Annotated in this window: 46 protein-coding genes and 1 pseudogene (1 of these 47 running past the window's edge); 23 read left to right on the top strand and 24 right to left on the bottom strand. The window is 59.0% G+C overall.

Features of this window, described 5'->3' with window-relative positions; genetic code table 11:
* The 3 genes in view from KGL31_04770 to KGL31_04760 are tightly spaced (at most 16 nt apart) and all read left to right on the top strand, a layout consistent with a single transcriptional unit that may run on beyond the window.
* Positions 1 to 2,004 carry the 3' portion of a DUF1156 domain-containing protein gene (locus tag KGL31_04770; protein MDE2321215.1) on the top strand. The gene continues 1,041 nt to the left of window position 1, outside the view, so only the last 2,004 of its 3,045 coding nucleotides appear in the window; the start codon falls outside the window, past its left edge; the stop codon is at positions 2,002 to 2,004.
* 16 nt (positions 2,005 to 2,020) lie between these two features.
* Positions 2,021 to 3,607 carry a DUF4062 domain-containing protein gene (locus KGL31_04765; protein MDE2321214.1) on the top strand — a complete coding sequence of 529 codons (1,587 nt, stop codon included), beginning with the start codon at positions 2,021 to 2,023 and terminating at the stop codon, positions 3,605 to 3,607.
* Positions 3,607 to 6,312: a DEAD/DEAH box helicase family protein gene (locus tag KGL31_04760; protein ID MDE2321213.1), complete on the top strand. Its 2,706-nt coding sequence runs from the start codon at positions 3,607 to 3,609 to the stop codon at positions 6,310 to 6,312. Before KGL31_04765 ends, KGL31_04760 begins: the two co-directional genes overlap by 1 nt.
* A gap of 213 nt (positions 6,313 to 6,525) precedes the next feature.
* Here the strand turns inward: KGL31_04760 and KGL31_04755 are convergent, their stop codons facing one another.
* Together KGL31_04755 and KGL31_04750 are read right to left on the bottom strand one after the other, a co-directional pair.
* Complete coding sequence (locus KGL31_04755) at positions 6,526 to 7,170, bottom strand: ImmA/IrrE family metallo-endopeptidase (protein ID MDE2321212.1); 645 nt, start codon at positions 7,168 to 7,170, stop codon at positions 6,526 to 6,528.
* Positions 7,167 to 7,562 (bottom strand): helix-turn-helix domain-containing protein, encoded by a 396-nt coding sequence (locus KGL31_04750; GenBank protein ID MDE2321211.1) that lies wholly within the window; start codon positions 7,560 to 7,562, stop codon positions 7,167 to 7,169. The genes KGL31_04755 and KGL31_04750 overlap by 4 nt, the downstream gene beginning before the upstream one ends.
* Positions 7,563 to 8,708: 1,146 nt before the next feature.
* Between KGL31_04750 and KGL31_04745 the strand changes: the two genes are divergently transcribed.
* Positions 8,709 to 9,803 carry a hypothetical protein gene (locus tag KGL31_04745; protein MDE2321210.1) on the top strand — a complete coding sequence of 365 codons (1,095 nt, stop codon included), beginning with the start codon at positions 8,709 to 8,711 and terminating at the stop codon, positions 9,801 to 9,803.
* Positions 9,804 to 10,474: 671 nt separating this feature from the next.
* Here KGL31_04745 and KGL31_04740 read toward each other — a convergent pair.
* Positions 10,475 to 10,726: a type II toxin-antitoxin system HicA family toxin gene (locus KGL31_04740; protein ID MDE2321209.1), complete on the bottom strand. Its 252-nt coding sequence runs from the start codon at positions 10,724 to 10,726 to the stop codon at positions 10,475 to 10,477.
* Positions 10,726 to 10,950 (bottom strand): type II toxin-antitoxin system HicB family antitoxin, encoded by a 225-nt coding sequence (locus KGL31_04735; protein ID MDE2321208.1) that lies wholly within the window; start codon positions 10,948 to 10,950, stop codon positions 10,726 to 10,728. Before KGL31_04735 ends, KGL31_04740 begins: the two co-directional genes overlap by 1 nt.
* A gap of 443 nt (positions 10,951 to 11,393) precedes the next feature.
* On the opposite strand from KGL31_04735, the gene KGL31_04730 reads away from it, so the two are divergent.
* The 11 genes and pseudogenes from KGL31_04730 to KGL31_04680 all read left to right on the top strand — a co-directional run bounded on the left by KGL31_04730 (position 11,394) and on the right by KGL31_04680 (position 26,735).
* The gene (locus KGL31_04730) at positions 11,394 to 11,999 is read left to right on the top strand and encodes a hypothetical protein (protein ID MDE2321207.1); all 606 of its coding nucleotides are present in this window, start codon (positions 11,394 to 11,396) and stop codon (positions 11,997 to 11,999) included.
* A 147-nt stretch (positions 12,000 to 12,146) separates the two neighbouring features.
* Complete coding sequence (gene purM / locus KGL31_04725; GenBank protein MDE2321206.1) at positions 12,147 to 13,256, top strand: phosphoribosylformylglycinamidine cyclo-ligase; 1,110 nt, start codon at positions 12,147 to 12,149, stop codon at positions 13,254 to 13,256.
* Positions 13,257 to 14,136: 880 nt separating this feature from the next.
* Positions 14,137 to 15,405, top strand: coding sequence for an efflux RND transporter periplasmic adaptor subunit (locus KGL31_04720; protein ID MDE2321205.1), 1,269 nt, complete (start codon positions 14,137 to 14,139; stop codon positions 15,403 to 15,405).
* Positions 15,406 to 15,420: 15 nt separating this feature from the next.
* Positions 15,421 to 18,492, top strand: a pseudogene (locus KGL31_04715) (efflux RND transporter permease subunit).
* Positions 18,493 to 18,661: 169 nt separating this feature from the next.
* On the top strand, positions 18,662 to 20,107 hold the full coding sequence (locus KGL31_04710; GenBank protein MDE2321204.1) for a CopD family protein: 1,446 nt from the start codon (positions 18,662 to 18,664) through the stop codon (positions 20,105 to 20,107).
* 145 nt (positions 20,108 to 20,252) lie between these two features.
* Positions 20,253 to 20,609 (top strand): hypothetical protein, encoded by a 357-nt coding sequence (locus KGL31_04705; GenBank protein ID MDE2321203.1) that lies wholly within the window; start codon positions 20,253 to 20,255, stop codon positions 20,607 to 20,609.
* A 47-nt stretch (positions 20,610 to 20,656) separates the two neighbouring features.
* Entirely contained in the window at positions 20,657 to 21,427 is a 771-nt protein-coding gene (pal, locus tag KGL31_04700) for a peptidoglycan-associated lipoprotein Pal (GenBank protein ID MDE2321202.1), read from the top strand.
* A 105-nt stretch (positions 21,428 to 21,532) separates the two neighbouring features.
* Entirely contained in the window at positions 21,533 to 21,793 is a 261-nt protein-coding gene (locus tag KGL31_04695) for a hypothetical protein (GenBank protein MDE2321201.1), read from the top strand.
* Entirely contained in the window at positions 21,790 to 22,296 is a 507-nt protein-coding gene (gene rfaE2 / locus KGL31_04690) for a D-glycero-beta-D-manno-heptose 1-phosphate adenylyltransferase (GenBank protein ID MDE2321200.1), read from the top strand. The genes KGL31_04695 and rfaE2 overlap by 4 nt, the downstream gene beginning before the upstream one ends.
* 18 nt (positions 22,297 to 22,314) lie before the next feature.
* On the top strand, positions 22,315 to 25,701 hold the full coding sequence (mfd, locus tag KGL31_04685) for a transcription-repair coupling factor (protein ID MDE2321199.1): 3,387 nt from the start codon (positions 22,315 to 22,317) through the stop codon (positions 25,699 to 25,701).
* The gene (locus tag KGL31_04680; protein MDE2321198.1) at positions 25,698 to 26,735 is read left to right on the top strand and encodes a peptidylprolyl isomerase; all 1,038 of its coding nucleotides are present in this window, start codon (positions 25,698 to 25,700) and stop codon (positions 26,733 to 26,735) included. The genes mfd and KGL31_04680 overlap by 4 nt, the downstream gene beginning before the upstream one ends.
* Before the next feature lie 52 nt (positions 26,736 to 26,787).
* On the opposite strand, the gene def is transcribed toward KGL31_04680, so the two are convergent.
* The 12 genes from def to KGL31_04620 form a co-directional block, all read right to left on the bottom strand.
* Entirely contained in the window at positions 26,788 to 27,291 is a 504-nt protein-coding gene (gene def, locus KGL31_04675) for a peptide deformylase (protein ID MDE2321197.1), read from the bottom strand.
* 10 nt (positions 27,292 to 27,301) lie between these two features.
* Complete coding sequence (gene tsaD / locus KGL31_04670; GenBank protein ID MDE2321196.1) at positions 27,302 to 28,396, bottom strand: tRNA (adenosine(37)-N6)-threonylcarbamoyltransferase complex transferase subunit TsaD; 1,095 nt, start codon at positions 28,394 to 28,396, stop codon at positions 27,302 to 27,304.
* A 133-nt stretch (positions 28,397 to 28,529) separates the two neighbouring features.
* Complete coding sequence (locus tag KGL31_04665) at positions 28,530 to 29,870, bottom strand: S41 family peptidase (GenBank protein MDE2321195.1); 1,341 nt, start codon at positions 29,868 to 29,870, stop codon at positions 28,530 to 28,532.
* 89 nt (positions 29,871 to 29,959) lie between these two features.
* Complete coding sequence (locus KGL31_04660) at positions 29,960 to 31,195, bottom strand: peptidoglycan DD-metalloendopeptidase family protein (GenBank protein ID MDE2321194.1); 1,236 nt, start codon at positions 31,193 to 31,195, stop codon at positions 29,960 to 29,962.
* A gap of 24 nt (positions 31,196 to 31,219) precedes the next feature.
* Positions 31,220 to 32,116, bottom strand: coding sequence for a permease-like cell division protein FtsX (gene ftsX / locus KGL31_04655; protein ID MDE2321193.1), 897 nt, complete (start codon positions 32,114 to 32,116; stop codon positions 31,220 to 31,222).
* 54 nt (positions 32,117 to 32,170) lie between these two features.
* A complete protein-coding gene (gene ftsE, locus KGL31_04650) occupies positions 32,171 to 32,878 on the bottom strand; it encodes a cell division ATP-binding protein FtsE (protein ID MDE2321192.1) in 708 nt (235 codons plus the stop codon).
* A 244-nt stretch (positions 32,879 to 33,122) separates the two neighbouring features.
* Positions 33,123 to 34,022 (bottom strand): deoxyribonuclease IV, encoded by a 900-nt coding sequence (locus KGL31_04645; GenBank protein ID MDE2321191.1) that lies wholly within the window; start codon positions 34,020 to 34,022, stop codon positions 33,123 to 33,125.
* A 31-nt stretch (positions 34,023 to 34,053) separates the two neighbouring features.
* A complete protein-coding gene (locus KGL31_04640; GenBank protein MDE2321190.1) occupies positions 34,054 to 34,293 on the bottom strand; it encodes a hypothetical protein in 240 nt (79 codons plus the stop codon).
* 560 nt (positions 34,294 to 34,853) lie between these two features.
* Complete coding sequence (locus tag KGL31_04635) at positions 34,854 to 35,876, bottom strand: hypothetical protein (protein ID MDE2321189.1); 1,023 nt, start codon at positions 35,874 to 35,876, stop codon at positions 34,854 to 34,856.
* Positions 35,864 to 36,613, bottom strand: coding sequence for an HAD family hydrolase (locus KGL31_04630; protein ID MDE2321188.1), 750 nt, complete (start codon positions 36,611 to 36,613; stop codon positions 35,864 to 35,866). Before KGL31_04630 ends, KGL31_04635 begins: the two co-directional genes overlap by 13 nt.
* Entirely contained in the window at positions 36,594 to 37,292 is a 699-nt protein-coding gene (locus KGL31_04625; protein MDE2321187.1) for a uracil-DNA glycosylase, read from the bottom strand. The genes KGL31_04630 and KGL31_04625 overlap by 20 nt, the downstream gene beginning before the upstream one ends.
* Positions 37,293 to 37,571: 279 nt before the next feature.
* A complete protein-coding gene (locus tag KGL31_04620; GenBank protein ID MDE2321186.1) occupies positions 37,572 to 38,012 on the bottom strand; it encodes a hypothetical protein in 441 nt (146 codons plus the stop codon).
* Between the two features lie 491 nt (positions 38,013 to 38,503).
* On the opposite strand from KGL31_04620, the gene KGL31_04615 reads away from it, so the two are divergent.
* The 4 genes from KGL31_04615 to KGL31_04600 all read left to right on the top strand — a co-directional run bounded on the left by KGL31_04615 (position 38,504) and on the right by KGL31_04600 (position 41,839).
* Positions 38,504 to 39,016, top strand: a complete 513-nt coding sequence (locus KGL31_04615) for a 3'-phosphoesterase (GenBank protein ID MDE2321185.1) — start codon at positions 38,504 to 38,506, stop codon at positions 39,014 to 39,016.
* Positions 39,017 to 39,033: 17 nt separating this feature from the next.
* On the top strand, positions 39,034 to 40,446 hold the full coding sequence (locus tag KGL31_04610) for an aspartate ammonia-lyase (GenBank protein ID MDE2321184.1): 1,413 nt from the start codon (positions 39,034 to 39,036) through the stop codon (positions 40,444 to 40,446).
* Positions 40,447 to 40,535: 89 nt separating this feature from the next.
* Positions 40,536 to 41,321 carry a hypothetical protein gene (locus KGL31_04605; protein MDE2321183.1) on the top strand — a complete coding sequence of 262 codons (786 nt, stop codon included), beginning with the start codon at positions 40,536 to 40,538 and terminating at the stop codon, positions 41,319 to 41,321.
* 314 nt (positions 41,322 to 41,635) lie between these two features.
* Positions 41,636 to 41,839, top strand: coding sequence for a cold shock domain-containing protein (locus tag KGL31_04600; protein ID MDE2321182.1), 204 nt, complete (start codon positions 41,636 to 41,638; stop codon positions 41,837 to 41,839).
* Between the two features lie 63 nt (positions 41,840 to 41,902).
* Here the strand turns inward: KGL31_04600 and KGL31_04595 are convergent, their stop codons facing one another.
* The 7 genes from KGL31_04595 to KGL31_04565 all read right to left on the bottom strand — a co-directional run bounded on the left by KGL31_04595 (position 41,903) and on the right by KGL31_04565 (position 52,054).
* Complete coding sequence (locus KGL31_04595) at positions 41,903 to 43,609, bottom strand: proline--tRNA ligase (GenBank protein ID MDE2321181.1); 1,707 nt, start codon at positions 43,607 to 43,609, stop codon at positions 41,903 to 41,905.
* A 129-nt stretch (positions 43,610 to 43,738) separates the two neighbouring features.
* Positions 43,739 to 44,815 (bottom strand): flavodoxin-dependent (E)-4-hydroxy-3-methylbut-2-enyl-diphosphate synthase, encoded by a 1,077-nt coding sequence (gene ispG, locus KGL31_04590; GenBank protein ID MDE2321180.1) that lies wholly within the window; start codon positions 44,813 to 44,815, stop codon positions 43,739 to 43,741.
* A gap of 1 nt (position 44,816) precedes the next feature.
* Positions 44,817 to 45,947 (bottom strand): RIP metalloprotease RseP, encoded by a 1,131-nt coding sequence (rseP, locus tag KGL31_04585; GenBank protein MDE2321179.1) that lies wholly within the window; start codon positions 45,945 to 45,947, stop codon positions 44,817 to 44,819.
* 27 nt (positions 45,948 to 45,974) lie between these two features.
* The gene (locus KGL31_04580; GenBank protein MDE2321178.1) at positions 45,975 to 47,129 is read right to left on the bottom strand and encodes a 1-deoxy-D-xylulose-5-phosphate reductoisomerase; all 1,155 of its coding nucleotides are present in this window, start codon (positions 47,127 to 47,129) and stop codon (positions 45,975 to 45,977) included.
* 595 nt (positions 47,130 to 47,724) lie between these two features.
* Positions 47,725 to 48,090: a septum formation initiator family protein gene (locus KGL31_04575; protein ID MDE2321177.1), complete on the bottom strand. Its 366-nt coding sequence runs from the start codon at positions 48,088 to 48,090 to the stop codon at positions 47,725 to 47,727.
* Between the two features lie 20 nt (positions 48,091 to 48,110).
* Entirely contained in the window at positions 48,111 to 49,535 is a 1,425-nt protein-coding gene (locus tag KGL31_04570; protein MDE2321176.1) for a phosphoglucomutase/phosphomannomutase family protein, read from the bottom strand.
* Complete coding sequence (locus KGL31_04565; GenBank protein MDE2321175.1) at positions 49,532 to 52,054, bottom strand: mannose-1-phosphate guanyltransferase; 2,523 nt, start codon at positions 52,052 to 52,054, stop codon at positions 49,532 to 49,534. The genes KGL31_04570 and KGL31_04565 overlap by 4 nt, the downstream gene beginning before the upstream one ends.
* A 572-nt stretch (positions 52,055 to 52,626) precedes the next feature.
* Here KGL31_04565 and groES point away from each other — a divergent pair.
* Together groES and groL are read left to right on the top strand one after the other, a co-directional pair.
* The gene (groES, locus tag KGL31_04560) at positions 52,627 to 52,914 is read left to right on the top strand and encodes a co-chaperone GroES (GenBank protein ID MDE2321174.1); all 288 of its coding nucleotides are present in this window, start codon (positions 52,627 to 52,629) and stop codon (positions 52,912 to 52,914) included.
* Between the two features lie 76 nt (positions 52,915 to 52,990).
* Positions 52,991 to 54,625, top strand: a complete 1,635-nt coding sequence (gene groL, locus KGL31_04555; GenBank protein MDE2321173.1) for a chaperonin GroEL — start codon at positions 52,991 to 52,993, stop codon at positions 54,623 to 54,625.
* 187 nt (positions 54,626 to 54,812) lie between these two features.
* Here groL and KGL31_04550 read toward each other — a convergent pair whose 3' ends face one another.
* On the bottom strand, positions 54,813 to 55,250 hold the full coding sequence (locus KGL31_04550) for a hypothetical protein (protein MDE2321172.1): 438 nt from the start codon (positions 55,248 to 55,250) through the stop codon (positions 54,813 to 54,815).
* Between the two features lie 309 nt (positions 55,251 to 55,559).
* On the opposite strand from KGL31_04550, the gene KGL31_04545 reads away from it, so the two are divergent.
* Together KGL31_04545 and KGL31_04540 are read left to right on the top strand one after the other, a co-directional pair.
* Positions 55,560 to 56,780: a DEAD/DEAH box helicase gene (locus KGL31_04545; protein ID MDE2321171.1), complete on the top strand. Its 1,221-nt coding sequence runs from the start codon at positions 55,560 to 55,562 to the stop codon at positions 56,778 to 56,780.
* A 107-nt stretch (positions 56,781 to 56,887) separates the two neighbouring features.
* A partial coding sequence (locus tag KGL31_04540; protein ID MDE2321170.1) for a 2Fe-2S iron-sulfur cluster binding domain-containing protein occupies positions 56,888 to 57,671 on the top strand: 784 nt, incomplete at its 3' end.

Below are 57,671 nucleotides of genomic sequence, written 5' to 3'. Positions count from 1 at the left end.
ATTCGCGTCCGGTCGGGCGTTTCAGACGATGATTTGAAGGCCGCATCGAAGGGCACGGTGCGTTCCGACGGCCGCGGTCAGGACCCGTATCTCATTCACAGCGTGAACGGTGTCGAGTATCGGACTAAAATTTCCACGCTACGCGGCGACTATCGCAATGCCGATGGCGTCACAGGCAATAAGCTGCGTCTTTGGGAAAAGACCGATTTCAAACCGCGCCCCGAAGATATCTTCCAGGAGCGCCTTTACGCTGTCCATTGGATGAAACCCAGAGCGAATGGAAAGAAATTTGACTATGAGTTCCGCACCGTTTCGGACAATGACATCAGGCGCGAGCTTCTTGTCGAGGAGTTCGTTGCCAAGCAGCTTTTCGATTGGCAAGAAAAGGGCTGGATACCGGACATGCGGATCGAGACGGGCGATAAGACGAATGAACCGATTCGGACGCGCGGGTGGACGCATTGGCATCACCTATTTCCCGCTCGCCATTTATTGCTGCTCGGCTTGCTGAGGCGAGAGTCAAAGCGTGGAGAAGAACTGGTCCTGCTCTCCAGAATCCTCGACTACACGAGTAAGCTTTGTCAGTGGACAACCTCCAGGGCTGGGTCCGGAACCCGTGGCGAAGGGGGTCGTACAGGCGGTGCCAGCGACAATCCAGCTCATGTCTTTTACAACCAAGCTCTGAACACGTTCTACAATTATGGATGTCGAGGAAGTTTTCCGCTCCTCCAACTGTTCGGAGCCCCGCTGCCTGAAGCGGTATCGCTCGGACCTGCAAGTGTCGTCTGCCAACCCGCGGCCGATATTTTAGCCTCGCCGGACATTTGTCTTACCGACCCGCCTTACGGTAGCGCGGTGAACTATGAAGAAATCCTCGAGTTCTTCATTGCCTGGCTCCGCAAGAACCCGCCGCCTGAGTTTGCCGATTGGGTCTGGGATAGCCGCCGCTCCCTCGCGATCAAGGGTGACGATGAGAACTTCCGGCGCGGTATGGTGGCGGCCTACAAGCGGATGACCGAATGCATGCCGGACAACGGCATCCAGGTCATTATGTTCACCCACCAGTCCGGCTCCATCTGGGCCGATATGGCGAATATCGTCTGGGCCTCAGGCCTGCAGGTCACCGCCGCCTGGTACGTGGCCACCGAGACCGACAGCGCGCTGCGCGAGGGCAGCTACGTCAAAGGTACCGTCCTGCTCGTCTGCCGCAAGCGCCACGGCGCGTACAAGACCACTCGCGACGACCTTGCATGGGAAATCCAAGAAGAGGTCCAGAAGCAGGTGGATGCGCTGACCGGCCTTAACCAGCAGGCGAAGGGTCTCTACCGCGACGAGAATGTCTTCGAGGACGCCGATATCCAGATGGCCGGCTACGCTGCGGCGCTGCGCGTACTCACCCGCTACGCCGTGATCGATGGCCGGGACATGACCGCCGAGGCGATCCGCCCGCGCGTGAAGGGCGAAACCACTTTTGTTGACGGACTGATCGAATTTGCAGTTGCCACAGCCAACCAGTGTCTGGTGCCGCAGGGCATCCCTCAAGGCCACTGGGACAAGCTCAGCGGCGTAGAGCGCTTCTACCTCAAGATGCTCGACATGGAAGCTCGCGGCGCGAAGACGCTCGACAACTACCAGAACTTCGCCAAGGCCTTCAAGGTGCGCGATTTCAGGCCGCTCATGGCGAGCCAGCGGGCCAATGAGGCGCGGCTCAAGAGCGCGGTTGAGTTCGGCCGCGCCGAGATGAGCGAAGGCTCGGAGCTGCACCAGTCGGTGCTACGCGCCGTGCTCTATGCCGTGATGGAGCTGGTGAACAACGTGGACGGCAGCGAGGTGCTGGCCCACCTCATCCTCAACATCTCCGACTACTACAGCGACATGACCCGGCGCGAGCTGGCGGTAGATCTGGCCGACTACCTCGCCCGGCGGCTCGAAGCGATGCGCCCGGAAGAGGCCGGCGCCGCCCGCGTGCTGCGCGAGCTGGTGAAGAACCAGCGGCTGGGCTGAGGAAGCGAATCGACCCGTGGCCACCACATCCATCTTTATCAGCAGCGTGCAAAAGGAACTGGCTGAGGAGCGCCGTGCAGTCAAGGCGTTCGTAGAGGGCGACGCGCTCCTGCGACGATACTTCACGGCATTCCTGTTCGAGGACCTGCCCGCCGCCGACCGCCGGGCTGACGAGGTATATCTGGACGAAGTCGATCGCTGCGCGATCTATGTCGGCTTGTTCGGCAACGACTACGGCCACGAAGACAAGGACGGTGTCTCGCCCACAGAACGCGAGTTCGACCGCGCCACGCTCCGCGCGAAACCTCGGCTCATATTCGTCAGAGGCACGGACGACAAGGTACGCCACAAGAAAATGCGGACCCTGGTCCGCAAGGCCGGCGACCAACTGATTCGACGCCGGTTCGGCAGCATTCCAGACCTGACCGCGGCCCTGTATGCGAGCCTCGTCGACTACCTCGAACGCGAAGGTTCGCTGCGCACCCGGCCGTTCGATGCCTCGATCTGCCCCGGATCGACTCTCGCCGATCTGTCCGAGGAGAAGCTGCGGTGGTTTCTCTCCCGCGCACGCCGCGAACGGCAATTTGCGCTCGCGGAGAATACCCCGCCGCAGGAGGCTCTCGCGCATCTCAATCTGCTCGATGGTGGAATGCCGACACACGCCGCCGTGCTGCTGTTCGGCAGACAACCGCAAAGGTTCCTACTCACCTCCGAGGTGAAGTGCATGCACTTTCACGGAACTGAGATTCGCAAGCCGATCCCGTCATACCAGATCTACAAGGGCACGGTGTTCGATCTCGTGGACCAGGCGACAGATTTCGTCATGTCGAAGATCACACGAACAGTTGGCACCCGCGCCCAGGGACCGGAGGCGCCGGTCGAATACGAACTTCCAGAAAGGGCGGTGGCGGAGGCGATCGTAAATGCCGTGGCGCATCGCGACTATGCCAGCAATGCCAGCGTGCAGGTCTCGCTGTTCAGCGACCGGCTGGAGATCTGGAATCCAGGCGAACTGCCGCCGCCGTTGACTATGGAGCGGTTGCGCGTGCCGCACCCCTCGATCCCGCGCAATCCTTTGATAGCGGACCCGTTATTCCTCGCACGCTACATCGAGAAAGCCGGCACCGGCACGCTCGACATGATCGCGCTTCTTCGTGAGGCCGGCCTGCCAGAACCGGAATTCCGGCAGGACGGGGGAATGTTCGTACAGACCCTGTGGCGGAATTGGCTGACTGCGAAGGTCATGGAGGCTTTGGCGCTTGATGAACGGCAGAGGGAGGTAATTCAGCTCGTTCGGCGAAGCGGGCGCATAAGCAACACCGAGTATCAGGATGCATTTTCCGTCTCCAAGCCGACAGCCACACGGGACCTGGAGGTACTGAGGCGCAAGCAGGTACTCGTCAAGGTGGGACGCACTGGCAAAGGTACGCACTACGTCCTGAACCCGAAAGGGCTCACAAAGGGCTCAAAGGGCTCATCCACACCAAAGGGCTCACATACGGCTCAAAGGACTCCCGGCGCGGGCGATGCAGCGGCAGCTAAGCCTAGAAAGAAGCAGTCCATACCGACAGTGAAGCGGTCTATGAAGGGGACGAAGGGTTAATGAATGCGCTGAACCGTTTCTCCTCTCGTCGCCAGCGCCTCGACCACTCCTTCCTCAGCGTGAGGCTGAAGGAGGCGAAGTCCTACAGGCGCATCGCCGGCTACTTCCGCAGTTCGATCTTCGAGCTTGTCGGTGAAGAGATTGCCGCGATCCCCAAGGTGCAGATCGTCTGCAACAGTGAGCTGGACGCCGCCGATGTGGCCGTCTCGAAGCACGTCCGCGAGACCGCGCTGAAGGAGCGTTGGAACGAAGCGCCGTCGGAGGTCGAAGCGCTGCTGCACCGGGAACGCTATCGACGGTTGCATGATCTGCTGACGAGCGGTCGGGTCGAGATCCGCGTGGTGCCGAGAGACCGTGTCTTCATCCACGGCAAGGCCGGCGTCATCGAAGCGGCCGACGGATCGAAGACCTGTTTCCTGGGCTCGATCAATGAAACCAGGAGCGCCTTTGCGGAGAACTACGAAATCCTCTGGGAGGACCCTTCGCCGGAAGGCGTTACCTGGGTCGAAGAAGAGTTTGAGGCGCTCTGGAAGGACGCCTATCCGCTGCCCGACGCCATCATCGAGGAGATCAAGCGCGTCGCCGATCGCGTGGAGATCCGCTTCGAGGACGCGACGACTGAGGAACTGCCCGCGGCCGCGCTTGTCGAAAGTCCGATCTACCGGGGTGGAGAACAACTCCAGCCGTGGCAGCGCTCATTCGTGACGATGTTCCTCCAGCATCGCGAGACCTACGGCAAGGCGCGCCTGCTGCTCGCCGATGAGGTCGGCGTCGGCAAGACGCTCTCACTGGGCGCGAGCGCGATGATCTCCGCCTTGCTGGACGACGGCCCGGTGCTCATCCTCTGCCCCTCGACGCTGACGCTGCAGTGGCAGGTAGAGCTGACGGACAAGCTCGGCATTCCGAGCGCGGTCTGGTTGTCCACGAAGAAAGAGTGGATCGATGCGAAGGGCCACGTTATCAAGACGCGCGGGCCGGAGGACATCGCCCGCTGCCCATTTCGTATTGCCATCGTGTCCACCGGATTGATCGTCCACAATTCCGAAGAGCGCCGGTACCTGCTCGAACGCAAGTATGGGACGGTGGTTCTCGACGAGGCGCACAAGGCAAGACGGCGCGGTGGGCTGGGAGAGAAAAAGGGTGAACCGAACAACTTGCTCGACTTCATGATTCGGATCGGGGCGCGTACGAGGAACTTACTGCTCGGAACGGCGACGCCGATCCAGACCGAGGTACGCGAGTTGTGGGATCTGCTGCGAATTCTGAGTTCCGGCGCAGACTTCGTTCTCGGGCGCGAACCGTTTGCAAAATGGCCTGACTGGGAGAGGGCGCTTCCCACTGTGAAGGGCGAGGAGAGGCCGTCGGATGAGAAGGACGCCTGGGAGTGGCTTCGTAACCCGTTGCCTCCCGCCAGCGAGGACGCCCTGTTCGCAGCGCTGCGGCTGCAATTGGGGCTTCCCGACCAGACTTTTTTTACCGATCGCGGCTTCGGTTCGCTGGGATTCCTGGAAAAGCAGGAACTCGGGCAAGCCCTCGCTCACGGATTCCTGCGCGAGCATAACCCGATTGTGCGCCATACGGTGCTGCGCCGCCGGCAGACGTTGGAGGACGCCGGGCTGCTGGAGAAGGTCGGTGTGGATATCCATCCCGACCCGGATGCGCCGGCTGCTGCATACACGGGCGTCGGATTCAGCGGCCTTGGCTTGCTGACAAATCACCCGTTCGATCTCGCTTATCGGGCAGCGGAAGCGTTCACGGACGCATTACAAAAGCGTACCAGGGCGGCCGGGTTCATGAAGACGTTGCTCCTGCAACGCATCTGTTCGAGCTTCGCGTCAGGCCGGTCAACGGCCAAAAAGATGCTGCGGCGCGAGGTTCTTGAGGACGAGGAACAGACGAAGCTGATCGAAGAGGCGCTCAGTGCGCTTACGCCTGAAGAAACAGGACACCTGCGCACGATTGTCGAGGAATTGTCGCGTCCGGAAGCTCGCGACCCGAAACTCGCCGCGGTCAGGTACTTCCTTACAGAGCATCGCACCGAGGGCAAGACCTGGCTCGAGCACGGCTGCATCGTCTTCAGCCAGTACTACGACACGGTGTATTGTGTCGGCGCAGAACTGGCGAAATTGTTGCCGGGCGAGCCCGTTGGCGTCTATGCGGGCGCGGGCAAGAGCGGTCTCTTCCGCGGTGAGGACTTCGCCTCGGTCGAGCGTGAGGACATCAAGGCTGCCGTCAAGAAGCGTGAGGTTCGCCTTCTTGTCGCCACCGATGCCGGATGTGAGGGGTTGAACCTGCAGACCCTCGGTACGCTCATCAACGTCGATCTGCCGTGGAATCCGTCACGGCTTGAGCAGCGGCTTGGCCGGATCAAACGACTCGGACAGGCACGGCGGACCGTGGATATGCTCAACCTCGTCTATCACGAAACCCAGGACGAAAAGGTCTATCAAGTTATATCGCGCCGTATGAAGGACCGGTACGATATCTTCGGCGGCCTGCCGGATACGATCGAAGACGAATGGATCGAGAACGTGGAGGATCTGGAAGCCATGATGGACGAGTACATCCATCTTCGGCAGCAAGCGCGCGACGTCTTCGAGATGCGATACCAGGAAACCATCGACCCGGACAAGGACCGCTGGGAATTGTGCTCGCGTGTGCTTGCGCGGCGGGATGTCGTCGATCGCCTCTCGGCGCCATGGTAATTCGGTAGGTCGTGGAGGGGAAGTTCAGCGAATAGCACAATTTCCGGAAGATCCCATATTCAATATCTTCCTCACGCTCCTTGAGATCAACACGATCGCCTTCCTCCCGTCTGGCTCCAGATCTCCTATTCCTTCATTCCTTATCGTGCCGCTACCACCGGCCTCACAGTTCGGGGGGTATCGTCCGTTCCTCTGTGTCGGCTTATGACAACCTCACTCCAGGAAGTCCAACTCCTCCCTCACGGCGGTGTCGATCTTCTTCAACGCATCGACAGGCCAACACTGCAATCGGATACGCATGACCTGAGGGGACACGAGATACTTCCGGCTCAGTCGATCTACGACGTAGGCTTTGACCGCTTCGGGGTTCGTAAACCCCACGCGGCGAACCATCTCAGGATACAGTCGGTGAGCATCCTCAAGCCCAGGCCCGGGAGGAATCAGTAACGCCGACGCAAGCCACTTCGCGTTTCGATCAATTTCGTGGTATCGCTCCGATTCATGAAGCTGGATGACCTCTTCCACTGATGTCACCGTCGCCAGCAGTTTCCGATGGAGCTTGAGGTGAGCAAACTCTTCAGCGACTGTGAAGCGATAGAAAGAAAGATTGCCATCCGCAACCTCCCTATCGACCAGGATGGTGAAGCGGGCCTCTTGGGGGTGGCTGATCACCGCGCCCGCGACGCCGTGAACCGTTCGTAATCCGGGCAGGTAGTCAAGGATCGTGTCCGGTTCCTGCTCCACGATATAGTCGATATCAATTGGGATTGTTAGCCCAAGCCAGCGTTCTTCCAAGAGGAGTTTGGCAATCTGTTCTAGTCTGGGAATGGAGTAGGCGGGAACGTCTTCGATCTTCACCGTTGGGGCTTTCCGAGGCGCTGGTTGATATAGTCCGTCAGCTTAGTTAAGTCCTCTCGGGTGAGCCGCTTATTCTCGATCGTGCGAAGCAGTACCGGAATCCCTGGAGTCTTTGAAGCAAAGGCCGCGACATCCGGCGGTAAGGCAGGCTGTTTGTGGGCGACCGCGAGATCAAACAATCGCGTACGCTCCGCAGACCCCTCGGGGAGGCCGAGGGTGTCGGCAATGTTCGCCAACACTGCGGGATCTTGCGGAGGGGCTACTCGTCCATGTTCCACATTGCTAAGGTTGGACGGCTGCATGTCGATCGCTTCAGCCAAGCTGCGGAGGCCATACCCGGCCTTGAGACGGCACTCTCGAAGGTATGTTCCAAAGGCGTGATGGGTGACCATCGTCTCCTCCCGTGTGACTGTTATATGACCTATATAACTATAGGCCCGAGGAGATGACGTGTCAAGCGGGGTATCTGCGGCATTCGTCGACAAATCTGGCGGCACCTTTGGTGCCAGTTCAGTCTCCGAAAACAGCGTATTTTGTCTGCCTTGGTCGCTACGGTATGTTCTACCCCTCCCCGCGTCAATGTTCAGTGACTCCACTGTTGACGCGAGGTTGCGGAGATAGGCTTGGTCGGTCTCAAAATCCTGGTGTCGACGGTTCGATTCCGCCCCTGCCCACCATCCCTTCCTCTCTAAAATCGCCAAGTTATAGTGGCCGCTGTTGCCCAACTCACGCGCGGCCGCGAGCAATTGCGTCAGAGTTGTGCTAATTCTCCTATCCAGGTTGACTTGTGGTTCTTCCGCTTGTCTTGTCGTGAGTAAATGTCCTGGCATAGATACCTTCCTCAATCTCAAACAAGGAGGGTCATCATGCGCGATACTGAACTGTACCGGCTCCTGTTGGGATCGTTGGAGCCATGGACCGTGGATCGAGACCGGGTACGATTAGTTGTTGCGCAAAAGGATAAGTAGGTTCGGGCTCAGTTATCTGAAGACCTTGCCATAGTTCTACCGACGGATTGCGATGAAGGGATTGTTTTTGAGGCTTTGCGACTTGGCGCCAGCGACGTTATGGCTATCAACAACCGAGGGATGCCGGGAAAGGCGGTAATGGCGATTCAAAGAGACGAGGCAAGGAACATCGCCTCTCCTGTTTTGCGAGGACAGATCATATCCGCCAAAAGGCGTATTGACGCTAAGCGACCACCGCCATATTGTCAGGCCCGAAAACAGCCGGAAAACAACCTGTTCAAGCGAATTCTCCGGCTCGGCGGGTTTGTGTGGGTTCTTCGCGAGCCTTACGTTCTTTTCTGACGAAGCAGGCCCAGAAGGAGGAGATGCTCTATGGGATGATGAAACGAGGTGTTAGGATCAAAAAGCAAAAGATTTTAACCCTTACGCTGGCAGCTGGGTTAATGCGATAGACGGCAACACAGGTAATATCACGTGAGAATAGGCTCATTTATCACGTGCGGTTTCTGTTCTCCAGTCGAATAGACAAAAGCGATTTTCTATCTTCTCAACAACAAGGAGACAATCATTATGAGAGCTTTCCTGAAAACGTCGAGGGAACTCACAGTCATTCTTACAATGCTTTTCCTTAGCACCAGTGCATTCGGTCTGGCATACGCAGAGGATGAACACGCTGGCGCGCAGTGTGCGGAGCCTCTTGGCGCGCATGGTTGCAAAACAACCATCCAGGCTGCTATCGACGCGGCGAGCCCTGGTAACACCATCGACGTTTACCCTGGCAACTACACGGAAACCGCCAGCGGTCGCACGCTCGCATCAATCGGAGGCACCTATCAGTTCGGGCTCTTCATCGGCTTGAACAGGAGCGGGATTACGATTCGCGGCGTCGATACGGATGGCGAGCGTATTGATAACTACCGCGAGGTCAAGGCCTTCATCACGACCAATTCGACCAGCGACTTCGGTCCCAGCGGCATCTTCGTCGAGGGCGACGGGGTCACAATCAGCGGGCTGGGGATCGGCGTGAACCTTCACGGCCAGAACAAGACGATCGAGGTCATCGGCGACGATTTCACTCTTAGTGACTGCGACATCTCTGATATCGGGGGGAGCGTCTACATAAACGACTTCAGTTTTGATACGATCAACAATAGCTCGCACTTGCGGAGCTATCGTATCGAGGGCAACAACTTCCAGGACGGAGTCAGCATAGACATCGCGAATGGAGCCGGCTTTTCTGGACCGGTAAAGGGCCGGGTGATCAAGAAAAATAAGTTCGCCAACTCGAACTATTGGCCTTCGATCAGCTTCAACGGATCCGACACGGGCGTGGAGTGGTTCATCTATTCGGTGGGCGGCGCGGTCATCCGCGATAACACATTTGTCAATACCTTCGACTCTAGTGATTCTTTGCAACTCCTAAAAGAGGGGCACATTCGCGCACGCGGAACGTACGACAACAGCCAGTTCGACTGGAAAATGTATTTTAATGAGAACAAGTTTGACAGTGCGTATGCGACTGGACCCAAGCCGCCGAAGGACTTGCGCACCTATTCGTACACGAGCGGCACTTATGTATTTAATAACATTCGGCGCATAGGTGCGCTACTGGCAGGTGAGCAGGCCATCGCACAACCGGGCGACAAGATCATATCGAAGCATTAGCAGACATTTCCGCGGTATCTTCCAAAACGAGAGCCTCAACTACCCGGCGTCGAACGGCTACTACGTGTTCGACATCCAGTTCAATAACCCTAGTTGGGCTGCCGCAAACAATTACGGTTATGGCGGGGGAGCACCACAGGCCCCCTGTGTTGAACTGCCAGTCGCTCCCGACCAGCTCGGCGGGAAGGAGTAAGCGAATTAGCTCTTGGCCTATTGTAGTCTCCGGCTGACAAGCCAGAGAAACCCGGTCCCCCGTTTGGGACCGGGTTTCTCTTTTGGCGCGCTTCCACCCAACTGCTGGGTTGAAAAAAGAAAAAGGGACATTCTGAATTGTTGAGCCTAACTTTCGCTCATGAGACCGAAGCGCTACGCGCGGCTGAGCATTGCGTTAAGGTTTCCAATGGAATTGACTTCTCCTTCAATTTGATCTCGACTCAGACAATTGGCAGACAGGCGAATCAATAGGCCGAAAGATCATTCCAACGTGAGAATCTTCTTTCACCTTGATATAGTGCGGTTAAGGGCATGTGTTTTGCTCTGGCCAAGAACCTGACGCACTTCGGTGGAGCGTTTATTACACAGGATAGGCGGGGGCACATCGGACTGAAACGGGGAGAGTCAGGGCGCGGGAATAGTGGTGCTATAAAGCTCACCGCGCATTCGCGGATTCATCAAGTCCCGACGCATGTCTCTTCGTAGGCCTTGAGGAATTCGTCTTGGGCGATACTCGCTTGGATGCAGATGGTGCGGAGGGTCGAGCCTCTGATGTCGGAGTGATTAGGTATGGTGAGGGATGTTTGCGTCCCATCCGGGTTCTTGCGCACCATCGCCAGATGCGGCCCCTCTCGGACCACCTGGAAGCCCAGCCGCTCCAGGGGCTTGATGGCTCTTGTTTTCTGGGCCTCCACCGGAAAGTTGGGCATCAGACCGTGACTGTGGCTTCCGCAATGAAGGCGTCCAGGATGGGGGACTCGGCTTCCAGCGCCTCCGGTCCAAAGGTCTGGATGTGGAAGCGGATGGCCGATCGCACATCCTCCAAGGCATCCTCGTAGGTCTCGCCTTCGCCGATCACTACCCCTTTGAGCCCCATGGGATAGGCGACATAGCCCTCCGGATGTTTCTCCACGATCACCTTGAAGTAACGCATCATCGTTCCCTTCTTCGGCTAAGAGAAGAGCCGTTTCAGATCTTGTCCGATGGATCATACTCCTTCGCGCTCCCAGGCGCAAGCCGACCTCGCGCCACACCGTAGAAATGCAGGATTGGTGCATACGCGCCTCTCTCAAAGGGGGTGGGCAAGTGGAGAGTCGGGGGCTATCGTTTCCGCCATTAGCAGTCTTACGAGCGCCATAATGTTAAGCCGCCGGCACTACGGGCCTGCTGTGGCCTCCATGCGGAGAAGGCTTTGCTTTTGGTGATAGCGGCGGGAAGTGTGGTACAGTATGCACATGCCTTCCATCCTGGACAGCAAAAAAGCCGAGGAGCGCGCAAGGTTTCTTCGACTACCGCCCCTCGAACGGGCGGAGGCCATGCATCGCCTGATCTCCAGCATCTTTGCCCTCAAAGCCGATGCGGAGGGGGTCTCGGTCTATGAAATCTATCAAAGATACCTTCGAGACAATCCGCGGCATTATCAGCGCTCTGCCCGTTAAGGTTGACATGGCCGTGGTCGGCGGCTATGCCGTCATCCTGCATGGAATCGAGCGGACCACTCTTGACGCAGACTTCTGCCTGTACTCGGACGTGATTCGAACGTCCGGGACTGATGCGTTCTTCGCCGTGTTGACGCAACACCTTCCGGAGCGATTTCGCGCGGAGCTGATTCAAGGGAGCAAGGTTCCGGAGGAGCCCTTTAAGCACGATATCATCTTTCTTGAGGATCGCAGGGGCGAATATCCGCGGATGGACCTGCTGATTGCGCGATATACATGGGAGCTGGAGGCCATCGAGCGGGCTGAGCATCTTCCGGGTGTCTCCATCCCCGTGCTGACTAAACCGCATCTTGTCGCCATGAAACTACAGGCTACAGGATTCAAAGACGCCGACGATGCGGTGAACCTCATCCGCTTGATGACGGAGGAAGAAAAAGCGATCACCTTTCAACTTGCTGAGCGGACTGGTCGAGATAGGAAGTTGGCCCGCCTGCTTGCCCCCACAGAAGAAGAGGTTCGAGACATTCCTGAGGAGATTCTTTGAGCCTTGGCGGATAACCTACGATCCTGCTTGACGCGCTCCGGCGAATCTCTTACTGTTGGCTGACGCTTGGTCGGTTCGTGGTGCCGCTGTCCGGCGTTCCGACATATTCTGAGGTTAATGCAGCGACGTCAGAAGGGGACAGAGGAAATGCAGAAGTATCCAGAGGACGCAGCGAGCTATCGTGGTGCCGGCGTCGATGTCGAGCGGGAAGAGCAGGTGCTGTCCCGTGTGATCGAGACGGTGAGCCAGACGTTTGCCTTCGTGCGAGGGGTCGGGAAGCCGGTTCTGCCGATCGGCTTTTTTGCCAACGTCATCGACATCGGTCACGGGATAGGTCTGGCCCTCTCTACCGACGGGGTAGGCACGAAGCTCATGGTTGCGCAGATGATGCAGAAGTACGACACGGTCGGGATCGACTGCATGGCCATGAATGTGAACGATGTGCTCTGTGTAGGCGCGCGCCCGACAGCATTTCTGGATTATATCGCGGTGCAACACGCGAACCCGGACCTCATCGATCAGCTCATGCAAGGGTTGAAGGAAGGGGCGCGTCGCGCAGGGGTGGCCATCTGCGGTGGAGAGATCGCCCAGGTCAGGGAGATGCTTGCGTCCGAGCGTGAGGGGTGGGGATGCGATCTGGTCGGGATGTGTGTCGGGCATGTTCCGCTCGACAAGATAATCGTTGGAAAGTCGGTGACTCCCGGCGATGTCATTATCGGGATTCGAAGCAGCGGGATCCATAGTAATGGTCTGACGCTGGCCCGACAGGTCCTGTTCGCGCAGAACAAGTATACCGTGGACACGAAGTTCGAGGCGCTTGGGCGGACGCTTGGGGAAGAGTTGCTGGAGCCGACTATCATCTACGTGCCGGAGGTGGTTGAAGCGCTAGAGCGACCGCTGGCCATCAAAGGACTCGCCCATATCACGAGCGACGGGTTGCTGAACCTCCTGCGACTGGACACCGCATCTCACGCGGTCGGATATGAGATCGACCAACTCCCGCCGATCCCTCCGATATTTTCCCTGATTCAGCAATCAGGCGGTATCCCCGATCACGAGATGTTTCAGGTCTTCAACATGGGGATCGGGTTTTGTGTCGTTGTCGCTGAGGAGGATGCAGAGCCTTTTGTGGAAATCGTGAAACATCACGGCCGGGAAGCGTTGCAGATCGGCCGCGTGGTACGCGATCCGGAGCACAAAGTCGTCATTCGACCCCGCGGTCTGGTCGGCCATGGTAATCAATTCATGAAGGTGTAACAAAAAGGTCTGTCCTGTAAACGCCGTATCGTACTTGGACAGGCTCAGCACGAACGGATTATCAAGGGGATGGCTTCCAGATTGTACGTGGGTTAATTGCTGTCCGTCATTCCGGCGTACGCCGGAATCCAGATTCTCACACGAGTTCCACAATCAAGTTCTACATCACTGGATGCCGGCTTTCGCCGGCATGACGACCTTTTCCACCCACACAAGATTCGAAAGAGCCATAAGGGGATGTCTGAAACACTGCGCTCGAAAACTGAGTCGCTCAGGCCCAGCACGACTTTGAACATATTGGATTGAAAGCGTAAACGGGTCGTGATAGAATTGAGTTGTCCTCGACAGCGAAAGGGATGACTCAATGGGACGGGGATCTGGATCGACAGCTCCGACCGTAGCTCTCATCGCGGCTATCTGCCTGTTGTGGGTCTATCCATTTTGCCTATTCCACCAGGCCAGCACTGTTGCGTACCACCGCGTTAACTCGCCTGACTTCGATCATGGCTCATCCTCACCCGCCATTTGCGATGCGCACCTGTTTCATGCGGCAATAACCGGCCAAGAAACGGGCGCCGACGCAAAGGCCGGTCTCAGCCTCCACAGTTTTTCTCCGTCAACAGCTCTCTGTGAACGGTTCTGGGCCGTCAGACACCGTGAACTGAGTAGCGCCTTGCTGACTGGGTCCCGATCCGTCTTGCCTTCCTTTTCTAACAAGCTGCATATACTATACGTGGTCTACCAGGTTTAATTGCCCCGCCCGCGTTCTCGCATTATAGGCATCTCCTCGACCGTGCTGATTCGTGTTTCTGCCCGTGCGATTACCCGGCGAGGGGATCGACCTCCCAAATTCCTTCATCTCATTGTTGGTGAGTAGTCAATGGTGCAAGTAAAGCAACTCGTGAGTGCGACATTACTGGCAATCGCCGTTGCGGCGGGAGGCTGCGGTAAGCAGGAGACCGCGCCGGCGTCGCACGAGACGGGTAAGGTAGCACACCCTCCTGGTTCGGAAGAACATCGGCATGACCATGCGCCGCACGACGAAGAGCGTCGGGAGACGGTCGGCCCCGGCGAGGCGCCAATCGGCGTCCGACTGACTCCGGAAGAGCGCGAGAACATCGGCCTCAGGACCGAGGTTGTCCAGCTTCGGCCGGTTGAGGATGTCCGCAAGCTGAATGGGATTGTCAAGCCGCATCCCGATCGGTTAGCGCAGGTGACCAGCCGCGTACCGGGCATCGTGCTCAGTGTTCATGCGTCGCTTGGCGCCTGGGTCAGGCGCGGCGATGATCTGTTGGACATCAAAAGTGTGGAGCTGGAACGGCTGGAGTTAAGCCTGATTCAGGCGGAGAACAGGTTGGCGCTGACGAAGCTGGATCTGGAGCGAGTGCGACAACTCGTTGAACGGGAAATTGTGGCCCGGAAGGAACTGCTGGCCCTCGAGAACCGACATCGGGAGACCCTGAATGAGATCGAGAGCCTGACGCGCCAACTGAACTTTCTCGGCCTGCCTCAGCAGGCGATCACGCGGATTCGTGAGGAGCAGACGGTCGCCACGCTGCATTTGCCGGCTCCCATTGGTGGGACGATCGTCGAACGCAACGTCGTGATTGGCCAAGCGATTGAGCCCAACGTGGCGTTGATGAGGATTATTGACGCCTCGATCATGATTGTCGAGGGGGAGGCCTTCGAGGACATCCTGCCGATGCTGAAGCTCGGACAGAAGGTCCGGGTGGTTGTCGCTGCGTATCCGGATGAGGTGTTCGAGGGGAAGATCAGCTTTATCAGTCCGACGGTCAACCCGATAAAGCGGACCATTCCGGTGTGGGCAGAGGTCATCAATCGCCGGGGGTTACTGAAACAGGATCTCTTTACTCAAGTCTACGTCATTGTCGGCGAGAAGCGCAGAAGCCTCACTATCCCGGTTGAGGCTCTTATCAGTGCTGAAGGATCGGAGTTCACCTTTGTCGAACGCGGCGGCGTGTATCTCCGCGCAGACCTCGGATTGGGAACCCGGAATGACCGCTTCGCTGAGGTTACGCGAGGTCTCACAGCAGGGGATCGGGTTGTCACGGACGGCAGCCGCCAGCTCTACACGAAGTGGCTTACGGCCCAAGGCGGCGGATCGGCCCTTGGCGGGCACACACATTGATGTGCGGAGCGTGAGATGTTTGCCTGGATCATCGAACGGTCACTGACAAATCGCGTCCTCGTGGTGGTCGCCTTCGTGGTCCTGCTGATTGTGGGTGTATTCACGCTACGCCGGATCACGGTCGATGTCTTCCCCGAGTTTGCCCCACCTCAGGTCGTCATTCAGACCGAGGCGCCCAGCCTGCCGCCCCAGGACGTCGAATTCCTCATTACCGTCCCGATTGAGTCCGCTATTAATGGAACGCCTGGGGTGGAGGTGATCCGGTCGAAATCAACCGCCGGGCTGTCAAGCGTTGTTGTGGTCTTCAAGTGGGGGACCAACATCTATGCGGCCCGCCAACTCGTGAGCGAACGCCTTCAGGTGGTCCAGGATCGACTTCCAGCGGGAACCAAGAGTCCTGTGATGCTTCCGATCACGTCAGCGGTGGGCTGGCTTGTCAAATATGCGCTCACAAGCGACCGCGTCTCCCTGATGGAGCTTCGGACGATCTCAGACTGGGAGATCCGCAATCGGCTGCTGGCGATCCCCGGCGTGGCGTCAGTGGTCTCCATCGGCGGCGAGGTGAAGCAGTATCAGGTGCTGCTGTCTTCGGACAAACTGTTTCAATACGGCCTGACCGTCAAGGAGATCCTTGATGCTGTCAGGAAGGCGAACGTCAGTATGCCTGGAGGCTTTCTGGTAACGCCCGGCCAGGAGTACGTGATCACCGGGGCCGGTCGGATCTCGTCGCTCCAGGAACTCCAACAGACCAAGGTGGCAGAGCGAGGCGGGACGCCGATCCGGTTGGATCAGGTGGCGACGGTCCGCTTCGGTCCGGAGTTCAAGCGGGGAGACGCATCGTGGGAGGGTAGGCCTGCCGTGATCGGAACGGTCTCGAAGCTGTTTGGGGCGGATACCTTGACGGTCACGTATCAGGTGGAACAGACGCTGAAGGAGATCCGCAAAACGCTGCCGCCGGGAGTCGAGCTGAATACGCAGGTCTTCCGCCAGGCGAGCTTTATCGAGTCCTCGATTTCCAACCTGCGCCAGGCTATCCTGGAAGGGGTGGTGGTCGTCAGCATCGTCGTCATCTTCTTTCTCTTCAATGTCCGGGCGTCGCTCATTACCTTGACGGCGCTGCCGACCTCACTGATCTTCGGTGTGCTGCTGCTCAAGGTGTTCGGGATCGGTATTAACGCTATGACCCTGGGGGGACTGGCCATTGCCATCGGCGAGGTCGTGGACGACGCGATCGTGGACGTCGAGAATATCATCCGCCGGCTCAGACGAGAGTCAGAGAAGGCCCGTCCCGATCCCCCCCTGAAGGTGATTTACGAGGCGTCGGTAGAGATCCGGCATGCCGTGGTCCACGCCACCTGGATCGTCCTGATCGTCTTCATGCCGATCTTTCTGCTTGGCGGGGTGGAGGGGCGGATCTTTACGCCGCTTGGGTTCGCGTACACCTTCGCGATCCTCGCCTCTCTCCTGGTCGCGGTGACGTTGGTCCCGGCCTTGGCCGCCATGCTGCTGATCCGTGGTGGGAAAGCCCAACCGGAACAGGAGAGCCTGACGGTCAGAGGCATAAAGCGGGCCTATGAAGCGCTCCTGCGCCGAGCGTTGCGCCGCCCCCGGTGGGTGATGGCCGCCTGCATAGTCCTGATAGCCGCCAGCCTGGCTGTGGCCCCGTTCTTCGGCCGCTCCTTCCTCCCCGAGTTCCGCGAAGGCAACTTCATCCTGCAGATGACGATGCTACCGGGGGTCTCGCTTGCGGAGTCGATGCGGGTGGGGGAGCGGATTGTCGGGATCTTGAAGCAGCATCCCGAGGTCATCTCCGTCTCCCAGCGGGCGGGTCGGGCGGAACTGGATGAGGAGGCGCTCCCGCCGAACGTGAGTGAATTCGATATCGCGATTCGATACAGCGCGCGCGATCCGGAACTGCTACTCCGTGCCATCCGCGAGCATCTGGAAAAGGTCCCCGGTGTCGCCACCGTGCTTGGTCAGTTCATCTCCCACCGGCTGGACGAGGTCCTCTCGGGCATCCGGGCCCAGATTGCCATCAAGCTCTACGGACCAGACCTGGCCGTGCTCCGCGCGAAAGGGCAGCAGGTCGAACAGATCATGAGGGACATCAATGGGGTCACGGATCTGCTGCTCGAGCCCCTCATTAATGTTCCAGGGATGCGGATCACGGTCGATCGGGAAGAGGCCTCCCGTCTCGGCCTGGACGTGGGCGACATCCTTGAGACGACCGAAGTGGCCTTCGGCGGACGATCGGTCTCTCGGGTTGTTGAAGGGCAGCGAGCGTTTGACCTGTTTGTCTGGTTTGACGAGACCTCCCGCAAGGACCGCGTCTCCATGCGAAACCTCTTGATCGATGCGCCACAAGGGCGAAAGATCCCGCTTCGGCTGGTGGCTGACCTTCGGATCGTGAACAGCCCCTTTATGATCAATCGGGAGCGGTTGCAGCGGCGGATCGTTGTTCAGGCGAACGTGGCGGACCGGGACCTTATCAGCGTGATCCGTGAGGTCCAAGACAGGATCGCCAGGGAGGTGCAGCTTCCCGCCGGCTACTTCATCGAGTATGGCGGGCAGTTTGAAAGTGAGCGGGAGGCGACGAGGATCCTGATGGTGTATGGCGGGCTTGCGGTGATCGGGATTTTCCTGATGCTGTACAAAGCCTTCAACTCGACCCGCGCTGCCCTCCTTGTCATGGCCAATCTCCCCTTGGCCCTGATCGGTGGCGTGGCGGCCATCCTGGTTACGGGGATGGTGACGAGCGTCCCCTCGCTGATCGGGTTTATCAGTGTATTTGGAATCGCATCTCGAAACGGGATCATCCTGGTCAGCCACTACCGGCGGCTTCGGGCTGAAGGCGTCTCGAAGGAGGAAGCCATTATCCAGGGGTCGAAGGACCGGCTGGCGCCGGTCCTGATGACGGCGGCCGCGGCCGCGTTGGGCTTGCTCCCTCTGTTGTTCGGCGAGGCGACCGGGAAAGAGCTGGAGCGGCCACTGGCCCAGGTTATCCTGGGAGGCCTCTTCACCTCAACCCTCCTGAACATGATCGTGGTGCCGACCCTGTTCATGCAGTTCGGCTGGGAGCGGGAGGAGATCTTCCGGCACCAGTTGGCTCTGGAGCGTGGCGATCCGTTTCGGCCGGGTGCACCGTCTTCGGATGTTCCGACAGTGAACTCAGAGCGAACCGTGCAATGACATTGCAGAAGGTCCCCCCACCTGCTCTCATGCCCATCGGTACGCCGGACGTGTAGAGAGTACTGGGATGAACAGATTATTACAATGGCCCGCCCTGCTGACAGCCGGCCTGCTGCTCTTTACGGCCGCCTCCGCGTGGGGCCACGCTTTCCCCGATCACTCGGAGCCGCAGGTAGGGTGGACGCCCCAGACGCCGCTCCCGCGCGCGAGACTGTGGTTTGATGGAGCGCTGGAGCCCGTCTTCAGTACGATCAAGGTGGTCGATGCTCGCTATCAGCAGGTTGACAAGGGGGACGGAGGGGTGAATCCTGCCGACCACACCGTCCTGGAGGCGTCTCTTCCGCCCCTGCCCTCAGGGCAATACCATATCTTGTGGAACGTTGTCGCTCACGACAGTCACCGCACCGAAGGCGATCTTTCGTTCACCATCGGTCCCGGCCTGTCCGAGCGGCCTCTGGCCACCAGCGTCCCCGCTACGCCTCCGCAGCTCTTTGTCCGCTGGCTCAGCTTCATCGGCCTCTCGATGCTGATTGGCACGCTGGCGTTTCGCTTGCTCGTTGTTCGATCAGTTGTGCTCCCGCCTGAAGGATTTGGGACGGTTGAGCAGCCGCTTCGGCGACTGGAGCTGAGTTCGATCATACTTGTGGCGCTGACGAGTATCGGCGAACTTATCCTGAGAACGCAGATGATGAGCGGCGGGCGCCTTGCCGAGCTACACGTCACCCTCCCGGTCGTGCTTCTACAGACCCACTTTGGCGTCGTCTGGCTCATCCGACTCGGGTTTGTTGGGCTCCTGGGCCTTGTATGGGGGCTGGGGCAGACGACTGCGCCGCAGCGCCAACGGGCCATTGTGCTCCCTCTTGCTGCGGCCGCGATTATCGCGTTGACAACAAGCCTGTCGGGACAGGCCGGGGAATGGGGAGACCTGACGATGCCTGTCCTCATCGACTGGATTCACTTGGTTGCGGTCGGCATCTGGATCGGCGGCCTCTTTACGTTCGGATTCGTGCTCCAGCACGTTGCCGTTCCCTCTGGCACGGACGAGGTGGCGCGTGGACTCACAGCGATCGGCCGCCCTTTCTCGAGGATGGCAGCCTACTGCGTGTTCACCCTGTTCGTAGCAGGGCTCTTTAACGCGTGGTTGCAGGTGGGGTCGCTGCAACTCCTTGTCGCGACCTCCTATGGGTTGACCCTACTTGCAAAACTCTTTCTGGTGGGGCTGGCATTAGCGCTGGCTGCCGTAAACCGGTATTACCTCTTACCGCTCCTGCGAGCCCCTGTTGAAGCGCGTAACCGACTACTGGTAAAAATGATCGGGCGGCTGGGCAGCGCGTGGCTCGTAGGGACAGGGAGCGACCAGGCATCGGCGATTCGCCGTCGCCTGCGCCAGTTCATGCGGCTGGAGTGGATCCTTGTCATCGCTGCCCTGGCTTTTGCGGCGCTTCTCACCCACCTCCCTCCGGCCCGCCACGTCCGCGCCCATCAACATCTTGAGCAGTATACCGTTCGCTAGCCCCACCGATCGAAGAGGCGAGGGTCGCCTTTGACGAGAGACAACAGAGTGTGATAAATTCAGCGAGTAAGATGAATCGGCGGGCAGGAGTCTGGTCTCTAAGGGAAAGCTGTTAACTATCAGTTGATTGTACAGGAGGGACGCGATGAGAACCAGCGGTGGGGCTGCTCGACAGCTCCTCACACTCGCCCTGATCAGTGTGGGGGCGCTACTCTGGGGCTGCTCAAGAGTGCATCTCAGGCCGGAATCCTACGATTGGGTTACCGGGGAGCGGACGGCGCCTGCTGCGGTGAGGGCAGCCAAAGCGGCCATGGCCGAGGCTCAGGCCGCGGGTGCGGCGAACGTTGGTGCAGCTCGGTACCCGATGGCGAAAGCGAGGGAGTATATCCTCCTGGCTGAGGATGAGCTGTCGGACCGCGACTTCGCGGCGGCGGAGACGACGGCTGAGATCGCCAGGAAGGCCGCAGAGCAAGCCAAGACGATCGCGCAGCACGGAAAATGAGCTGGCAGCTATAAGCTGACAGCGCCTCAAAGGGAGGGATCTCGAAGATGAACGGGAGTCCGAAGAGGGGCCGGGTAATCCGACTTGCGCTTGTCGCTGGATCGGTGGCTCTGACGATTGCAGGGTGTGCGACCACCGCTTCCTATCGCCCAGAGTATGAGAGTATGAGGACCGCCCTCGCCGAAACAAAGGCCGCGGGCGCCGAGATGCGCGCGCCCAAGGAATACGCTGCGGCAGAAGCCTGCCTGGATTGGTTTACCCATGAGGCCACTGAGTTCTATCCATTGGCCGATCCTGACGCCCGCATACGTGGTAAGTGTCAGGCCGCTTTTGTCGCGCTGAGGGAAAAAATGGCTGCCGCCCCAGAGGCTGAAGCTGCTCCGCCGGTAGGAGCAGCAGCAGAAGAAAAGGCGGCTGAAGTAGTCCCGCCTCCGGTGACGCCACAGCCGGAGACCGCTCAGGCGGCAGGAGCAGCAGAAGAAAAGGCATCGCCTCTGCAGGACATTTTCTTCGACTTTGACCGATCATCGATTCGGGCGGACATGAAAAAGAGCCTCGCCGAGAACGTTCTATGGTTGAAGGCGAATCCGACGGCCTCGATTATCATCGAGGGCCACTGCGATGAACGCGGAACCGTAGAGTACAACCAAGGGCTCGGCCAGCGACGCGCAGCGTCGATAAAGAACTACCTCGTAGCTGCCGGGATCAGCGCCAAGAGGATCACGGTCATCAGCTATGGGAAGGAGCGGCCCTTCGCTCAAGGCCACGACGAGTCGGCCTGGAAATGGAATCGGAGGGCTCATTTCGTTCTGCAATAATCACTTCCTCTTCCGGGAAACCGCCCTGCTTTATGCCGTTCGACCTGTCTGCCGTGACTCCGGTACAGGCAGGTCGAACGGCCACCAGTTTACGATAGGCTACGGATGTCTGAACGGATGATTTATGTGACGTATGATGAGATGCAGGCGGAACTGCTCCGCCTGCATCTAGAGCGCCACGGGGTCCCATGCTGGCTCCGTTCTATGCGAGTCGGTGGATTTCAAGGGATTACGTTCGGCCCGCTTGGGGAGATCCGGCTGATCACCTCCACTCCGTATGCTGAAAAAGGGAGACGGCTGATCGAACAGGCCATTCTGCATGGATCACTCTCTCTTGTACCAGGGAAGGTTGAGAAGGCGGAATGACGGTCGATGTCGGAAAGCTCCGAACCCTAGAAGAGCTGTGTGTCATCGTCAGGCAGCGCCGGGCGCTGGGCAAGCGGGTAGTGTTTACGAATGGCTGTTTCGATCTACTCCACCGAGGACATACCCGCTTGTTGCAGCAGGCGCGGGCGCTGGGCGACCTGCTGATCGTCGGTTTGAACAGTGATGCGTCCGTCCGACTTCTCAAGGGTCCGTCCCGACCTGTGCTCTTACAGGATGAGCGGGCAGAGTTACTCTCGGCTCTGGCCTCGGTCGACTACGTCGTGATCTTCGAGGAAGCGGACCCGAGCCGCATCATTGCAGCGCTTGAGCCCGATCTGTTGGTTAAGGGCGCCGACTGGGCCAAGGAAGAGGTCGTCGGTCGGCAGACGGTAGAGAGGCGTGGCGGGCAGGTTGTCACGATCCCGTTGATGGAGGGCTGTTCCACAAGCCGTATCGTGCGTCGTATCCTGGAGATGGCGCCTCCGCAACAAGCTGAAAGCTAAGGGTTAAGAGCTGATCTTATGGTGATACGCTCAAAGGAGTCGTCGGAAGATCTCCTGATCCCTGAGATTGCGGAGATTATGGCTCGGCTTGACAGCGGGGAAGACGCGCTATCTCTCACCGGTCTCTTCGGGACCTCGAAAGCGTTGATCCTCTCCCATATCGCTCGCCGGTCGAGGCGCCCCCTTGTGGTAGTGGCTTCCTCGTCCGCTGAGGCCGAGTTGCTGGCGAAGGATCTGCAGGTCTTCTTCTCCGGCTCGGTGGGTTTCTTACCGGAACGTGATGAGGACCCTGAAACCGGGTATCAGCGGATTACCTGCCTGGCAGGTCTCGCCACCAAAGAGCTTCCTCTAACAGTTATCTCTTTTCGAGCGGCGCTCGAACCGCTCTCTCCCCCCTCAGCTCTCCTGGGAGCAGCCTTCACGCTGTACGTCGGGCGATTGATCACGCGAGACGAGCTTCTCGTTGCTCTCGAAATAGGTGGTTACCGTCGAGTACATCAGGTGACAGACCGGGGCGAATACAGCCTGCGCGGGAATCTCCTCGACCTGTTTCCCCTCAGCCCTGGCCTGAGCTGTATCGATGCGCCGGATCTTCCTGTGCGCGCTGAGTTCTTCGGCGACGAGGTACTTGAGCTCCGCGCATTCGATCCGGCTACCCAGCGGTCTATCCGCCCCGTCGAGCAGGTGACCGTCCTGCCTGTTGTAGAAGTGCCACTGACCGATGACGCGCGCCGGCAGGCGCTGGAGGAACCGGCCGATCTCCTGCAGTACGTGGCGCCGGACGCCCTGTGGGCCCTGATAGATCCCGCGGGACTCCGAGCGGCGGCGCGCGACTTCACTGAACATAGCCCGCAACAAATCTCCCCAGGCCCCCCTTTGGTAAAGGGGAGTACGGGGGGATTTTCGCACCTCGACTGGAGTGACTTTGAGCAGAAACTCTCCCTGAGGCCGCGGATCTTTCTGGAGGAGTTCTTACCAACGAACAGCCTTGGGGAAGCGGCGACCATCGGTTTTCAGGTGCGCACCATCACGGCCTACCGTGGACGAATGACGGGACTCATCGGCGACCTTGAAGGGTGGCGTCGGCAGGGCCGAAGAATCCACCTGGTCTGCAGGAGTGAGGCCCAGGGTCGGCGTCTGGCTGAGGTGCTCAGGGAGCACGACGTCGCGGCCTCTGTCGGCCTGGGGATGGCCTCGCCGGGCGAAATTACCATTCTTTCTCACGAACTCAGCGGCGGCTTCCATCTGGATGAGGCTTCACTGACCTATATCACAGAGGCCGAGATCTTCGGGACTCGACATATTCCGCCTCGCCGCTCACGACCGAAGGAGGTCTCCTCCCTTGCTTCCTACCAGGACCTGGCCTACGGCGATTATGTTGTCCACGAGGATCATGGGATCGGCGTATACAAAGGGCTGCGACAGCTCACTGTAGGGGGGACGGAGGGCGACTACCTGCTCCTCGTCTATGCCGATCACGCCAAGCTCTATGTGCCTACCAGGACACTCCATCTGATTCATCGGTATGCGGGTGCTGACGGCAATCCACCGGCCCTCGATCGGTTGGGGAGCGCCTCCTGGGCCAAGGCGAAGGAACGGGTCAAGGCGTCCGTCCGCGAGATGGCCCAGGAGCTGCTCACGCTGTATGCGGCCAGAAAGGTCATCAAGGGACATGCCCTCCCTCCCGATACGCCGTGGCAACGGGAATTCGAGGCCGGATTCCCGTACGAGGAAACGCCGGACCAACTCCAGGCGATCGCCGCCGTCAAGGCCGACATGGAGCGAGACCGGCCGATGGATCGTCTGATCTGCGGTGACGTCGGGTACGGTAAGACCGAGGTAGCGATGCGGGCCGCCTTCAAGACGGTCATAGGGGGGAAACAGGTGGCGGTGTTGGTGCCGACGACGGTCCTCGCCCTACAGCATGCTCAGACGTTTTCCGAGCGGTTCGGCGGCTTCCCAGCCAAGGTTGAGATGCTGTCGCGCTTCCGCAGCCGCAAGGAGCAGGGCGACGTGCTGCGCGGCGTTCGTGACGGTACCGTCGACATTGTAATCGGGACCCACCGCCTGCTCCAAAAGGATATCCACTTCCGGGACTTGGGGCTGCTTGTGGTGGATGAGGAACACCGCTTCGGCGTCGCAGCCAAGGAACGCCTGAAGCAACTCCGGCGACAGGTCGATGTCCTGACGCTCACGGCAACGCCGATTCCGCGGACCCTTCATATGTCGATGTTGGGGGTCAGGGATATCAGTACCATCGAAACCCCGCCGGAGAACCGTCTCTCGATCAGGACGACCGTGGCCAGGTTCGATCCTGCTCTCATTAAGGAGGCGATAGAGCACGAATTAGATCGAGGCGGACAGGTCTTTTTCGTCCACAATCGCGTGGAGAGCATCCAGAACGTGGCGCGTCTGATCAAGCGGTTGGTCCCAGAGGCGAAGCTGACGGTAGCGCACGGCGAGTTGCCGGAAGAGCGCCTGGAACGGGTTATGTGCGACTTCTACGACGGCAAGTTTAATATCCTGCTGTGCACCACGATCATCGAATCCGGTCTGGATGTAGGCACGGCCAACACCATCATCATCGATCGAGCCGATGCCTTGGGCCTGGCGCAGCTTTATCAGCTTCGCGGGCGGGTCGGTCGGGATAAGCATCGAGCCTATGCCTACCTCCTGGTGCCGAAGGATACCGTGCTTACCGAGGTGGCCAAGAAGAGACTCCAGGTCATTGCGGAACTGACCGATCTTGGCTCCGGATTCAAGGTAGCGGCGAGGGATCTGGAGATCAGAGGTACGGGTAACCTCCTGGGGCCGGAGCAACACGGCCAGATCGCTGCTGTGGGAATTGATCTGTACTGCCGATTGATCGAGTCGACGGTCAAGGAGTTGAAGGGTGAAGCGGTTGCGGAATCTGTTGAGCCTTCCATCAGGTTGGAGGCGGAGGGATATTTGCCGGAGGCCTACGTGGAGGATCCCAACATCCGGCTCCAGCTCTACAAACGGTTGGCTGCGCTCTCTGTGCTGCAAGAGGTCTCCGCCTTCCGGGAGGAACTGGTCGATCGCTTTGGCGAGCCTCCCCACGAGACAGAACGGCTGCTGACCGCAATGGCCCTCAGGATCCTGGCCAGGACGCTCCACATTCGCGAGGTTGACGCCGTAGGCAAGACGATCCGTATCGTGTTCAGTGAGTCGCCACCCCTTGCTGCGGACAAGGTGGCGGCCCTGCTTCGTGAAGAGGGCGGCCGGTTGCGCTACATTCCGAAATCCCCCCACCCCCCCGTTACAAAAGGGGGGCACGGAGGGATTTACGGAGCAGGGTGTGATGCCCTGGAATATGCGGTGGATGGGGGCGACAAGATCACTACCGCTCAGACGCTGTTATCGCGACTTCAGACGTGTCGATGAACAGGCGCAGGGTGCGGGGCGTAAAATCCCCCCACCCCCCCGCAAAAGGGGGGCACGGAGAGATTTGGAGTAGGGGGTGCGCCGCCGCAGCCATCCTGCTCGGTATCCTCACAGCCCAGAGTTCCGAAGCAGTCATCCTCGATCGCATCGTCGCCGTTGTCAACGATGACGTGATTACGTTGACCGAGGTGCAAGAGGAAGGACTCCAGGCCATTCGAAGGATTGTGCAAGACACGCTGGGGGCGGAGCGAGAACGGCAGCTTCGTAGTACGGAACGCCAGATCCTGGACGAGTTGATTCTCAGGAGACTGCAACTCCAGGAGGCGAAGAAGGAGAAGATCGAGGCGACTCCGACAGAGATTCAGTCCGCTATTGAGGAGTTGAAGAAGCGCAACGGGTTGAACAGCGACGAAGATCTGAAGGCTGCGCTGTCCAGAGAACTACTCAGTGAGGAGCAGTTTCGGAAAGGGATCACCGACCAGGTGACCCTGACAAAGCTGGTGGCGAGGCGGGTGCGAGCCAAGGTCGTGGTGCTTGACGAGGAGGTTCAGCAATATTACCAGCAACAGCAGGACCAATTCAGAGAGATCCCCCAGTTCAAGATTCGCCATCTCCTCGTGGCTATACCGCCGCAAGCGACGCCCAGCGAGCTGTTGCGCGCCAAGAACCGGATTGAGGAGGCGCAGGCGCTTCTCAAGACGGGGACCAATTTCTCTACGGTCGCCGAGCAGTACTCCGAAGGGCCGCTCGCGTCATCCAGCGGTGAGGTCTGGACGATGAAGCGTGGAGAGCTTGCGCCTGAGTTAGAGCAGGCTGCGCTCACCCTGCCGATCGGGCAGCCCAGCGGCATCATCACGACGCCGGCCGGTTTCCACATCATTGTGGTCGAGGAGCGGGTCCCTGGTCGGCCTCTGCCATTCGAACAGGTGAAGGAGCGCCTCCGCACTATCCTGTTTGATCAGAGGACTGAGGCCAAATTTAAGGAATGGATCGAAGATCTCAAGACCAAGGCCAACATCGAAATGAAATTGTAGGGGCAGAGCTTGTCCTGCCCACCTCGGGCGCAGCAAGCAGCGCCCCTACACCCTAGTCTTTTGCGGCCTTCTTGAGCCGTCGCTTGAGCAAAAGACGCTTAGCCGTGCTCAGGCGGTCGATGAATAAGACACCATCCAGGTGATCGATCTCGTGCTGCAGGATACGCGCCAGCAAGTCAGTTCCCTCCAGAGTGATCTCCTTCTCATTCCGGTCATAGGCCTTCACAACCACCTGCTTGAATCGCGAGACCGGCTCATTCAGGTCAGGGATGCAGAGGCATCCCTCTTCCTCCACGATGTGTCCTTCACCAGCGACCAGCACGGGATTGATAAGGACCAGGGGTCGGCGGGATGCACGATCGTCGGACGGGTCCAGGACGATGACCTGCTTGAGTGCTCCCACCTGGGGAGCGGCAAGCCCCATGCCTGGCGCCGCATACATGGTTTCCACCATGTCATCCATGAAGCGCTGCAGTTCGCCGTCAATCGATGTGACCAACCGCGACTTCTTTCGGATGACGGGGGATGGGTAAAGCAGGATCGGCAGTTTCGCCATTCATGTTCCCTTACATCAAGCTCAGAGTGAGATCGGCATCGGCGTTTAACGAAAGTAACGCTCGCTCGCCGCGCAGAAGGCGAGGGTAACCGGCGGCAGCAATCATGGCGGCGTTATCGGTGCAAAGAGACGGTTTGGGGTAGTAGACCTGTATGCCTTCCTCTACTGCACGGTCTGCAAGCTTCGACCGAAGCCTGCCGTTGCAGGCCACCCCTCCTGCCAGGACGAGGCGACGAGAGGCGGACGCCTTCGCCGCCGCCAGGCTGACGCGAACTAGCACATCCACCACCGCCTCCTGGAATCCAGCGCAGATGTTCGCGACAAACGCAGAGTCCAGGGTAGCTCCCACTGCACCTCGTTCTCCAAATCCCCCCGTGCCCCCCTTTTGTAAAGGGGGGGTGGGGGGATTTTGGCCTTCACCCTTCACCCTTTGCACGTAATTGACCACCGCGGTCTTCAGGCCGCTGAAGCTGAAATCGTATGAACCTCGCGAAGGAACCGGTCTGGGAAATCGTACAACGTTCGGATCGCCCTTCCGCGCCCACTCCTCGATCAGCGGCCCGCCCGGATAACCGAGGCTGAGCAGCTTCGCCACCTTGTCGAACGCCTCTCCCGCCGCATCGTCCCTGGTCCGACCAAGCAGGCGATAATTACCAGGGGCTGTGGCCAGATACAGGTGGGTGTGGCCGCCCGATGCCACGAGTCCGGTGAAGGGAAAAGAAAGTCCCTCGTGATCCAGCAAGGCGGCATACAGATGTCCCTCCAGGTGGTTCACGCCGACCAGTGGGATACCACCGGCAAAGGCGAGCGCCTTCCCGAAGCAGAGACCGACCAGCAGGGAACCGATCAGCCCTGGTCCGGCCGTTGCCGCAATACCATCAAGGTCGCCAAGGCCGACCTCCGCTCTCATGAACGCCTCCTGGACCACCGGCCAGATCGCCTCGACGTGACGTCGGGAGGCCAGCTCAGGGACGACCCCGCCGTAGGGGGCGTGGAGAATATCCTGGGAGGCGACGACGGAAGAGCGGATATGTCGGCCATCCTCCAGGATAGCGGCCGCTGTCTCATCGCAGGACGTTTCGATCCCCAAGGTCAGGTGTGCCATCAATGCAAACGTCCCGGTATGTCATTGCAAGGGAGCGTAGCGACCGAAGCAATCTCGCAGGGAAAGTGCGGTGAGATTGCCACGCTCCCTTCAGTCGCTCGCAATGACAGGGGGTGGCCGTTAATCACTGTCTTTAGCCTGCGTTTCCCTTCGTAAGACCCTTTTCGAGGATCTGACTCGCCTTGAGAATCTCCATCGCCCGCTTTAACTGGACATCGCTGTTCGGATCTGGCCCCTCTTGCTTGCCGATCTGGAGAGTTGCGTCTCCCTCCTCTTCGGAAATCTTTTTCTCCTGTCTCTTCTCAGGCCGCTCCTTTCCCGGCTCACCCGCCTTTTCAACGGGGCTAACTTGCGCCTTCGCCATGGCGGGCCGTGGCGCCTCCACAATGATATCAGGCATAAGTCCTGTGCCGTGGATTGATCGCCCCTTTGGCGTGAAGTACTTCGCCGTGGTCAAACGCAGACCGGATCCATCGCTTAGCGGAACAACCGTCTGCACCGATCCCTTCCCGAAGGTTTTGGTCCCAAGGACCACTGCCCTCTTCCAGTCCTGAAGCGCGCCTGCGACAATTTCGGAGGCGCTGGCGGACCCCCCATTCACCAGCACGACCATAGGGACCTTGGGGATCTGATTCCCGTGTTCGGCCGAGAAGCGGAGATTCTGGTTCTTGATCCGACCCTCGGTGTAGACGATGAGCTGCCCTTGGTCCAGGAACAGATCGGACACCTGGACAGCCTGATTCAAGAGGCCGCCCGGGTTGTTGCGAAGATCCAGTACCATCGCGGACATCCCGTTCTGTCCCAACTGTTCGATTGCCTTCTGAAGATCCTTCCCGGTCCGCTCCTGGAACGCGCTGATCCTGACGTAAGCGACCCCATCGCCCAGGTCTTTGGCCTTGACGCTCTTGACCTCGATGACCTCCCGAACCAACGTCAGCTCGAACGGCCCAGGGGACTCCTCGCGGAGGATAACCAGGGTGACGCTCGTACCCTTAGCACCGCGGAGTTTTTTCACCGCCTCCATGAGGGTCATATCTTTAGTCGGGCTCCCGTCGATCTTGATGATTCGGTCGCCTGGATGAATGCCGGCTCGATCGGCAGGGGTCCCTTCGATCGGCGCCACCACCGTGAGCATCCTGTCCTTGACCGTGATTTCGATCCCCAAACCTCCGAACGAGCCCTGGGTCTCGACCTGCATCTCTTTGAAGATATCGGGCGGCATGAACGCGCTATGAGGATCGAGCGACTCCAGCATCCCTTTAATGCCGCTGTAGATAAGGTCGCGGGGCTTCGTCTCCTCTACGTAATTCGCCTGGATCAGCGACAGGACCTCGGCGAAGACCTTCAACCGCTCGTAGCTGTCCTCGACAGCCGTGACCTCATGGTGGACGCCGCCACCGATGACCAACAGCGCCAGAATCAGTGCGACGACTATGCCCTTCCGCCCCTTCCAAAAAGGACCTCCAGATCTCATCGATTCCTCCTAAAAGAACGGGTATAGGGGGTAGGGTCCCCTCCGGTTTGAAATCCTAAATCTTTAGCCCTCGATCCTGCGCTTCCACTTCACATGGGGGCAAGCCAGGCTACGGGATCCTGAGGCCCACCCCGATACCGTACTTCGAAATAAAGTTGTGATCCGGTTACCGACCCCGAACTGCCCACCGACCCGATGGTCTGTCCCTTCGCCACTTGATCACCCACCTTGACGAGGATCTCTGCGGCATGCGCATAGACGGTGTAGTATCCTTCCCCGTGGTCAAGGACGATCAAGCGGCCATACCCTTTGAACCAATCGGCGTACAGCACAACGCCGTCGGAGACCGAAGCGATCTTTTGTCCGTCTGGAGCATTGATCTCGATGCCGTGGTTGAAGGTCACCGTCCTGTAGCGTGCGTGCTCCTTCCGGCCGAATGTGGAGGCCAGGACGCCGGCGGTAGGCCACGGCAAGCGGCCCTTGAGCGATGCAAACGATCCGTTTGGTTCTTCAGTCAAGCCAGTGGTCCGAGACGGTGCGGGATGAGGCGCTCTCCCGATCTGGAGCCGCCTCTGTTGCTGCAGGCGACCGATGAGGCTCTGGAGCTCGCGGGCTGCCAGCTCCAGTTCCCGAACTGCCGCCAGGTGCCCCTTCTTTTCTTCCTGCACCTTGGCCAACAACACGCGTCTGGCATACTTCTGTTCCAAGATCTCTTCGCGCTTTTCTGTAACGGTCTTCTGTCCCAGGGTCAGCTCAGCCTTCGATCGTTCCAGTTCGGCCTGCTGAGTCCCAAGCGTCTGGAGGGTAGCGGTGTACGCAGCAACCATTCGCTGATCCTGATTCGCAATCGTCGCCAGATATCGTATGCGGCGCTCGGCGCCCGACAGATCCTCCGAGGATAGGAGGGCCTGGACATAGCCATACCGCCCCTGTTTATAGATGGCGCGGACACGCCTCCGAAACAGGTCCTGTAACTGGTCAAGGTGAGTCCGGGTCAGCTTGATATCGCGCTGAGTAGTCTGAAGCCGTTCCGTGCCGATTTTCAGCTTGACCTGCAGCTCTTTCAGTTCCCGTCCCTTCTGCTGAAGCTCCCGATCAATCCGGTCCAACTCCTCGGAAAGTGTTCGCTCTTTCTGCGCTACCCGCTGCGCCTGCTTACGCTCACGGTCGAGCTCTTTTTTTACGTGACTGAGCTCTTCGCGCTTCTTGCGGAGGCGCGATGAGGAGCCCATCCTTGGTTCAGCCGCCAGGCCGGATGAAGAGACGAGAAAAAAGGTCGCTATAAGGGCCATCACTGCCAGAAGGGTACAAGGTGAACGAGCCATTATCCCCCTTCCAGTGACTGCCGGCTACATCTTGAGGAAGCGGCTGACAGCGAGCGAGCTGCCCAGGGCGCCGATCACCGCGCCCCCGCCCACCAGACCTGCCATCATCGACGATTCCAGGAATCCTCGACCCGCCACTGTCGGGAAGAGCGGGGAGGCTAAATTGAAGGTCGGCGCGACGAAACGGTAGGCCGCGAACAGTACACCCAGTGCGAGCCCGGCGCCAAGGCCGCCTTGGAGCATCCCCTCCACCAGGAAGGGGGCGCGGATATATGCCTTGGTGGCGCCGACGAGGCGCATGATCTCAATCTCCTGCGCGCGCGCATAGACTGCGAGTCGAATGGTATTCGAGACGATCATCGCCGACCCGAGCGTGAGCACCGAACCGATGATGGCGCCCAGCAGCCTGATGAGTCGTGCGGCCTGGGATATACGCTCGACCCATTCCTGCCCGTACTGGATATCCTCCACCCCCTCGAGGCGGCTCAGAAACGCGCTGAGCGCTTTGAGGGCTTCCGAGCTTTGATATCCTTCGCGAATCTTGAGTTGGAACGACGCGGGGAGCGGGTTATCCCCCAGACCCTCGAGGAGACTTTCCTGCCCCTTGAGTTCCCGGCGGAAGTTGGCAAGCGCTTCTTCCTTACTCGTGAACGTGAAGGTCTTGATGGCCGCCTCGTTCTCGATCCGTCGCCTGAGCATCTCCAGTTGTAAAGGGGTAATCTGGTTATCCAGAAAGACAGACACCTGGAACTGTTCCTGCCACTCAGTAACAAGTGCGTTGAAATGTTGAATCAAAAGAAGAAAGATGCCGATGATGACAAACGATACCGCGATGCTGGCAATCGACGCCAAGCCACCCCATCCGGCGCGAACCAGGTTGATCAGGGCATAGGTCAAGAGATGCTTCAGCTTCTCAATCATCAGCCGGATGCCACGGGCGATATACGGGGAGACCCGGCCTCAGTCCGAAGCGCTTCACCCCAAACTCTTCAGTCGAGCCGGGCCTGCCAGCCCATTCACTCGCTGCCATTCCTCGACGATCCTGCCGTGCTTGAGGAAAACTGTGCGGCAGCCCGCCTCCTGTGCCAGCTTGAGATTGTGAGTGGCTACCAAGACCGTAGTCCCCTGCGCGTTAATCTCAGAAAGCAATTGCAGCACGTCTGTGGCCAGCTCAGGATCCAGGTTCCCGGTCGGCTCATCAGCCAAAATGACGAGAGGATCATTCATCAGCGCCCTCGCCATTGCCACCCGCTGCTGCTCGCCGGTTGACAGCTTAACCGGCGTCATCTGCGCCTTGTGCGACAGCCCGACCAGCTTCAGTAGTTGCTCGACCTTGCGCTGGGCCTCCAGCGTCGTCATGCCGACCACTCTGGCAACCAGGGCAAGATTCTCCGCGACGGTCCGGTCGCGAAGGAGCTTGAAATCCTGAAAGACGATCCCCAGAGTCCGCCTCAGATATGGGACGGCTCTTGGTTTCATGCGGACGATGTTGCGGCCATTGACCAGGATCTGGCCGGAGGTAGGAAGCTCATCGCAAAAGATCAAGCGGAGCAGCGTGCTTTTCCCGGCGCCGTTAGGACCCGCCAGAAAGACCATCTCTCCTTTGTGAATATGAAGATCGACATCGACCAGGGCCTCCAGATCTTTTCCAAACGTTTTGTATACATGGAACATCTGGATCATAGCGAAATAGCCCTGGGTGACCTCCTTGCATCTTTACCCTGCCGGCCGCGGAGCTTTTCTCACCTCTCCTCAGAATCTCACGTTAACTCCTTTTCAGAATCAATGCAACCAAAAATCTCAGCGGTCAGACGTCATTGCGAGCGACCAACGGGAGCGCGGCAATCTTGCTGTAGTTATCCGGAAAGGCTGTGAGATTGCTTCGGCTTCGCCTCGCAATGACATAGGGGCTTTCGAAGCCATAAAATCACGCCACCGGCTGCTTCTTCGCAAGCTCTTGGAGGGTCTTCAGATTGCGGCGATCGGCCTTGACGAAGTCGCCGTCCTTCGGGGTTTCGATGATCATCGGAATCTCACACAGGCGGGAATCGGTAATCAGGCAGCGGAACGCCTCAAGGCCGATCGTCCCCTTGCCGATGTGCTCGTGGCGGTCCACGCGACATCCCAACTGCTTTTTACTGTCGTTGAGGTGAATGACTCTGAGACAGGAGAGGCCCACGACCTGATCGAACTCACGCAGGACGGCGTCATATCCTTCGGATGTCCGGATGTCGTAGCCGGCCGCAAACAGGTGGCAGGTATCCAGGCAGACCCCCGTCCGCTCCGGCAGATCGATCTGATTCAGAAGCAGCGCGATCTGCTCGAAGCGATGCCCCAAGGTGGTTCCCTGGCCGGCCGTGGTCTCGAGCACCACCTGGACCCGATAGCCCTTCGTCCGCTTCAGCAGTTCCCGGAGACTGCTAGCCACCCGTCGTAATCCCACTTCCTCGCCGGCTCCCATGTGGGCTCCTGGATGAATCACTAAATACGGGATGCTCAGCGCCTCGGCCCGCTCGATTTCCTCCAGGCAGGCGGCCATCGATCTCTGATGCAATACTGGATCCGTTGACGCCAGATTGATCAGATAGGCGCCGTGAGCTATGGTCGGAGCGATGGCAGCAGCCTGAAGATTTGTACGGAATCGGTCGATCTCTTCGGAGGGTAAGGACCTGGCCCGCCACTGATTACTGCTTTTGGTGAAAAGCTGGATCGTCCGACAGCCAACTTGCTGACCCCGCAGCGGCGCCAGATCGACCCCTCCCGCGATCGACATGTGAGCGCCGAGGAGCAGGTCGGCCCCAGCGAGCTGCTGCGATTTCTGCGTCATTATTGGTGAGAATGCCGAGGGGATCCCTACCTCAATGGAGGCGGAACCGTTCGGCCAGAAGTCTCCGAAAGCGGGGCTGATAAATCAGATCGAAGGCCAGCTCCTTCCCGGGAAAGAGGCGCAGCGCCAACTCCCTCGTGGCGACAACCATCTTGGAGGCTTCCTCCAGCGAAAGTGTCGTCTGGCTGATCGTGCTCATCGTGAGGCTGACCACCAGCCGAAGTTGCCGTAACTTTCTTTCCTCTTCCTTGAGTTCCTCAGGGGTCGGCATGGCCTCTCCTGCTACGTCATCTTAATGCAATGATAGCAGAGGGCGGGACTGATTCCAAGGATCGTTACGAAGGATCCTGCGGTGTGATCATGCTGCACCGGGCGTTTCAAGGATCCTTACTTATAGGCAAGTTCTGAAGATTAGGATAACGGTTGAAGATGTGGGTCAGAAGTTGGAGTAGAGAGAACCGGAGATCGTGGAGCAGGACGCGGCTGAAGTATGCAGTATCACCGCATCGTCCGGCGACCCCCACCGAAAGTAAAAGCCCCGAAGCGCTTCCCCGCTGCAACATCGCGGGGCCTGGCTGGACAAGGCCAAGGCTTCGGGGCTCGGTGACCGCTGGAATTCCGTAGGCGGAATCCATAGGCAGTCGATCCGGTGAGGAAGACACGCCTACGTTACAATCACCTCACATGTCCAGATGGTTAATGGTAAGCCCACTGGATCACCTCCTTTCTTGTGTGATTTTACGATAGTGGAACCTTTCAGCCGATGCAAGGGAAAAATGAATAGAGCTTCTTACGGTGCATCTACAAGGCAGCGGTCAGGCGTTCAGGCGGTTATGCCTTTCTGCGGCGGACCACCAGGCCTCGCGTATTGATGACAGAGGGCAGGCTTTTGGCGCCTGCGGCCTCGGCCAGGGCGATGAGCGTCGTCCTGGCCTCCGGCTTGATGATGAGGGCGAGACAGCCTCCGCCGCCTGCGCCGCAGATCCTGGCCCCGAGGGCGCCGGCACGCTTCAGGGAATGGATCAATTGGTCGATGGCGGGGCTGCTCATGGTGGGAAGCGCCTGTCGCCGGATCTCCCAATCTCGGTTCAGGAGCCGGGCGATGCCATGCAGGTCCTGCGCTTGGAAGGCATCCCGCATAGCAAGGGCATTCTTCTGGAGCGCATCGAAGAAGGCCAGCGTCCCGCGATCCCCTTCCATGTGGCGCTTGAACAGATCCCAGTTGTTGGCGCCCGAGAAGCGAGGCTTGCCGAGATAGAGGAGCAAGAGATGTTGCTGAAGCTCCATAAGAAATGGCCGCTGCGCAATCGAGGTCCTGTGGATGCCGGTGAGCCCGAATTCGATGCTGCTGGCGCCGCCGTAGGCGGCGGCGTAGTAATCCTGATAGCCGGTGGGGACACGGATCGCTTGCGTCTCGATAGCCTTCGCGTGCTCGATCAGTGCTCCACGGTTAAGCGGCCGGCCCGCGGCCGCCGATAAGGCGGCCGCGGTGGCGACCGCCAATGCCGAAGAACCGCCGGTGCCGGCGCCGGCCGGCGCCTGACAGGCAGTCCTGACCTCCAGGCCGGTATCGGGCGCGAGCGATCGGATCAGCCTGGCCAGCATCTCCAGAAATGGCCGGCGCGCCCAGGCGATCTTTTCGCGGGACGACCAGATCAGTTGTCGCCCTTGATCGGATGCGATCAGTCTGATCGCGCAACCCGGCCGGCGTGTCACAGTAACCTCGGCGACAAGGTCGATCGCGACATTGACGGTGATCGCCGGTTGGTGAAAGACGTGGAGCGGCGGGATGTCGAGCGTACCGCCCGCAAAGTCGATGCGCGTCGGAGCCTTGGCGACAATCAGTTCGGCCATGGAAGGGGCACCTCATTCAAGTTCCGGCATTGCCGGTGCGGCAAGCGGGAGGGGATTGTGAGATACCTGGCGGCCTCGCGGAAGCGATCCCGCACTAGCGGGTCAGCCCCCTCAAGCGCGGATGGCTCGACGCGACAGATCAGATACGTGTGCAGTCGAGGGATGGACGTCTTCATGGCATCAAGATCAGCCGGATTGTTATCGATGACGTGGATCTCCGCATAGGTTGAAGCAAGCGTAACAAGCATGTCTGCTTTCCCTTTTTCGTGTGGTGTATACACGATCTGCGTGAAATACGAGGTAAGCCCGGAGGCTCGTACCTTATAGCTTTGCCAAGCCGGGTCACCGAAGGAGAGCAGGAGCAGATCGAACTCTCGACGGCGCGCCGCATTCAGAAACACTACAACATCGGGGAACAGGTACGGGCGCAGGTCAGAAAAAGTCTGTTCTAGGGCCTCTTGCATCGCAGAAGCTATGGAGGCGGATGGGATGGCGCCCAGCCTGAAAAGCGCCTCCAGGTGCTTCTGGAGCGAATATCCTGATGGCCAGATCGTCTCGTAGCTCTTTTCCCAGGCGTCATCGGAGACGCCGAATTGAGTAAAGGCAGACTTCAGATCGACCCAAAAGAAACGATCCGTATCAAAGAGGGTATGATCGAAATCCAGCAAAACAGCTCGCCGACAGCCGGATTTAGTTCCCGCCATCTGCGCTGTGTCGTTATCCCGTCGCTGATTCACCAGAACTTGCATCCAGATAGCGCCTTGCTACGTCAAAAATCTGCTGGAACATCGTTTCGGTCAATCTGCCGGTCTGAGTATTCTGTTGGCTCGGATGATACGAGGCGATCAGCACGAGATCATGCTGAAAGATCGTGACCTGTCCATGTCCGAAGCGTGGCGTGGGGGTCGGCAGCGGAACGCCATGTGTCTCCAGAGCATGAAGGCAGGCCCGGAAGGCGATCTGGCCCAAGGCCACGATCACCCGGATCTTCCGGAGTAGCGTGAGTTCCTCCAGGAGGAAGGGGCGACAGCGCTCAAGTTCGATTGGGGTTGGCTTGTTGTCTGGTGGGGCGCATCGGACAGCGGCAGTGATATAGCAATCCGTGAGGTGAAGGCCATCATTGCGATCGGTTGAGGTCGGCTGACTGGCGAACCCAGCCCGGTGGAGCGCCCGGTACAAGAAGTCGCCGCTCCGATCCCCGGTAAAGATTCGACCGGTCCGATTGCCACCGTGAGCTGCGGGCGCCAAGCCGACTACCAATAGCCGGGCGGTCGGATCGCCGAAACCGGGGACCGGTCGTCCCCAGTAGTCCCAATCGCGGTAGCGCCGCACCTTCTCTTGAGCCGTCCGCTCTCGATGTCGCACCAGCCTCGGGCATCGCCGGCAGGCGATAACCTGTCGGCAAAGCGCCTCCAGCCCGCGCGCCTCGCGAGTGGGATGACGCTGAAGTGGTTTTCCAGCTACGCTCGCGCTGATGGTGTGATCACCTCACTCCAACTGTAAGGGCGGGTTTCAAACCCGCCCTTACAGCCAACTTAACCTCCGCCTCGTTACGTATGAGAGGAACGCTGCGCCATTCTACTACGCGGGTGCAACACAGGCAACCATATCCGGGCTTCAAGAGAAAGTCACTCACTGCGGCCAGGAGCTCTTTTAATGAGAAAAAGAGGTGGCTTCTTGTCTCCTTTTGTCCAGCTATGGAAGCAGATCCGAGAGAAGGAGGCTGAGGGTGTGGTTAACATCTACTGTGAAGGTGTCGGTTGTGAGCGCGACGGGATTCCCATCCATATCTCGGAGCGTCAACCTGATCGTCTGGGAGCTTCCGCTGACGTTCACCAGGCACAGGATTGTGTCCAGATCGCTGTCGCCCGGGTCACTTCTCTCCTTGTTCGCGAAGATCGGAAACGTAAAGGGTGGGATCTGAAACGTGATAGTCTTCTCCAATCCGGGGTTGGCGATGACCGCAATCCCGTTGAACTCAGTGGTCAACCCTGTTGTGCTGGTGCATGCTCCGTCGGTGCACTTGGCAATCGCCAGGCTCCCAAAGACCGATACGCGCTTGGCGAGAGCGCTGGCAGGCACAAGCATCCCCCCAATGGTCAGGGCCAGCAAGACAGCGATAAGAAATTTTCGCATGTGAGCATCCCCCTTTCTTTTTTCAGAAGGTGATCGGTCCCTACTTAGATGTCGACTTCTTCCCACCGCCCAGAGTCTTGTTGATGTCTTCCTAGAGGACTCCGGCTGCCACACCAACTGTACCACCGACGCCCGCGCCGATGGGGCTGGGCTCCCACCAACAATCGCGCCACGTAGCGCTCCGGCTGAGGCTCTCTCCTCGCCGCCTCATTTGTGGCTTCAGATAAGGATTAGAGCAACACCCATGCCAAGCACGTACACCCCATCATCCTGACCGAATCCTCGAATGTTCGGCTCTTACCACACGTCCACAAACACGATGGTCGGAATGACTTACATACTATCTATATATATTATACATATGCCGCTGTCTCCTGGAGCCAATACCATGCTCCGTTGAAAATGAGTGTTACGAGATGTTTGCTCCACTCCTTGTGCGTATGACATAATGCCGGGTGAAACGGGATCACTTTCAGGGAAGGTGTAAGAAGATGTCGAAATCCACGGCAAGGGTGACGCTACGGTTTGTCGTCCATGAGCATAAGGCGACGCGGCTGCACTACGACTTTCGGCTCGAGATGGGCGGGATCCTCAAATCGTGGGCGGTCCCTAAGGGTCCATCCATGAATCCTGCCGACAAGCGGCTGGCCGTGATGGTCGTCGACCATACAGTGGACTATATCAACTTTGAGGGGATTATCCCGGAGGGCAGTTATGGCGCTGGACCCGTAGTAGTGTGGGATGAGGGGACGTACGAGACGATAGAGCCCACTTCGCCGGAGGTTCAGCTCGCAGGCGGAAAGCTCGTTTTCGTGTTGAACGGGCGGAAATTGAAGGGGACGTTCGCGCTCGCCCGGTTCGCCAGGGGCGAGACCGGGAAGGAATGGCTGTTGATGAAGAAGAGGGATCAGTATACCGATCCAGCCTGGACGCTCAGGAGCGAGCTTACGCCGACTCGACTCAAGGCGTTGGCGGTGAAGACGCCACCGTGCGAAACCTCGTAACTGCTTGGGAGAAAAGGATGGCGACGCGGATCGAGCAGGATTCGTTGGGACCGAAGGGGGTTCCGGTCGATGCCTACTATGGCCTCCAGACAGTCAGGGCGCTGGAAAACTTTCCCATCAGCGGGCTCCGGCTGCATCCGAAAATGGTAGAGGCGATGGTGACGGTCAAGAAGGCGGCCGCGCTGGTCAACACCGACTTGGAGCTCTTGAAGCCGGAGATAGGCAGGGCGATCGCAGCGGCGGCCGACGAGGTCCTGGCCGGCAAGCTCCGCGATCAGTTTGTGGTAGACGTCTACCAGATGGGCGCCGGGACATCTTTTAATATGAACGTCAACGAGGTCCTGGCTAACCGGGCCATCGAGCTTCTGGGCGGGAAGAAGGGCGACTATACGATAGTTCACCCCAATGACCATGTCAACATGGCTCAGTCAACTAACGACGTCTTTCCGACCGCCATGCGGATGGCTGCTCGCTTGCTACTGGAAGAGCTGCTGCCGGTCCTGAAGGATCTGAAAACCGCCCTGATCGGAAAGGCGAAGGAGTTCGACGACATCCTGAAGTCGGGTCGAACGCATCTGCAGGACGCGGTTCCTATCCGGCTGGGACAGGAGTTTGCGGCCTATGCGGTAACTATCGGAAAATGTCAGGAGCGGATCGCCGTCGCAGCACGATCACTTGAAGAGCTGGGGATCGGTGGAAGCGCCGTCGGTACCGGTCTAAACACCCACCAGCAGTATCGCACCAGACTGGTAGAGTACCTGCGCGCCTGGACGAGAATCGAGTGGAGCGCCGCGCCTGACATGCGCGAAGCGATGCAGTCGAACCTGCCCGTCGCGGAGGCCTCATCGGCCCTGCGGCTATTGGCGCTCGAGCTGACCAGGATCTGCAACGATCTGCGCCTCCTGACCTCAGGTCCCACCACAGGGTTCGCCGAGATCGCGCTGCCTGCGGCGCAGCCGGGCTCCTCGATCATGCCGGGCAAGGTCAACCCATCTGTAGTCGAGATGGTGAATATGGTCTGCTTCCAGGTGATCGGTAACGACCTGACCGTTTCGATGGCGGCCCAGGCCGGGCAGCTTGAACTGAACGTCATGATGCCGGTCATGGCCTACAACCTGCATCAGTCGATCGATATCCTGAAGAACGCCACGCGAGCCTTTGTCGACCGGTGTGTTGTCGGCATCGTCGCTGATGCTAACCGATGCCGCCGCTATGCCGAAAGCAGTATGGCGCTGGCTACGGCGCTGAACACTTATATCGGCTATGCCCGGGCCGCTGAGGTGGTGAAGCGCGCCGGACGCGAGCAGAAGCGCATCATTGACGTGGTTCGCGAGGGAAAGCTGCTCACCGAGGCTCAGATTGCCCAGATCCTAACCCCGGTGAAGCTTACCGAGCCCGGCTTACCCGGCAAGCCGGATGAATCGCCGTGATAGCCGAGCGGATCAGCCTGCGGCTGATCTGGTGGGGATATTAAGCTTGACGGCAGAAGAAGGGCGCTCTAGATTAGTAAGAGAGGAGTATGGGTGAGGTGAAACGCGTAGTGTTGTTACTTTGTGCAATGTCCTTGCCTGTCTTGGGGGTATCTCAGGCGTTTGCCCATGGCGGTGGTGATGTGATGGGCGACTGGGACGCCGCAGATGCCTGCACTGCCCAGAAGGGTCACTATACTGTTCACTTCACGGCCTATCAGGAGCTTGTGGGCGCAGGCATGGTTCCCTTGTTGCACGAAGTAGGTTCGAAGAAGGTGAAGGAGGAATTTCAGTCCTACTGCGAGGGCGTTCCGAAGACCGGCAAGTTGTCGATAGCGTTTGACCTGTACAATGAAGAGATGCGACAGCTCCCCATCTCGGTCCGGATTGTTGAGGCCGTTGGGGCCCACGAGGACAAGGGCAGCGGCGAACACTCGCACGCTGTCTTCTCGCTTCCGCCTGCTGTGTATGGTGATGGGTCGATACGGATCGATACCGAGATCCCCAAGGCCGGTCACTACATCGCTCTCATGACGTTGGAAAAGGTGGGGCCCGGTATTGCCCACAAGCCGCATCGCGGTTCCGAAGTTGGGGAATGGCAGCGGGTCAGTCATACCCACGGGCCCGGCACTGACCCTACAGAAGCCGAGATACATGCCGTGAATCCTACCTACAGCTTCCCCTTTACTGTGGGTCTGCCGGTAAGGGCGCACAGCCGCCTTCCCTGGATTGTGTCAAATCTGGGGTTCCAGCTGGCCGTTACATTGTTGGCGCTTTGCGCCTTGGCAGGCGGCGTACGATACTATATGAACGGCAGGCGGAAGAAACCAGCCTGACTGTCAGCAAGGGCTCCGCTGGTTCCCCTCCAACTGATGTAAGATCCGTTCCCTCCAGTTGGTTCCAGGTTGATTCAGTCCCCCCTATATTGGTATCATGCCCGCAAAAATCGCTTGACAGTGTCCAGAGGATACGATAAGTTTTCGCCGCTTCCGATGGTAGGCGTGGCTTGTCGGGACTGCTGAGGGACCGTGAGCTCTAGAGAAGGGCAGAGCCGCGGTTTTTTGTATGCAAAGGCCCGGGGCCTTAAGTGATTAAGGAAGCGACTCGACGGCGAAGGAGCGTTGAGGGTCTACAGAGAGGAGGTGAGGGCGTGCGAGGCACCGGGAAGGTAAAATGGTTCAACGAGGCCAAGGGATACGGCTTTATCGAGCGATCTGAGGGTGGCGACCTGTTCGTCCATTACTCTGCCATCCAGGGTAATGGCTTCAGGACGCTGGCGGAGGGCCAGGAAGTGGAGTTTGATGTCGTGGAAGGGCCGAAGGGAAAGCAGGCCGCTAACGTCGTCAAGCTGTAGTTCATAGTCGAATAAACGTGAAGTCAAGGACCCCCCAGTGGAGATATTGTTCTCACGGGGGGTCTACTTTTGGTATTGTGGCTCCGCGGAGCGGGTAAGGAGGGCTTGCGCCCTGGAGACCGCTTCCGAGATCGGGATCTGCGACTCTTCGCCGGTCTTTCGTACCTTCAAGTCAACCGTTCCCTCTTTGATGGCCCGGGTCCCAACGGTCATCCGAAGGGGCAGACCAAGCAGATCAGCGTCCTTGAACTTCACTCCGGCTCGCTCATCCCGGTCATCATACAGGGCCTCGATTCCCGCCCGCTGGAGTTGGATATAGAGCGCCTCCGCCAGCTCCGCCATCTTTTGATCGCGCATGTTGACCGGCAGCAGATGGAGTTGAAAGGGCGCGAGAGCCGGAGGCCAGACGATTCCCAGGTCGTCGTGGCACTGTTCAACTGCCGCCGCCGCAATACGCGCCAGTCCAATTCCGTAGCTTCCCATCACGATAGGGCATTCCTCCCCCGCTTCATTCAGGTAGACCGCCTTCATCGAGACGGAGTATTTCGTCCCGAGCCTGAAGATGTTTCCCACCTCAATCACCCGTTCGATGCGCAGGCTGCCCTCGCAATGTGGACACTGATCCCCGTTTGACACTTGGTGGATATCGGCCCAACGCGGCTGGAAGTGGATGCCCGGCCCAACACCACGAAGATGAAATCCATCCTTGTTGGCCCCGGCGACATATCGACCTTTGCGCAACGACTCATCGGCAATGATGGGTAGTTTTGCGCCGACGGGACCGATGCTGCCGGGTCCGGCCCCGAGGTGCATCAGCATTTCATCGCGATGGGCCGGGCGAGCCTCTCCGACCACCCTTGCGAGCTTCTTCTCATGGAGCTGCTGATCGCCCCTTAGTAGGGCCAGGACCGAGCCATCTTTTGTCACGAGCAGCAACGACTTGATGGTCAGCGCCGGGTCGATCCGGAGGAAGCGGCACACCTCTTCAATGGTTCCGGCGCCTGGTGTGGCGATCTCCTCCAGGTCCCACTCCGGGAATACCGGGCTTCGCAACCTGGAGACAGCCAGCTCGACATTAGCCGAGTAACTGCAGCGGTCGCACAGGGCGATCTCGTCCTCTCCGGCTTCACTCGGCGCCATAAACTCGTGTGCGACCGCGCCGCCCATCATGCCCGGATCGCTTTCAACGACGTGAAAGGCCAAGCCGCAACGCGCGAAGATACGGCAATACGCCTCCTTATGGAGTTCGTAGTTTTTCTCCAGCCCCGCCTCGTCCCGATCCAATGAGTAGGAGTCCTTCATCACGAACTCCCGCGTCCGCAGGACGCCGCTCTTGGGCCTCGCTTCGTCCCGAAGCTTGGTCTGGATCTGATACCAGATCTGCGGGAGGTCTCGGTAGGAGCGGATCTCACGCGCCGCCAGCCAGGCGATGACCTCTTCGTGCGTCATTCCGAGACACATCTGCCGCTTGCCGCGATCGTGCAACCGAAACATCTCCTCGCCGATCGTTGCCCATCGCCCGGTCTGCTGCCACAGCTCCGCCGGGTGCAGGACCGGCATAGTGATCTCCTGACTGCCGATTTGGTTCATCTCCTCGCGGATGATGGCGCTGATTCTGTCCATCACTCGCTGGCCCAGCGGCAGGGTGATATAGATCCCGGCTGCGAGTTGCCGGACCAAGCCGGCGCGGACCATCAGCTTATGACTGACCGCCTCGGCTTCTGCAGGTTCTTCTTTCAGTGTCGGGATCAGCGACCTTGTCCAACGCATCGCAATACCTGTCGTCTCATGTAAATCCGACCGACAAAAATAAAAGGAGGAATGGATCGTCCATCCTCCCTCGGAAATAGAGGTCAGCTATTAGCAGCCAGCATTCAGCAAAAGCTTTCTATCTGACCGCTAGGCATGACCGTCGCCTTCTGACACCATCTTGTTGACCTCCTCGACCAAGGCGTCAACGATCTCGGACTCCTTGACTTTCCGCGCCGCCGCTCCCTTTTTGAAAATCCAGCCGATCCCCTTGCCGCCGGCGACCCCGATATCGGCCCCTCTGGCCTCTCCCGGTCCGTTGACCTCGCACCCCATCACGGCGACGTGGATCTCCTTCGTGATCCCCGCCAGCCGCCGCTCTACCTCCTTGGCAAGGGGAACCAGATCGATATCGGCTCTCGCGCAAGATGGACAGGCGACCAACGTGAGTCCACCCCTCCGAAGTCCGAGTGACTTCAAGATCTCAACGCCAGCTTTGATCTCCTCAACGGGATCAGCCGAGAGCGACACCCGGATCGTGTCACCGATCCCTTCGGCCAGCAGCGTCCCGATACCGACGGCCGACCTGATCGTTCCCACTCCTGGTGTCCCGGCCTCTGTGACACCCAGGTGGAGGGGGTATTCGATCTCTTCCGCCAGCAGGCGGTACGCCTCAATCATCATCAGGGGATCAGAGGCCTTCAACGAGACCTTCATCTCGGGATAGTTCAAATCTTCGAGAATCCGAATGTGGCGCAGGGCGCTCTCCACCATCCCCTTTGGAGTCGGCCCACCGTCTCTGGCCAGCAGATCCTTTTCCAGAGATCCGGCGTTCACGCCGATGCGGATCGGCGCCTTTCGCTCGGCCGCCGCCTTGACGACCTCCTCCACGCGAGAACGGTCCCCGATATTACCTGGGTTGAGACGGAGGCCGTCTACGCCCTGTTCGAGAGCGATCAGGGCAAGCCTGTAGTCGAAGTGGATGTCGGCGATTAAGGGGATTCGGATCTGCTTACGGATCTCCCACAGTTTTTCTGCGGCTTCTCTCTCCGGGACGCCGACCCGCACGATATCACATCCGGCGACCTCTAATGCCCAGATCTGATCCACCGTGGCCCGGACATCCCGCGTATCGGTCTTCGTCATCGACTGGACCGATACCGGCGCGTGGCCGCCGATCTTGACGGTTCCCACCTGAATCTGCCGCGTCTTACGTCGTTCAATCATATTACTGTCTTCCGAGCAGGCGGAAGATATCGTTGTAGAAGGCAAAAATCATCAGGGCCACCAACAGGGCCAGTCCGACCTGCTGGGCCATCTCTCGCTTCTGCAGGCTGACTGGTTTACCGCGAACCGCTTCAATCAGAGAAAAGAACAGGTGTCCCCCATCCAGAATAGGGATCGGAAGCAGATTCAGGATCCCCAAGTTGATGGATAGCAACGCGGTAAAGAACATAAGATTCAAGATACCTTGGCGCGCCTGCTGGCCGGCCATCTGCGCCACCAGGAGCGGTCCGCCGATGGTCTTCGCCGGGACGACCCCCTGGATCAGCTTGACAAAGGTGAGCAGGATCAGGCGGCTGAGATCGTACGTCTTGTAGAGCGCTTTTGCCAATGCGGCGACCGGATTGATCCGTTCGGTGAGGAACTCTTCGGCCGGCGCGATCCCGAGCAGGCCGACCTCCTGTTCCTCCCCGAAGAGGTTCTTCTGGCGAGTGGCCTTTGGAGCCACCACCAGATCAAACCGGTTCCCCTCTCGTTCGACTGTCAGGCGAACAGGCCGCCCGGGGCTTTTATGGATCTGGGTTGCCAGCTCCTCCCACTTCTCAATGGGGTGCCCGTCGATCGCCTTGATTCGATCGCCGACCAGCACGCCGGCCTCGTGCGCCGGAAAGTCCTGCATGACCTCTCCCACCTTGGTAGCGAGGGTCGGGACGCCGAGTGTGAAGACAACCCAAAAGATAGCGACGGCAAGAAGAAAATTTGATCCCGGACCGGCCAGGATGATCAGCGAGCGCCATCCGACCGGTTTTTCGGAGAACGACCCTTCCTGGTCGACGACCTCTTCCTTTGGATCCTCGCCGAGCATCTTGACATAGCCGCCAAGCGGGATAGCAGACAGGAGATATTCGGTCCCGCCGCGCGTGAACCCGATGATCTTCGGGCCGAAACCGAGAGAAAACTTCAGGACCCTGACCCCCGCCCGCTTGGCCACCAGGAAGTGGCCGAGCTCGTGAACGAAGATGAGCGCACCCAGAACAAGAACAGCCCACAGAAGATAGTCAAGGCGTGAGAGAAACGGTCGAGGATCGATCGCACCCAAGAGGCTGAGGGCAACCGTAGGTATCGAGGCCATCATACCAGCGTGCAAACTCTTCTCCTCACCTTAGGTTGGCAGTGCCGCCAACACGAGTTCCCGGGCCTCGCGATCAGCATCTATGGCATCTTCAAGGGAATCGATCTTGCGACCCCGGTGGCTGTCCATCGCTCTAGCGATGAGGGCGGAAATGTCAGGGAAGTTAATCCGACCGGAGAGAAACAGGTCCACCGCCACTTCGTTGGCGGCGTTGAGAACAGCCGGATAGGTTCCACCGGCCTGGAGCGCCTGATAGGCGAATCCAAGACACGGGAACTTCTCGCGGTCAACCGGTTCAAAGGTCAACGCCGACAGACTGTTCAGGTCAAGGGGCGGCAGTGGAGTCTGTAGCCGGTCAGGGAATGAGAGGGCGTACAGGATCGGCAGTCCCATATCGGTCACCCCCATCTGAGCCAGGATCGCCCCATCCACGAACTCTACCATTGAATGGATAATGCTCTGCGGGTGAATGATGACGTCGATCTGTTGCGGCGTGAGGGAGAAGAACCAGCTGGCCTCGATGACTTCCAATCCCTTATTCATAAGGGTGGCCGAATCAATAGTAATCTTCTTCCCCATAACCCATGTTGGGTGCCGTAGCGCCTCATCCGGAGTAATGCTGGCGAAGCTTTCCTTGGATCGCTGGCGGAACGGTCCTCCTGAGGAAGTCAAGAGCACTCGCTTCAAATACGCGCAGCTATGTTGTCCACCCAGACATTGGAAGATGGCCGAATGTTCACTATCTACGGGAAGGAGCCGAACGCCTCGCGCTCGGGCCTCGGCGATCACCAGCTCCCCCGCCATCACCATAACCTCCTTCGTGGCGAGGGCAATATCCTTTCCCGCTTTGATAGCGGCAAGGCTCGGGAGCAGGCCAGCCGCGCCGACGATCGCGGTGAGAACGATGTCGGCCTCAGACGCCGTGGCAACATTCAGTACGCCCTCGTCTCCCCATACGATCTCGACAGGGATGTCTTTTACTCGTTCCTTTAGGGTTCTTGCGGCATTCGATGTTCCGACGGCGACAATGCGTGGGGAAAATTGCCTGATCTGTTGCTCCACAAGATCGATATTATCCCTAGCCGCAAGGGCCGCTATCTCAAAAGAGTCGCGGTGCAGATCGATCATGGCTAACGCCTTGACCCCGATTGTCCCTGTTGAGCCCAGAATGCTCACGCGTTTCACTGTCGCCTCTCCGCTCGGCCGTACTCCACGCCTCTCGTTAACGGCAAGTCCGCTGTCCATATGTGTTTGATAACGTAGTATAGTTGGATCGTGAGTCTTTGGCAAGAGCTTTTGGCTCATCGGATAGGCTGGTTATTTAACGCTGAGGCGCTACGCTGGACAGGGAAGACCAAAGGCCCACTACTGTAGGCCTTCGATCCTCTCGTACGTGTAAGACGTGATGGGAGGTTCGAGTGCGGCTGCGTTACTTCTGCGGCTGGTCGGTAAAGACCCACCGAGCGAAAAGAACAAGCACGACAACTGCGACGAGCCCGGCGATCGCTCCCATTGGTGTCATAAGTATGTCAAGTACGACCTGCGACATTCCTGCCATCTGGCATCATCTCCTTTTTACTACAACTGTTGACTGGCCGCTACCGTGGGGATATACCCCTGAAGGCCACTTGCCTGTTACTCCAACCACACGCCGCACGTTAATAGTGAAGGTACACGAAACTGCTGAGCATTGTCAAGCACAAAAGTCCAGCCCGCACATAATAAGACCTTATCATGATGAAGGTACGCAGAGGGATCGGATCAAGGATGGAGCGGCACCTTAACGGGAGGAGGCGGGCGGAGCAGTGGTCGGTCTCGGCGGACCGAACTGGTACACGATTTCCCCTGGTTTCACCAGTCCGAGATCCTCGCGAGCAATCGCCTCGACCTGACCCGGATTATTGACGAAGGCCCGGATCTCCCGATCTAGTTCTTCGTTGACCTGCCTGAGCCGTGTGATCTCCTGCTGAAGCTCGGTTCTGGTCTTGCTCATTTGAAGGACCTTGACGAGACTCTTCTTCCCGCCCACAGAGGCTACCGCAATCACAATCGCCAGTACGGCGACGAAGGTGAGTCGCCGTTTGCGGGCGCTCCTCGCCGCTGCGAACTCTTCCTGTCTGCCGGCGACAACCCGTCCCGTCCGCATCCTCACTCCATCTACGGCCATCAGACGTCGAGGAGCGCCCGGGCCGCTGCGGTCAACTCCTCGATCTGCGCCTCGGAATGCGCGTCCAGGTAGAGACGCACGACCGGTTCTGTTCCTGAAGACCGCACGAGGAACCAACTGCCGTCCTCAAGCAGCAGTTTCGTGCCATCCAGTCTGTTCACCTCCACCACGGCCAGTCCGGCCACCCGCGTTGGTAACTCTTTCAGACGATCGGCCAGGCGTCCTTGCTGTTCCGGCGTAAGATGGAGGTTCAGGCGGCGAGCGTAAATCGCGCCCCCCACCTCGGCATAGAGCGCATCGAGCAGGCCTTGGACACCGGTACCACCGGCCATGGCGACCATTTCTGTGACTAAGAGGGCGGCAAGAATTCCATCCTTTTCAGGCACGTGCCCAAGGATCGACAGACCGGCGCTTTCCTCGCCGCAGAGCGCGACCTTGCCTTGAGTGATGAGTTCACCAAGGTATTTGAACCCGACCTTGGTTTCATACACCGGGACCGCTTGCGGCCGAGCTACCGCATCAACAAGATGGCTGGTGGCTACCGATCGAGCGACCCCCGTGCGCCATCCGCGAGTTGTGATCAGATGTCGCAGGAGAAGAGCCAGGATATAGTTTGGCTCGATGAAGCGGCCGTCCCGGTCAATGATCCCGTATCGATCGGCATCACCATCGGTGGCCAATCCAAGCTGGAATCCGCCGGACCTTACGAACGCCGCAAGCTCCCGCAGGTTCGCTTCTGAGGGATCCGGCGCCATACCGCCGAACGCGGGATTTCTGGATCCGTGCAGGATCTGTACGTCACACCCGGCCTCGCGCAGGATCTCGTCCAGGTAGCCCCCGGCAGTTCCATAGAGCAGGTCGACCGCCACCTTCAGGCGTGCTGCAGCGATCGTGTGCAGATCTACCAACTCTCGCAGTCGGTTCAGGTATGTCGGCCGCGGGTCAATCCGTACCACAAGGCCTTTGGCCTCCAGCTCTCCGAGCGGAGGACACGGGGTCTCGGGTTGCGCCAGCAGCCCCTGAACCCTCTTCTCGATTCGGTCGGTGACCGCGGGAAGGACCGGGCCGCCGGAAGGGCCGGAGAATTTGAGCCCGTTATATTCGGACGGGTTGTGGCTGGCCGTAATGTTCAGGCCGCCGGCTGCGCCGCGGCGAATCACTTCATATGCGACAACGGGCGTGGGTACGTCCCGATCAGTGAGCCAGACCCGGACACCGTGAGCTGCCAAAACTGCCGCCGTCTCGGCCGCGAAGGCCTCCGAGAGAAAGCGTGTATCGTACCCTACAACCACATACGGTTGATCAATCCCCTCAGCGAGCAGGTGTTCTGCAATGGCTCGCGCCACAAGGCGAACATTGGCAAAGGTGAAGGTATCGGCGATGATATCGCGCCAGCCGGAGGTACCGAACCGGATGGGCTTCACGAGGCCGCCTCCCCAGCGTTTGCCTTCATGCAGTGCTCAAGGATGTCCCGATATCGGGATACGTGGGTTTCTGCCCGTGCCGGCGTATCGGCTTCGGCGATGATATGGAAATACGGTCGGTCGTGATCCGGATAGAGGATCACCCAGTCGCTGTCAAGGTGGACCTTCACCCCGTCCACCAGCTCGATGCGATCATCCGCCGTGGCGGCGATCAGGGCCCGCATCGTCCCGCCCTTCCGCTCCCAGGAACACGGCACTTGCTCGCGACATTTGAAACGCTGAGGAATAGACGGGATGAACTGATGTAATCGGAGGTCCTGAGACGCGAGCATCTCCAAGAGCTTAAGGATGGCCAGCATCCCGTCAAAGGCCGGTTGGAACCCGGAGAAGATGAAACCGCCGAGACCGTCGCCCACAAAGATCACACCTTCCTGTGTTGCCGCTTCCATCAATGCTCGCGGAGCCGTTTTTGTCCTGAGGACCCCGAAGCCTAAGTCTCGAGCCAGCTCTTCTATGACCGAACTGGCGGTGATCGGGATGCCGATCACCGCTGGAGAATGGGTCCGCATCACCAGCAGGGCTATGACTGCCAGAGCCAGGTCGTCGCTCAGCAGATTGCCGGCGTCATCCACAATGAAAATCTTTTCTCCCCCGGCGTCGAGCATGATCCCCATGTCGGCCCGGAGACTTTTGACGATCTCCGAGAGTTGTTGCAGCGAACGATGGAACCCCTCCGCGCTTTTGGTGATTTTGCTCTCGTCCATGCAGCCGTTCAACGCAATCACTTCACACCCTAGCATCCCAAGGATTTGCGGGAAGATGATCGACGATGAGCCGTAGGCGTAGTCGACGACGATCCTGAAGCCGCGACGGCTGAGCGTATCCCGATCGATAAAGCTCAGTATTCCATCCTGGTAATAGTCCATGCCGTACGAGGGAGGCGAGATGCGGCCGATCTCATCGACTTTGGCGCGGCGGAAATCTTCCCGGAAGAAGAGCCGTTCGATGCTTTTCTCCCGACTGGATGAGATATCCATGCCGCGTTCATCAAAGAATATAATGTCGATCAGCTCCGGATCGAAGGGGGACTTTCGGACATGGACGCCGCCCACCGCGCTGCCTGCGCTCATACTGTACCGGACCACAGGGATGGGGGCGACGCGAAAATCACGCACATTCACGCCAGCAGAGAGAAGGCCGCTGATAATGGCCCGCTTGACCATATGGGAGGCCTGGTGACTATCGCGACTGGTTCGGATGATCGACCCCATTCGGAGGGTCGCCCCAAAACATGCTCCAAGTTTGGCCCCGAACTCGGGCGAGATCTCGAGATTGGCCAGTCCGGTCACGCCGTAGGCCCCGAACAGAGACCGAGACCATTTTTGGCCCCAGATCAGACTGGTGGCCAGGACGGCTCCGTCTTCTACCACTTTGTGGGGCCACACCTTGACGTCGGCCTTCACCACTGACCCCTCGCCGACCTTGCACTGTTCGCTGATCAACGCGCCCTCAAAGATGTGGGCATTTGCCTTGATCTCGCTTCCCCGGCCGACCACGTTCTCCTTCAAAACGGCCCGGGCGCCAATAAAGACATTGTTCCAGAGGACCGAACCGACGATGACGGCGCCCTCCTCGATGACGCAATTATCGCCGATGACGCTCCGCGTGATATGGGTGTTTGGCCCGACCTGCGTGTGCCTACCGACCAGGACGCCACCTCTTAACGACGCAGTGAAATCGATGCGACTCCCCTCGCCAAGCCAGATCGGCTTATCAAGGCCCTCCACCTGCTTTCCGGGGAGTGTGACCTTCACCATGCCGGCCAGGATGTCTCGATGCGCAAGGCGGTACTCAATTAGATCGCCCACATCCTTCCAGTACCCGGTTGCAACATGCCCGTACAGGGCGCGGCCCTCCTGCATCAGCCTCGGGAACAGATCGCGACTGAAGTCGAACTCTCTCCCGGCCGGGATCAGTTCAAGTGCCTCAGGCTCGAGGATATAGATTCCGGTGTTCACGGTGTCGCTTAAGACCTCGCCCCAAGTCGGCTTCTCGAGAAAGTGCGTGATCCGGCCGTTGGAAGCAGTGATGACCACACCATACTGGAGCGGATTCTCGACCCTGGTCAGCACGATAGTCGCCAGGGCCCGGCGATCCTTGTGAGCCTTGACAGCCTCCGAGAGGTCGAAGTCGGTGAGGATATCGCCGCTGATGACTAGAAACGTCTCGTCGAGAAAGGCCTCAGCGTTCTTGACCGCCCCGGCCGTGCCGTAGTCCTCGGTGGCAATGGCGTAGACCATTTTGACGCCAAATTCGCTGCCGTCGCCGAAATAACGCTCGATTGTATCCGGTTGGAAATAGAGGAGGGTGACGAGGTCATCAAAGCCGTGATCTTTGAGCAGCGCTACCGTGTGCTCCATCAGCGGCTTGACAGCCATCGGGATCATCGGCTTGGGGATGCTGGTCGTAAGCGGCCGCAGCCGAGTTCCGAATCCGCCCGCCATGATAACGGCTTTCATGTGTATTCCTTAAAAAAAGCGTTCAGCAGTCAGCGCTCAGCGGCTACCGGTTTAGATTGAAGACTGAAGGCGTTCAGGTTCAGCCCCTTGCCCCTTCAGTCTTCGGCCTTCAGTCTTTCCACCTACGTTCAAGGAGTATAGGTACCCGGGTTGAATGCTGTCAAGACCATTATCAGCCAAAGGGAGTGGCGGTGACGAGTGAAGTTCAAGGTTTGAGGTATGACGTTGGACCTTGCCCGTTGAGCGCCGAAAGTTGGCGTTAAAAGCAGGATCAACACAACAGGTATATGATTGTATGAGTGATAAACGGCAAAATAAACGTCTATTTAGCTATAACTGGACTTATTTCGGAAGTTTCGTCGAAATATTCGGATAATCGTCCTTGCGAATGAGAGCCACACTGCCTATAGTAATTAGCACTCTCCACAATAGAGTGCTAACAGAACAGTTAGCTGCTGAGATGCTTGTTGTGTGGTGCTTGAGGATAAACCGTATCGCCTGCCTGCGTCTATCGCACAGGCAGGGAGTCTTGCTGGAGCGCATCTGCTCGGCGGAGAAAGGAGTGAGCGATCGTGAGGGTGAAGCCACTGCACGACCGAATCCTGGTGAAGCGCCTGGAAGAGAAAGAAGTCAAGAAGGGCGGGATCATTATTCCCGATACAGCGAAAGAGAAGCCTCAAGAAGGCGAGGTCATTGCCGTTGGCCCCGGCAAGATCGGCGATGATGGGAAAAGACAGCCGATGGATGTGAAGGCCGGCGACAAGATCCTCTTCGGTAAATATTCCGGCTCGGAGGTGAAGCTTAACGACGAGGAACTGCTGATCATGCGGGAGGAAGACGTTCTCTGCATCCTGCAATAGCAGGTCTGCGGGGCGTCGACGAAGCGATCGCCATTTCGTGGTCAAACACTGATACAGATGAAGGAGGAAAGCTGATATGCCAGCGAAGCAATTGCTGTTTGATGAGGAGGCAAGGCGAAAGATTCAAAAGGGTGTCGACCTCCTTGCCACCGCTGTGAAGGTAACCCTGGGTCCCAAGGGGCGCAATGTGGTACTCGACAAGAAGTTCGGTGCTCCGAATATCACGAAGGACGGGGTCACGGTGGCCAAGGAGATCGAGCTTGAAGATAACTTTGAGAATATGGGCGCCCAGATGGTGAAGGAGGTCGCAAGCAAGACCTCCGATGTGGCCGGAGACGGCACCACCACCGCCACCGTATTGGCTCAGTCGATCTTCCGGGAGGGGATCAGGAACGTGACGGCCGGCGCGAACCCGATGGCGTTGAAGCGGGGGATCGAGAAGGCCGTTGAGGGCATCGTGGAAGAGCTCAAGAAAATCTCCAAGCCGACCAAGGGGAAGAAAGAGATCTCCCAGGTTGCCACCATTTCCGCGAATAACGACAAAACAATCGGCGAGCTTATCGCCGATGCCATGGAGAAGGTCGGCAAAGACGGGGTCATCACCGTTGAGGAAGCCAAGAGCATGGAAACGACCCTCGAGGTGGTTGAAGGGATGCAGTTTGACCGAGGTTACACGTCACCCTACTTTGTGACCGATCCTGAGCGGATGGAGGGAGTTCTGGAGAACCCCCTGATCCTGATCCACGAAAAGAAGATCAGCAATCTGAAGGATCTTCTGCCTGTGCTTGAGCAGATTGCCAAGATGGGTAAGCCGCTGCTGGTGATTGCTGAGGAGGTTGAGGGCGAAGCGCTGGCCACCCTGGTGGTCAACAAGCTGCGCGGGACCCTGAGCTGCGCGGCGGTCAAGGCTCCCGGTTTTGGCGATCGGCGTAAGGAGATGCTGAAGGATATCGCGGTGCTCACCGGCGGCGAGGTGATCTCTGAGGAGCTGGGGATCAAGCTGGAGAATATCCGACTGGACGACCTGGGCAAGGCGAAGAAGGTAGTCATTGACAAGGAGAATACCACTATCATCGAAGGGGCCGGCGCTCAGAAGGAGATCGAGGGCCGCATCAAGCAGATCCGGGCCCAGGTCGAGGAGTCGACCTCGGACTACGATAAGGAGAAACTGCAGGAGCGGCTGGCCAAGCTCGCCGGCGGCGTGGCGGTCGTCAAGGTTGGAGCGGCCACCGAGATCGCCATGAAAGAGAAGAAGGCCCGCGTTGAGGATGCGCTGAACGCGACTCGCGCGGCCGTCGAAGAGGGAATCATTCCGGGCGGCGGCGTCGCCCTCCTTCGGGCGTCGAGAGTCATCGAAAAGTTGAAGCTCGAAGGCGACGAAAAGGTCGGCGGCGACATCGTTCGACGGGCACTGGAGGAGCCGATCCGCCAGATCGCAGAAAATGCAGGGGTTGAGGGCTCGATTGTTGTCCAGAAGGTCCGAGAGAATAACGGTTCGTACGGCTTTAACGCCGAGACGGAGACGTACGAAGATTTGATGGTGGCCGGGATCATCGACCCAACCAAGGTCGCTCGGATCGCACTGCAGAATGCGTCGAGCATCGCGTCGCTGATGATCACTACCGAGGCGCTGGTGACCGAGGTTCCGGAAAAGGAGAAGACGCCGCCGATGCCGCCAGGTGGCCACGGCGGGATGGGCGACATGTACTAATAAAACAGGGGTCAGCGATTAGTTATCAGCCCAAAAAACCCCCAGGGGGAATCCCCTGGGGGTTTTTTGTTTACTTGGATGCTACCAGCTTTCAGTGATCAGCTTTTCGCACCGAGCGGAAGAGGCTGTCAGTCTAACCACCTGCTTTTGGCGCTGAGTGCTAACTGCTGAACGCTACTTTTTTGAACTAGCCCTTCGATGTTTCCTGATGTGGTCCACTCATGGTCTTCTCATCAAACAGGGTAATCTTCCAGGCTCCATCGACCAGATCGACGAAGAGGGAGACCGTTTTATAAATGGGCTCACCCTCTTTTCTCTTGATAGTCATCTGATACAGGGCGTACGAATGTTTTCCCTCTCTGCTCTGTTCCTTCAGGTTGTACGAGACCTCCTGCTCTCCCGCAGCCCCTGCAGCAGCAGCCCCGGCCGCCTCGATCTTCTGGGCCATCTCAGGGTTCGCCAACGCCTTCGCCTCCTGAGCGTTCCCTTTCTTATAATAGAGATCCATGAACTGCTCTGCTACGCCTATGGGATTCCCTTTCCCCTCTCCTCCTCCGCCGCCGCAGCCGGCAAGGAAAACTACGGTTAAGATAAACATTCCTGTCACAACGTTTCTCAGCTTCACTGTCACCTCCGTAGAAAGTTAAAGTGTTAGAATGGACTCCTGTTCCAAGCAACGCTTCCCGGATGGTGGGCCATCGAGGGGGGATCAACGGGCAGGCTTCGGTAATCACCTTTCCGTACGATCTTCAAGACCACATCTGGCCGCTCAAGAACAAAACACGTTTTTTTACCACAACCGATTTACCTTGTCAATCCCCATTGCGAGAGGCATAATGGTTACAATAATGCACACGCTCGCAAGGCACAAACGACTGACTATCGCGCGCCCAGCGGGGAAACCTTCCCGGACCGTTTCGTGCGGGAGCGGCGTATGACGTTTGACGCCCTGTCACTATCTGGGCCGGTCCGCAAGGGGATAGAGGCAGCTGGCTTTACTCAGTGCACGCCTATCCAGGCTGAGACGTTGCCGCTCGCCTTGGGAGGGAAGGATGTCGCCGGGCAAGCCCAGACCGGCAGTGGTAAGACGGCCGCCTTTCTGATCCCCCTCTTTGTCAAACTGCTCAGTTCAAGGCGTCCCACGCTTCCGGGCGCCCCCCGTGCCCTGATCCTGGCCCCTACACGTGAGTTGGCTGTGCAGATCCTGTGGGATGCGGAGCTGCTGGGCGGGTTCACCGGCCTGACGCGGCTCGCTGTGTATGGAGGAGTAGACTACCAGAAACAGCGGGATGCGCTGCAACAGAACGTCGACATACTCATCGGGACACCCGGGCGGCTCATCGATTACTTCAAGCAAGGGGTCTACGAGCTCTCTCAGGTCGAGGTCCTGGTTGTGGACGAGGCCGACCGGATGTTCGACATGGGATTCATCAAAGACCTTCGCTTCCTGCTGAGGCGGCTCCCCCCTTACCATAAGCGCCAGTCATTCCTCTTTTCGGCGACGCTCTCGTTCCGAGAGATGGAGCTTTCGTATGAGTTTATGAATAACCCGATCAAGGTTGCCATTTCCCCCGAGCAGGTCACGGTGGACAAGGTTGAACACCTGCTCTTTCACGTCGAGAAGCAGGAAAAATTCCGGCTGCTGCGTTGGTTGCTCCAGCGCGAGCCATGGCAACGGATTCTCATCTTTTCGAATACCAGGCAGGGCGCCGAGCGGCTCACCGACAAGCTGGTCCGGTGCGGCCTCCGGGCCGATCTGATCAGCGGTAGTATCGACCAACGCAAGCGCCTCCGGATTATCGCCAAGTTTAAAGCGGGCACGTTGCCGATCCTGGTAGCGACCGATGTCGCATCGCGCGGGCTGCATGTCGAGGCGGTCAGTCACGTGATCAACTACGACCTCCCACAGGATCCGGAGGATTACGTCCACCGGATCGGACGGACAGCGCGAGCCGGGGCGGCCGGTAAGGCGATCAGCCTGGCTGACGAGGAATATGTGTTGTCGCTCGACGCGATCGAGCGGTACATCGGATTCAAGATCCCTGTGCAGTGGCCGGATGAATCGGTGTTTGCCCCAGGGGCGGGTGTCGGTGCAGCGGCAGTCCGTAATAGCGTCCGTCCGGGGCGGAGATCAACGGAGACCGAGGACGGGTGAGCCCCTCCACCTGGAACAAGAGTTGCTAGGTGTGAGACGAGAGCAGTGCCCGGCCACGAGGAGCGGGCGCCGCCCACCCCACCAGGGAGGACGAGGATGGACCGACGATGACGCGCACGCGCAAGGTCCGGTTTGAACCGCTGGGCATCACCATTGAGTGTGAGGCGACCGAGCCGATCTTGCAGTACGCCCTGCGGCAGGGCCTCCGCCTGGTCGATTACCGGTGCGCCGACGGCGAGTGCGGCGGGTGTAAGGCCCGCATCCGCTCCGGCCAGGTCCACCTGGTCGAGCCGCCGACCCACGTCCTGTCCCCCAGCGAACAGGCCCAAGGCCACGTTCTGCTCTGTCGCACGCACGTCCAAAGCGATCTGGTTATTGAGCTGCTCGCGGGCTCCCTCCTCGCGCCGCCGCTGCGCCCTGACGCCGCGCGCCTCCTCGGCCCGCTCGTCGCCGTCGCCGACTACCTCAGTGACGGCCTGCTGGTGCTGGACGCCCAGGGCCAGCTCGTGCTGTGCAATCGGGCCGCCGCCCTGCTGCTGCGGCTCGACCCGGCCGCTCCCTCCTTGGCGGCCTACCCGGAACTGCAGGCGGTCGGCCGGACGCTACTGACCGACGCGCCGCCCGCCCCGCAGGAGGTCAAGGTCTACGACAGTCGCAACGGCCGCCTCCTGACAGCCTGGGGCGTGCCCCTCCACGGCCACGGGGGTGCAGCGCTGCTTTTGCCCGCCCAGCCGCGGCTGGAGCCACCCTCCTCCCGCAAGCCGAAGGCGATCGTCGTGGGGGCCAAGTATACCTTCACCGATCTGGTCGGCGCCTCCGCCGCCTTCCGCAATGCCACCAAGATCGGCCTGATTGCCGCCGGCAATACGCTGTCGGTCCTGATCGCGGGGG

The organism is Candidatus Methylomirabilota bacterium (assembly GCA_028870115.1).
Classification (GTDB): domain Bacteria; phylum Methylomirabilota; class Methylomirabilia; order Methylomirabilales; family Methylomirabilaceae; genus Methylomirabilis.
This window is presented reverse-complemented; position numbering and strand designations above follow the sequence as displayed.

Coding starts and splice junctions, on each gene's coding strand:
- KGL31_04705 (MDE2321203.1), top strand. CDS start 20,253: ATGAGAACCAGCGGTGGGGCTGCTCGACAGCTCCTCACACTCGCCCTG.
- KGL31_04575 (MDE2321177.1), bottom strand. CDS start 48,090: ATGCGGACGGGACGGGTTGTCGCCGGCAGACAGGAAGAGTTCGCAGCG.
- KGL31_04615 (MDE2321185.1), top strand. CDS start 38,504: ATGTCGAAATCCACGGCAAGGGTGACGCTACGGTTTGTCGTCCATGAG.
- KGL31_04595 (MDE2321181.1), bottom strand. CDS start 43,609: ATGCGTTGGACAAGGTCGCTGATCCCGACACTGAAAGAAGAACCTGCA.
- KGL31_04665 (MDE2321195.1), bottom strand. CDS start 29,870: ATGAGATCTGGAGGTCCTTTTTGGAAGGGGCGGAAGGGCATAGTCGTC.
- KGL31_04730 (MDE2321207.1), top strand. CDS start 11,394: ATGAAATCTATCAAAGATACCTTCGAGACAATCCGCGGCATTATCAGC.
- KGL31_04720 (MDE2321205.1), top strand. CDS start 14,137: ATGGTGCAAGTAAAGCAACTCGTGAGTGCGACATTACTGGCAATCGCC.
- ftsX (MDE2321193.1), bottom strand. CDS start 32,116: ATGATTGAGAAGCTGAAGCATCTCTTGACCTATGCCCTGATCAACCTG.
- KGL31_04750 (MDE2321211.1), bottom strand. CDS start 7,562: ATGGTCACCCATCACGCCTTTGGAACATACCTTCGAGAGTGCCGTCTC.
- KGL31_04640 (MDE2321190.1), bottom strand. CDS start 34,293: ATGCCGACCCCTGAGGAACTCAAGGAAGAGGAAAGAAAGTTACGGCAA.
- KGL31_04695 (MDE2321201.1), top strand. CDS start 21,533: ATGTCTGAACGGATGATTTATGTGACGTATGATGAGATGCAGGCGGAA.
- KGL31_04545 (MDE2321171.1), top strand. CDS start 55,560: ATGACGTTTGACGCCCTGTCACTATCTGGGCCGGTCCGCAAGGGGATA.
- KGL31_04620 (MDE2321186.1), bottom strand. CDS start 38,012: ATGCGAAAATTTCTTATCGCTGTCTTGCTGGCCCTGACCATTGGGGGG.
- mfd (MDE2321199.1), top strand. CDS start 22,315: ATGGTGATACGCTCAAAGGAGTCGTCGGAAGATCTCCTGATCCCTGAG.
- KGL31_04710 (MDE2321204.1), top strand. CDS start 18,662: ATGAACAGATTATTACAATGGCCCGCCCTGCTGACAGCCGGCCTGCTG.
- tsaD (MDE2321196.1), bottom strand. CDS start 28,396: ATGGCACACCTGACCTTGGGGATCGAAACGTCCTGCGATGAGACAGCG.
- KGL31_04565 (MDE2321175.1), bottom strand. CDS start 52,054: ATGAAAGCCGTTATCATGGCGGGCGGATTCGGAACTCGGCTGCGGCCG.
- KGL31_04635 (MDE2321189.1), bottom strand. CDS start 35,876: ATGGCCGAACTGATTGTCGCCAAGGCTCCGACGCGCATCGACTTTGCG.
- rseP (MDE2321179.1), bottom strand. CDS start 45,947: ATGATGGCCTCGATACCTACGGTTGCCCTCAGCCTCTTGGGTGCGATC.
- purM (MDE2321206.1), top strand. CDS start 12,147: ATGCAGAAGTATCCAGAGGACGCAGCGAGCTATCGTGGTGCCGGCGTC.
- KGL31_04645 (MDE2321191.1), bottom strand. CDS start 34,022: ATGACGCAGAAATCGCAGCAGCTCGCTGGGGCCGACCTGCTCCTCGGC.
- ftsE (MDE2321192.1), bottom strand. CDS start 32,878: ATGATCCAGATGTTCCATGTATACAAAACGTTTGGAAAAGATCTGGAG.
- KGL31_04760 (MDE2321213.1), top strand. CDS start 3,607: ATGAATGCGCTGAACCGTTTCTCCTCTCGTCGCCAGCGCCTCGACCAC.
- KGL31_04680 (MDE2321198.1), top strand. CDS start 25,698: ATGAACAGGCGCAGGGTGCGGGGCGTAAAATCCCCCCACCCCCCCGCA.
- KGL31_04745 (MDE2321210.1), top strand. CDS start 8,709: ATGAGAGCTTTCCTGAAAACGTCGAGGGAACTCACAGTCATTCTTACA.
- pal (MDE2321202.1), top strand. CDS start 20,657: ATGAACGGGAGTCCGAAGAGGGGCCGGGTAATCCGACTTGCGCTTGTC.
- groL (MDE2321173.1), top strand. CDS start 52,991: ATGCCAGCGAAGCAATTGCTGTTTGATGAGGAGGCAAGGCGAAAGATT.
- def (MDE2321197.1), bottom strand. CDS start 27,291: ATGGCGAAACTGCCGATCCTGCTTTACCCATCCCCCGTCATCCGAAAG.
- KGL31_04610 (MDE2321184.1), top strand. CDS start 39,034: ATGGCGACGCGGATCGAGCAGGATTCGTTGGGACCGAAGGGGGTTCCG.
- KGL31_04660 (MDE2321194.1), bottom strand. CDS start 31,195: ATGGCTCGTTCACCTTGTACCCTTCTGGCAGTGATGGCCCTTATAGCG.
- ispG (MDE2321180.1), bottom strand. CDS start 44,815: ATGATTGAACGACGTAAGACGCGGCAGATTCAGGTGGGAACCGTCAAG.
- KGL31_04605 (MDE2321183.1), top strand. CDS start 40,536: ATGGGTGAGGTGAAACGCGTAGTGTTGTTACTTTGTGCAATGTCCTTG.
- KGL31_04735 (MDE2321208.1), bottom strand. CDS start 10,950: ATGCGTTACTTCAAGGTGATCGTGGAGAAACATCCGGAGGGCTATGTC.
- rfaE2 (MDE2321200.1), top strand. CDS start 21,790: ATGACGGTCGATGTCGGAAAGCTCCGAACCCTAGAAGAGCTGTGTGTC.
- KGL31_04740 (MDE2321209.1), bottom strand. CDS start 10,726: ATGCCCAACTTTCCGGTGGAGGCCCAGAAAACAAGAGCCATCAAGCCC.